The 57,671-nt window shown below is 51.9% G+C and carries 52 protein-coding genes and 2 pseudogenes; 27 read left to right on the top strand and 27 right to left on the bottom strand.

Going from position 1 to position 57,671, the window contains the following annotated elements; genetic code table 11:
* The first annotated feature begins 480 nt into the window (after window positions 1–480).
* From NDI45_RS05820 to NDI45_RS05805, 4 genes are all read left to right on the top strand, one after another.
* Window positions 481–906, top strand: a complete 426-nt coding sequence (locus tag NDI45_RS05820) for a thioesterase family protein (RefSeq protein WP_190794559.1) — start codon at window positions 481–483, stop codon at window positions 904–906.
* 496 nt (window positions 907–1,402) lie between these two features.
* Entirely contained in the window at window positions 1,403–2,833 is a 1,431-nt protein-coding gene (locus NDI45_RS05815; protein WP_190794560.1) for a form I ribulose bisphosphate carboxylase large subunit, read from the top strand.
* A 112-nt stretch (window positions 2,834–2,945) separates the two neighbouring features.
* A complete protein-coding gene (locus NDI45_RS05810; protein ID WP_348246746.1) occupies window positions 2,946–3,368 on the top strand; it encodes a chaperonin family protein RbcX in 423 nt (140 codons plus the stop codon).
* 76 nt (window positions 3,369–3,444) lie between these two features.
* Window positions 3,445–3,786 carry a ribulose bisphosphate carboxylase small subunit gene (locus tag NDI45_RS05805; RefSeq protein ID WP_190794562.1) on the top strand — a complete coding sequence of 114 codons (342 nt, stop codon included), beginning with the start codon at window positions 3,445–3,447 and terminating at the stop codon, window positions 3,784–3,786.
* A 275-nt stretch (window positions 3,787–4,061) separates the two neighbouring features.
* Here NDI45_RS05805 and NDI45_RS05800 read toward each other — a convergent pair whose 3' ends face one another.
* The 4 genes from NDI45_RS05800 to NDI45_RS05785 all read right to left on the bottom strand — a co-directional run bounded on the left by NDI45_RS05800 (window position 4,062) and on the right by NDI45_RS05785 (window position 9,260).
* Window positions 4,062–4,139, bottom strand: a complete 78-nt coding sequence (locus NDI45_RS05800; protein ID WP_348246852.1) for a transposase — start codon at window positions 4,137–4,139, stop codon at window positions 4,062–4,064.
* Window positions 4,140–4,510: 371 nt separating this feature from the next.
* The gene (locus NDI45_RS05795) at window positions 4,511–4,999 is read right to left on the bottom strand and encodes a helix-turn-helix domain-containing protein (RefSeq protein WP_348246745.1); all 489 of its coding nucleotides are present in this window, start codon (window positions 4,997–4,999) and stop codon (window positions 4,511–4,513) included.
* Between the two features lie 308 nt (window positions 5,000–5,307).
* A complete protein-coding gene (locus NDI45_RS05790; protein WP_190794563.1) occupies window positions 5,308–7,578 on the bottom strand; it encodes a tyrosine-protein kinase domain-containing protein in 2,271 nt (756 codons plus the stop codon).
* Between the two features lie 233 nt (window positions 7,579–7,811).
* A complete protein-coding gene (locus NDI45_RS05785) occupies window positions 7,812–9,260 on the bottom strand; it encodes a polysaccharide biosynthesis/export family protein (RefSeq protein WP_190794564.1) in 1,449 nt (482 codons plus the stop codon).
* Between the two features lie 412 nt (window positions 9,261–9,672).
* Here NDI45_RS05785 and NDI45_RS05780 point away from each other — a divergent pair.
* Both NDI45_RS05780 and NDI45_RS05775 read left to right on the top strand, forming a co-directional pair.
* Window positions 9,673–10,560: pseudogene (locus tag NDI45_RS05780) on the top strand (glycosyltransferase family 2 protein); the annotation flags it as partial.
* Between the two features lie 183 nt (window positions 10,561–10,743).
* Window positions 10,744–11,361: a serine acetyltransferase gene (locus NDI45_RS05775; protein WP_190794570.1), complete on the top strand. Its 618-nt coding sequence runs from the start codon at window positions 10,744–10,746 to the stop codon at window positions 11,359–11,361.
* A gap of 59 nt (window positions 11,362–11,420) precedes the next feature.
* Here the strand turns inward: NDI45_RS05775 and NDI45_RS05770 are convergent, their stop codons facing one another.
* Window positions 11,421–12,152: a tetratricopeptide repeat protein gene (locus tag NDI45_RS05770; RefSeq protein ID WP_190794565.1), complete on the bottom strand. Its 732-nt coding sequence runs from the start codon at window positions 12,150–12,152 to the stop codon at window positions 11,421–11,423.
* 328 nt (window positions 12,153–12,480) lie between these two features.
* On the opposite strand from NDI45_RS05770, the gene recJ reads away from it, so the two are divergent.
* Entirely contained in the window at window positions 12,481–14,895 is a 2,415-nt protein-coding gene (recJ, locus tag NDI45_RS05765; RefSeq protein ID WP_190794566.1) for a single-stranded-DNA-specific exonuclease RecJ, read from the top strand.
* Window positions 14,896–14,954: 59 nt separating this feature from the next.
* On the opposite strand, the gene NDI45_RS05760 is transcribed toward recJ, so the two are convergent.
* Complete coding sequence (locus NDI45_RS05760) at window positions 14,955–15,080, bottom strand: hypothetical protein (RefSeq protein WP_348246744.1); 126 nt, start codon at window positions 15,078–15,080, stop codon at window positions 14,955–14,957.
* 364 nt (window positions 15,081–15,444) lie between these two features.
* Between NDI45_RS05760 and NDI45_RS05755 the strand changes: the two genes are divergently transcribed.
* Complete coding sequence (locus NDI45_RS05755; protein WP_190794567.1) at window positions 15,445–15,702, top strand: hypothetical protein; 258 nt, start codon at window positions 15,445–15,447, stop codon at window positions 15,700–15,702.
* Window positions 15,703–15,730: 28 nt separating this feature from the next.
* On the opposite strand, the gene NDI45_RS05750 is transcribed toward NDI45_RS05755, so the two are convergent.
* The 5 genes from NDI45_RS05750 to NDI45_RS05730 form a co-directional block, all read right to left on the bottom strand.
* On the bottom strand, window positions 15,731–16,471 hold the full coding sequence (locus tag NDI45_RS05750; protein WP_190794568.1) for a hypothetical protein: 741 nt from the start codon (window positions 16,469–16,471) through the stop codon (window positions 15,731–15,733).
* Between the two features lie 128 nt (window positions 16,472–16,599).
* Entirely contained in the window at window positions 16,600–17,214 is a 615-nt protein-coding gene (locus NDI45_RS05745) for a YdcF family protein (RefSeq protein ID WP_348246743.1), read from the bottom strand.
* Window positions 17,215–17,326: 112 nt separating this feature from the next.
* The gene (locus NDI45_RS05740; protein ID WP_348246851.1) at window positions 17,327–18,091 is read right to left on the bottom strand and encodes a PP2C family serine/threonine-protein phosphatase; all 765 of its coding nucleotides are present in this window, start codon (window positions 18,089–18,091) and stop codon (window positions 17,327–17,329) included.
* Between the two features lie 45 nt (window positions 18,092–18,136).
* On the bottom strand, window positions 18,137–19,837 hold the full coding sequence (locus tag NDI45_RS05735) for an AarF/ABC1/UbiB kinase family protein (protein WP_348246850.1): 1,701 nt from the start codon (window positions 19,835–19,837) through the stop codon (window positions 18,137–18,139).
* Window positions 19,838–20,070: 233 nt separating this feature from the next.
* Window positions 20,071–20,412 (bottom strand): DUF6825 family protein, encoded by a 342-nt coding sequence (locus NDI45_RS05730; protein ID WP_190791747.1) that lies wholly within the window; start codon window positions 20,410–20,412, stop codon window positions 20,071–20,073.
* A gap of 275 nt (window positions 20,413–20,687) precedes the next feature.
* Between NDI45_RS05730 and NDI45_RS05725 the strand changes: the two genes are divergently transcribed.
* The 6 genes from NDI45_RS05725 to NDI45_RS05700 all read left to right on the top strand — a co-directional run bounded on the left by NDI45_RS05725 (window position 20,688) and on the right by NDI45_RS05700 (window position 26,307).
* On the top strand, window positions 20,688–21,827 hold the full coding sequence (locus NDI45_RS05725) for a DUF58 domain-containing protein (protein WP_348246741.1): 1,140 nt from the start codon (window positions 20,688–20,690) through the stop codon (window positions 21,825–21,827).
* Window positions 21,824–22,237 carry a DUF309 domain-containing protein gene (locus NDI45_RS05720; protein WP_348246740.1) on the top strand — a complete coding sequence of 138 codons (414 nt, stop codon included), beginning with the start codon at window positions 21,824–21,826 and terminating at the stop codon, window positions 22,235–22,237. Before NDI45_RS05725 ends, NDI45_RS05720 begins: the two co-directional genes overlap by 4 nt.
* 333 nt (window positions 22,238–22,570) lie before the next feature.
* Window positions 22,571–23,101, top strand: a complete 531-nt coding sequence (locus NDI45_RS05715) for an LptA/OstA family protein (RefSeq protein ID WP_190793550.1) — start codon at window positions 22,571–22,573, stop codon at window positions 23,099–23,101.
* A gap of 126 nt (window positions 23,102–23,227) precedes the next feature.
* Window positions 23,228–23,956 (top strand): LPS export ABC transporter ATP-binding protein, encoded by a 729-nt coding sequence (gene lptB, locus NDI45_RS05710; protein WP_190793551.1) that lies wholly within the window; start codon window positions 23,228–23,230, stop codon window positions 23,954–23,956.
* Between the two features lie 30 nt (window positions 23,957–23,986).
* Window positions 23,987–25,162: an LptF/LptG family permease gene (locus NDI45_RS05705; RefSeq protein WP_242067501.1), complete on the top strand. Its 1,176-nt coding sequence runs from the start codon at window positions 23,987–23,989 to the stop codon at window positions 25,160–25,162.
* An 83-nt stretch (window positions 25,163–25,245) separates the two neighbouring features.
* A complete protein-coding gene (locus NDI45_RS05700) occupies window positions 25,246–26,307 on the top strand; it encodes a hypothetical protein (protein WP_348246739.1) in 1,062 nt (353 codons plus the stop codon).
* A gap of 97 nt (window positions 26,308–26,404) precedes the next feature.
* Here NDI45_RS05700 and NDI45_RS05695 read toward each other — a convergent pair whose 3' ends face one another.
* A complete protein-coding gene (locus NDI45_RS05695) occupies window positions 26,405–27,832 on the bottom strand; it encodes an NADP-dependent isocitrate dehydrogenase (protein ID WP_190793556.1) in 1,428 nt (475 codons plus the stop codon).
* A 431-nt stretch (window positions 27,833–28,263) separates the two neighbouring features.
* On the opposite strand from NDI45_RS05695, the gene NDI45_RS05690 reads away from it, so the two are divergent.
* Together NDI45_RS05690 and NDI45_RS05685 are read left to right on the top strand one after the other, a co-directional pair.
* Window positions 28,264–28,944 (top strand): response regulator transcription factor, encoded by a 681-nt coding sequence (locus NDI45_RS05690; protein ID WP_348246738.1) that lies wholly within the window; start codon window positions 28,264–28,266, stop codon window positions 28,942–28,944.
* Between the two features lie 229 nt (window positions 28,945–29,173).
* Complete coding sequence (locus NDI45_RS05685) at window positions 29,174–29,962, top strand: GUN4 N-terminal ARM-like repeat domain-containing protein (protein WP_348246737.1); 789 nt, start codon at window positions 29,174–29,176, stop codon at window positions 29,960–29,962.
* Here NDI45_RS05685 and NDI45_RS05680 read toward each other — a convergent pair.
* Window positions 29,959–31,299, bottom strand: coding sequence for an NAD(P)/FAD-dependent oxidoreductase (locus tag NDI45_RS05680; RefSeq protein ID WP_348246736.1), 1,341 nt, complete (start codon window positions 31,297–31,299; stop codon window positions 29,959–29,961). The genes NDI45_RS05685 and NDI45_RS05680 overlap by 4 nt on opposite strands.
* Window positions 31,300–31,460: 161 nt before the next feature.
* On the opposite strand from NDI45_RS05680, the gene ebsA reads away from it, so the two are divergent.
* Complete coding sequence (gene ebsA, locus NDI45_RS05675) at window positions 31,461–31,835, top strand: type IV pilus biogenesis protein EbsA (protein WP_190791731.1); 375 nt, start codon at window positions 31,461–31,463, stop codon at window positions 31,833–31,835.
* A gap of 180 nt (window positions 31,836–32,015) precedes the next feature.
* Window positions 32,016–33,107: a phosphotransacetylase family protein gene (locus tag NDI45_RS05670; protein ID WP_348246735.1), complete on the top strand. Its 1,092-nt coding sequence runs from the start codon at window positions 32,016–32,018 to the stop codon at window positions 33,105–33,107.
* A 194-nt stretch (window positions 33,108–33,301) separates the two neighbouring features.
* Here NDI45_RS05670 and NDI45_RS05665 read toward each other — a convergent pair whose 3' ends face one another.
* Entirely contained in the window at window positions 33,302–33,457 is a 156-nt protein-coding gene (locus NDI45_RS05665; protein ID WP_348246734.1) for a hypothetical protein, read from the bottom strand.
* Between the two features lie 60 nt (window positions 33,458–33,517).
* Complete coding sequence (gene mrdA, locus NDI45_RS05660; protein ID WP_190791734.1) at window positions 33,518–35,335, bottom strand: penicillin-binding protein 2; 1,818 nt, start codon at window positions 35,333–35,335, stop codon at window positions 33,518–33,520.
* Between the two features lie 363 nt (window positions 35,336–35,698).
* Between mrdA and NDI45_RS05655 the strand changes: the two genes are divergently transcribed.
* From NDI45_RS05655 to NDI45_RS05640, 4 genes are all read left to right on the top strand, one after another.
* Window positions 35,699–36,838: an ABC transporter ATP-binding protein gene (locus NDI45_RS05655; RefSeq protein WP_190791735.1), complete on the top strand. Its 1,140-nt coding sequence runs from the start codon at window positions 35,699–35,701 to the stop codon at window positions 36,836–36,838.
* A gap of 125 nt (window positions 36,839–36,963) precedes the next feature.
* Window positions 36,964–38,127, top strand: a complete 1,164-nt coding sequence (locus NDI45_RS05650; protein ID WP_190791736.1) for a spermidine/putrescine ABC transporter substrate-binding protein — start codon at window positions 36,964–36,966, stop codon at window positions 38,125–38,127.
* A 56-nt stretch (window positions 38,128–38,183) separates the two neighbouring features.
* Window positions 38,184–39,125 (top strand): ABC transporter permease, encoded by a 942-nt coding sequence (locus tag NDI45_RS05645; protein WP_190791737.1) that lies wholly within the window; start codon window positions 38,184–38,186, stop codon window positions 39,123–39,125.
* 8 nt (window positions 39,126–39,133) lie between these two features.
* The gene (locus tag NDI45_RS05640; protein WP_348246849.1) at window positions 39,134–39,985 is read left to right on the top strand and encodes an ABC transporter permease; all 852 of its coding nucleotides are present in this window, start codon (window positions 39,134–39,136) and stop codon (window positions 39,983–39,985) included.
* Between the two features lie 99 nt (window positions 39,986–40,084).
* Here NDI45_RS05640 and NDI45_RS05635 read toward each other — a convergent pair whose 3' ends face one another.
* Together NDI45_RS05635 and hflX are read right to left on the bottom strand one after the other, a co-directional pair.
* A complete protein-coding gene (locus tag NDI45_RS05635; protein ID WP_348246733.1) occupies window positions 40,085–41,314 on the bottom strand; it encodes an esterase-like activity of phytase family protein in 1,230 nt (409 codons plus the stop codon).
* Between the two features lie 88 nt (window positions 41,315–41,402).
* The gene (hflX, locus tag NDI45_RS05630) at window positions 41,403–43,094 is read right to left on the bottom strand and encodes a GTPase HflX (RefSeq protein WP_348246732.1); all 1,692 of its coding nucleotides are present in this window, start codon (window positions 43,092–43,094) and stop codon (window positions 41,403–41,405) included.
* 400 nt (window positions 43,095–43,494) lie between these two features.
* Here hflX and NDI45_RS05625 point away from each other — a divergent pair, with 400 nt between their 5' ends.
* Window positions 43,495–44,445, top strand: a complete 951-nt coding sequence (locus NDI45_RS05625) for an NAD(P)-dependent alcohol dehydrogenase (RefSeq protein WP_348246731.1) — start codon at window positions 43,495–43,497, stop codon at window positions 44,443–44,445.
* Here the strand turns inward: NDI45_RS05625 and NDI45_RS05620 are convergent.
* The 3 genes from NDI45_RS05620 to NDI45_RS05610 form a co-directional block, all read right to left on the bottom strand.
* Window positions 44,429–45,928: an adenylate/guanylate cyclase domain-containing protein gene (locus tag NDI45_RS05620; protein ID WP_277878997.1), complete on the bottom strand. Its 1,500-nt coding sequence runs from the start codon at window positions 45,926–45,928 to the stop codon at window positions 44,429–44,431. The genes NDI45_RS05625 and NDI45_RS05620 overlap by 17 nt on opposite strands.
* Window positions 45,929–46,135: 207 nt before the next feature.
* Entirely contained in the window at window positions 46,136–46,837 is a 702-nt protein-coding gene (locus NDI45_RS05615) for a DUF2459 domain-containing protein (protein ID WP_348246730.1), read from the bottom strand.
* A gap of 131 nt (window positions 46,838–46,968) precedes the next feature.
* Window positions 46,969–47,223, bottom strand: coding sequence for a hypothetical protein (locus NDI45_RS05610; RefSeq protein ID WP_348246729.1), 255 nt, complete (start codon window positions 47,221–47,223; stop codon window positions 46,969–46,971).
* 349 nt (window positions 47,224–47,572) lie between these two features.
* Between NDI45_RS05610 and NDI45_RS05605 the strand changes: the two genes are divergently transcribed.
* Window positions 47,573–48,700, top strand: a complete 1,128-nt coding sequence (locus NDI45_RS05605) for a DUF4394 domain-containing protein (protein ID WP_190789694.1) — start codon at window positions 47,573–47,575, stop codon at window positions 48,698–48,700.
* A gap of 144 nt (window positions 48,701–48,844) precedes the next feature.
* Window positions 48,845–49,018 carry a hypothetical protein gene (locus tag NDI45_RS05600; protein ID WP_190789695.1) on the top strand — a complete coding sequence of 58 codons (174 nt, stop codon included), beginning with the start codon at window positions 48,845–48,847 and terminating at the stop codon, window positions 49,016–49,018.
* Window positions 49,019–49,028: 10 nt separating this feature from the next.
* Here the strand turns inward: NDI45_RS05600 and NDI45_RS05595 are convergent, their stop codons facing one another.
* Together NDI45_RS05595 and NDI45_RS05590 are read right to left on the bottom strand one after the other, a co-directional pair.
* Complete coding sequence (locus tag NDI45_RS05595; protein ID WP_190789696.1) at window positions 49,029–49,916, bottom strand: hypothetical protein; 888 nt, start codon at window positions 49,914–49,916, stop codon at window positions 49,029–49,031.
* An 88-nt stretch (window positions 49,917–50,004) separates the two neighbouring features.
* Window positions 50,005–50,514, bottom strand: coding sequence for a hypothetical protein (locus tag NDI45_RS05590; protein ID WP_348246728.1), 510 nt, complete (start codon window positions 50,512–50,514; stop codon window positions 50,005–50,007).
* A 322-nt stretch (window positions 50,515–50,836) separates the two neighbouring features.
* Here NDI45_RS05590 and NDI45_RS05585 point away from each other — a divergent pair, with 322 nt between their 5' ends.
* Complete coding sequence (locus tag NDI45_RS05585; protein ID WP_348246727.1) at window positions 50,837–51,088, top strand: hypothetical protein; 252 nt, start codon at window positions 50,837–50,839, stop codon at window positions 51,086–51,088.
* A 6-nt stretch (window positions 51,089–51,094) separates the two neighbouring features.
* On the opposite strand, the gene glcD is transcribed toward NDI45_RS05585, so the two are convergent.
* A complete protein-coding gene (glcD, locus tag NDI45_RS05580) occupies window positions 51,095–52,579 on the bottom strand; it encodes a glycolate oxidase subunit GlcD (protein ID WP_190789699.1) in 1,485 nt (494 codons plus the stop codon).
* Between the two features lie 290 nt (window positions 52,580–52,869).
* Here glcD and NDI45_RS05575 point away from each other — a divergent pair, with 290 nt between their 5' ends.
* Window positions 52,870–53,589, top strand: a complete 720-nt coding sequence (locus NDI45_RS05575; protein ID WP_242067393.1) for an SH3 domain-containing protein — start codon at window positions 52,870–52,872, stop codon at window positions 53,587–53,589.
* Window positions 53,590–53,624: 35 nt separating this feature from the next.
* Here the strand turns inward: NDI45_RS05575 and NDI45_RS05570 are convergent, their stop codons facing one another.
* The 4 genes and pseudogenes from NDI45_RS05570 to NDI45_RS05555 form a co-directional block, all read right to left on the bottom strand.
* Window positions 53,625–55,103 carry a CoA-acylating methylmalonate-semialdehyde dehydrogenase gene (locus tag NDI45_RS05570; RefSeq protein ID WP_190792461.1) on the bottom strand — a complete coding sequence of 493 codons (1,479 nt, stop codon included), beginning with the start codon at window positions 55,101–55,103 and terminating at the stop codon, window positions 53,625–53,627.
* Window positions 55,104–55,414: 311 nt separating this feature from the next.
* Window positions 55,415–56,017 (bottom strand): DUF2808 domain-containing protein, encoded by a 603-nt coding sequence (locus NDI45_RS05565; RefSeq protein WP_190792462.1) that lies wholly within the window; start codon window positions 56,015–56,017, stop codon window positions 55,415–55,417.
* Between the two features lie 172 nt (window positions 56,018–56,189).
* Entirely contained in the window at window positions 56,190–57,575 is a 1,386-nt protein-coding gene (psbC, locus tag NDI45_RS05560) for a photosystem II reaction center protein CP43 (protein WP_348246726.1), read from the bottom strand.
* Window positions 57,559–57,671, bottom strand: a pseudogene (locus NDI45_RS05555) (photosystem II D2 protein (photosystem q(a) protein)); the annotation flags it as partial. The pseudogene NDI45_RS05555 and the gene psbC, both read right to left, overlap by 17 nt.

The raw sequence follows: 57,671 nt of genomic DNA, 5'->3' as shown, positions 1-57,671 counted from the left end.
TCCAAGAGTGCCTATTTAATGTATGCCATCAGGGGCGATTGGGAACCTCCGTACTACAGCAGATCTTCTAATTCAGGAAGAGGTTTGAAGCATATTAGGGAAGTGGTAAAGTCCCTGAAGTCCTTCTAGCTAAAGCTACAGTGTCGATCGCAGTTGGGTAAGACCAGTTAAGCTAGCAACGTTAGCGACGGTTCGAGGTTTTACAGCCGCTTAAATTCCTCAATGCTGGGCGACTTTGAATGGAAAATCGATCGGCTCCTCCAGCATTACCAGCCTTTAGGGTTGGGGCGAATCGCCAGCCGAGTTGTCAGATATCGTGACTGATATGGACACAGGAGCCAACTTTAGAAGACACCAAATCTTGCAGGCTTTCCTTTCCCATCAGAGCGTTCTACAACTTAAAATCCCCCAGCGTTAGAGAATTTAGGGGACTGCAAAACCTTAACCACCAACCGTACAACTTCTGAAATACTCCTTAAAATGCCCTTCACCTATCAACGCACCATTCGGTTTAGTGACACTGATGCTGCCGGAGTCGTTTATTTCGCAAATATCCTCTCGATCTGCCACGAAAGCTATGAGGCGTTATTAGCATCCGGCGGAATTGATTTAAACGAATTTTTTTCGGCTCGATCGATCGCCGTTCCGATCGTTCATGCCAGCATTGACTTTTTACATCCAATGCGCTGTGGCGATGTATATCAAGTTCACCTTCAGCCGATCGAAATTAAAGCCAGCAAGTTCAGGTTGAACTATTCGATCGCCTCAACGAATCAAACGTCATCAAATCAAATTGCAGCCGCTGCTCATACCATTCATGTCTGCGTTAAAACCGATCGTCGAGAGAAAACAGAATTGCCTGAATCCCTACGGCTATGCCTGCTTCAGGCGATTGAATCAGCTTGACAGAATGACCACGTCCTGCATGGAAATTCAATTAAATGATTTAATATTTCTTAAGATCAGCAGCAGTCAAGACATTCACCGTGACGCAAAACGTGAAACGCTGATCAGGCAAACAGAAGCAACAAATCTAGTCTGTCTTCCGCTTCATCAATCGACAAATATATAAACAATCGTTATCTATAAACTAAGAAGATTCAAATATACACTTATTACATTCCTGATATATTTTTGAATGAACCCGTGAACAGGGCAGACATAAAGATAATATTAAGGTTGCCAGTTGATTTGCCCTGACTCAAGACTGACTGGATCAGCACTACAGAATTTTTGTGGCTGTTGGTAGCCCATGTTGGTAGCCCAATAATTGGTTGGCGCATACTTGCCTGTTTGACGCAATCGCTTTAAGGATCGCGTCTGCAAGCTGCGTGTGAGCAGGGTAGGGTTTCTATGTTCGGATTTCGCGTTCGGATCGAAGTGATTCACAGGAAGGGAAATCATGTCGTACTCTCAAACTAAAACCCAGACTAAAGCTGGGTATCAGGCAGGTGTAAAGGATTATCGCCTGACCTACTACACGCCCGACTACACGCCGAAGGATACAGACATCCTGGCAGCGTTCCGTGTGACTCCTCAGCCTGGAGTTCCTTACGAAGAAGCTGGTGCAGCCGTTGCCGCAGAATCCTCAACCGGAACCTGGACCACCGTTTGGACAGACCTGCTGACGGATCTCGATCGCTATAAGGGTCGCTGCTACGACATCGAACCCGTTCCTGGCGAAGATAACCAGTTCATCGCATACATTGCTTATCCGCTGGATCTGTTCGAGGAAGGCTCTGTCACCAACATGCTCACCTCGATCGTGGGTAACGTGTTTGGTTTCAAAGCCCTGAAAGCCCTGCGTCTGGAAGACCTGCGGATTCCCGTGGCTTACCTGAAGACGTTCCAGGGACCGCCCCATGGTATTCAGGTTGAGCGCGACAAGATCAACAAATACGGTCGTCCGCTGCTGGGCTGTACCATCAAGCCGAAGCTCGGTCTCTCTGCGAAGAACTACGGTCGTGCAGTGTATGAGTGTCTGCGCGGCGGTCTAGACTTTACCAAAGACGACGAAAACATTAACTCGCAGCCGTTCCAGCGGTGGCGCGATCGTTTCACCTTCGTCGCTGAGGCAATTCACAAAGCCCAGGCTGAAACGGGTGAAATCAAAGGTCACTACCTAAACGTGACGGCTGCAACCTGTGAAGACATGCTGAAGCGCGCCGAGTATGCCAAAGAACTCGGAATGCCCATCATCATGCACGACTTCCTGACGGCAGGCTTCACCGCGAACACAACCCTGTCGAAGTGGTGCCGGGACAATGGGGTTCTGCTTCACATCCACCGCGCAATGCACGCCGTGATCGATCGTCAGAAGAACCACGGGATGCACTTCCGCGTTCTGGCGAAGTGTCTGCGGATGTCGGGCGGTGACCACATCCACACTGGAACGGTTGTGGGTAAGCTGGAAGGCGATCAGGCAGTGACTCTAGGCTTCGTGGATCTGCTGCGTGAAAACTATGTGGAGCAAGATCGCTCGAAGGGAATTTACTTCACCCAGGACTGGGCTTCGATGCCGGGCGTGATGGCGGTCGCATCGGGTGGTATTCACGTATGGCACATGCCTGCACTGGTTGAAATCTTCGGCGACGACTCCGTGCTTCAGTTCGGTGGTGGTACGCTGGGTCACCCCTGGGGTAACGCGCCCGGTGCAACGGCTAACCGCGTGGCTCTGGAAGCTTGTGTCCAGGCTCGGAACGAAGGTCGTAACCTGATGCGTGAAGGCGGCGACATTATCCGTGAGGCTTGCCGTTGGTCGCCTGAACTGGCTACCGCTTGCGAACTGTGGAAGGAAATCAAGTTCGAGTTTGAAGCACAAGACACTATCTAAGAGGCAAAGATGAAGGATGCAGGACAGAGAGCGAATTTCAGCCTCCTTCTGAACTGACAGAAATAAGCTGTTATTCTTACCTCATGCCTCATCCTTCATTCATCCGTCTCCTATGGATCTCAGGCAAATTGCCAAAGATACTGCCAAAACGCTCATTAGCTACCTCACCTATCAGGCGATGCGAACGGTGGCTACTCAACTGGATGAGACTGATCCGCCGAGGGCACTCTGGCTCCGTCAGTTCTCGACTAGAGCGGGTGTCCAGGATGGTGAAGCGTTTCTACGATCGTTGTTTCGCGAACGACAAGAACTGGCATTTCGGATTCTAACCGTTCGAGAACATATCGCGGAGGAAATTGCAGAGGTGCTGCCCGAAATGCTGCGATCGACGATTCAGCAAGCGAATATCGAGCAGCGTCGTCAGCAGCTTGAACGCATGACGCAAGTAAGCGTTGATGGAACCAATCCTGATCAGGCAAGCAATCCTGCTGCCCCCCGTTTAGAAAACACCTCTGATAGTGAGTCTAACGAGTAGCGTTTAGCAAATGCCGTTGAGCAAAAGGCAACTCAAGATTTGCTCCTTGTAAACCTAAAACCTGAACTGATCAATCATGAAGACTTTACCTAAAGAGCGGCGTTACGAAACTTTTTCTTATCTGCCTCCGCTCAGCGATGCGCAAATTTCCCGTCAGATCCAGTACACAATCGATCAAGGCTATTTTCCCTGTATCGAGTTCAACGAAGACTCTGCGGCTGAGATGTATTACTGGACAATGTGGAAGCTGCCTCTGTTCAACGCTCGCAGCCCTCAGGAAGTGCTGAGCGAAGTGCAGCAGTGCCGCTCTGAGTTCCCCAACTGCTACATCCGCGTAGTTGCGTTTGACAACATCAAGCAGTGCCAGGTAATGAGCTTTATCGTTCACAAGCCTGGTTCCAACAACTATCGCTACTAAGGGTTAAGTTCGTTCTTCAATTGAGCCAATCGTAAATAAAAAGGGGGTAGGCTTTCCTATCTCCTTTTCTGTTTTTCAGGAATCACAAGTTGATTTAGCTGCAATAAAAGGCGGTCTGATTCGATTCTCGTTATACCAATTCTCTAAATTTGGGCGACAGATAGAGCATGCAGTATGGACTGGCGTCCCGTAATTGCTACAACTATCTCAGGGGTCAGTACTTCCAGTCGTTCTCTCAACTGCTGACGTAACTGGTCAAGGGTTGCTGGTAAGCTCTAACGCAATCGTCGCTTCAGATATTGCCACACTTGCTCAATCGGGTTCAGCTCAGGACAATGAGGGGGTTGAAACAACAGAATAATATTGTTGGGAACCTTCAAGCGCTTGGCTTTGTGAAAACCACCATTGTCCAATCAAATAATTAAAAAATCATCCTTGAACTGGTCAGAGACTAAATTCAAAAACACTGGGAAGCAATCGGTGTTGAGATGAGAAAACTCAAAGAAAAAATGCTCCCCCGTTTTCGGTTCCACAATGCCATAAAGTAAGTTGCTTGAAATTGCCATTGCACCTGTCCCATTGGTTTGACGCCTTTAGCGGTAATCTTGCGCCCTCCTAACGTTTTTAACCCCAATCGGGTTATCGTCCCCACAGAAAAAATGTACCTTGTCACTCCAACCCAACCCGCTGACTGCAAACCATACGAGCACCACCAAGTTCTCGCCTAAGTTTTTTTATATGCTTCAAGTTGCTCCGAGGACTGCTCGACACTCACCGGTCGTGACACTTTAGGTGATGATTGCAAGCGGTAATACACCAGTTTATGCACCGTTTTATACTTTGCCTCAATCCCTAACTGACTCTCCAACCAGTCGCAAATTGCTTGATACCCATCAAAGCCTTGCGGTTCCTCTAAGCGTTTCTGCAATGCTTTCTCTGCCCATGCAGGAATCGCACGTCGTCTCCCTGAAGACGTTTTGCGCTTGAGCAACTCAGCGATGCCGCCTTTTCGGTACAATCGCAGCCACTCCTGTAATGTCGCTCGGTGCCGCCTCAACATAGATGCGGCTTCCTGCCCTGTTGGAGCTTGCTTGCTTTTGAGTAAGTACAGCAAGTGAATTCGTTCTTTGCCGGATGCTGTTTTCTGCTCTCTCAACAACTGCTTGAGGTCCGCTTTACTCTCTTGGATTTCCAGTTTGTAAATCCCTGCCATACTCTACGATTGAACTCTCTACCAGTCTTATATCATCTGTCGTCTACTCTCGCAGAATTGGTATTACTTAGTGATTAGGATCGACCACGCTTGGCAACTCACCTTATCCAGTTCATCCAACATCGAATTCCTACAATGGTTACTATTGTCTAACCAACGAGGAAAAGGGGGGTAAGGGGCGTACCTTCGCAGGGGAGGACGATCGCTATCAAATAAAAAGGGATGAATTTCTCTAATTCACCCCTTAAAGTCTATAGTCTACTGTTTCGGAGCCGCTTACGTAGCCATTGCTATCCTCGCATCAAGGGCTAACCATCGCGTCGAGACGAGAGTGACTTCTGACTGTAGTTCGTGTACGCTCCAGTCGGATCACCGTGTTCACGCAGATGATTAACGACCAGACTGACTCCTGACATCGGCAGCCCGGTTAACTTATTCAGGACGCGCTGCACTGCATTGCGGTTGGTTTTGCCGGTTGCAATCACAAGCAGAACTTCATCGACTTCAGCAGTAAGGAAGTTGGCATCCGTTACGCCAAACAGATGGGGTGTATCGTAAATGACCAGGTCAAAAGCAGAGCGGAATTTTTCCATTAGCTGCTTCATCTGATCCGAGCCGAGCAGCCTTGCTGACCCCGGCATCATCGAGCCAGCCGTCAACACATACAGATTCTCAGCCAGGGGCGATCGTTGAATGACTTCATCTGCGCTGACATTGCTCGTAAGCAAATCACTCAGCCCTTTTGCATTTCGCAGATCCAGACGGCTTTGAACCTGAGGCTGACGCAGGTTAGTGTCTACAAGCAAAACTCGCTGCCCCGCACCCGCTGCCGTTTGTGCCAGATAAAGGGCAATCGTCGTTTTGCCGTCTCCAGCCTCCGCAGAAGACACCATCAAGGCGCGAATTGGCGGTTCCGCTAAGCGAATGTTGGAATACAGATCGCTAAACGATTCACGGAACGCTGCGGTTTCCAGGCGGCTGTCTTCCACATCTCCTGATGCGCCAAACGCTGTCGGAAAATCAAGGGACTGCTTTGCCCCTCTGGAAAAGGGAATGACGCCTGTGGTCGGCAGCTTGATCGTGTCTTGGATGTCCTCGATCGTGTAAAACACATTGCGATACCGCTCCAGCATCAGTGCCAGAAGTGTCCCCAGCAGTAGCCCTGCCCCCACGCCTGCAATGACCAGATTGGCGGCTCTCGAAGGTCCAGGAACTGGATTTCCCTCTGCATCCCGAGGAATCGTTGGCTCAGATACCATCTCCCAGGGAATTTCGGTTTGTGCCGCTTCAACTCGCAGAGTTTCTCGCTGGGTCAACAGACGATCGAGCGTTTGCGTTGCGATTTCCAGGTCCCGTGTCAGGTCGTTGTACTGGCGGGCGATCGCTGGAAATTGCTGAATCCGTCCCCTAAACTGATTCGTGGCTTGATTAATCTCCCGACTGCGGGCTTCTAGCATCTGAATCTGGTTACCCGCTGTTACCATCTGTTCGATTAGTCCGAGCCGAATCGAGTTTTGGAATGCCAGCACTTGAGGGTTGCCACCCGATCCATTCTGTCCTGCTGCCCGTCCAACAATCCGCTGTGCCTGCTGATTCATCAAACTAGCCAGGTTCGCTTCCCGCTGCCTGAGGGAGAGCAACACAGGGCTTTGGTCGCTAAACCGGGCAGACTCAACCGCAATCTGGCTTTGAATTTCCTGTAGAGCCGTTTGAAGTGCCCGGTAGTTCGGGTCTTCACTGAGGGCAGAAGCCGCGATCGCCTCCTGCGGGCTAAGCTGGAGCTGCCGCTGGAGATTGGAATAGAGCGTTCTTTGCTCCTGGAGCTCGCGATCGGTTTCTAAGCGCAGACTGGTAATGTTATTGACCTGCTCAGAGAGCTGGCCTCCCTGTATTTCAGGATTAATTAAGTTGTACTGCTGCTGAAGTCGCTGAAGCTGATCCTGGACACTTCTAACCCGCTGTTGCAGTTCGGGAAGCTGATCCTCAATAAACTTGATCCCTTCTCCAAATCGGCTCTTGCGATCTTCGAGACTGTACTGCAAGAAACGATCGGCAGTGACTTTCAAAACTTCCTGCACCAGCCCTGGATCGTTTCCTTCAAACGTGATTTTGATGATACGGGTGGCATCGGGAGATTCTTCTGAAACTAGCCGCTCAACGACTAATCCTTCTCGCAGGTTGACATAGCTAAAGTCGGGATACTGAGATTTGACCTGCTGCACGATCGAGTTCAGCATTTCTGGGTTTTGCAGAATCTCGATCTGAGTGGCATAGTCTAGTGTAAACACATCCCGCCCCGGAACTCCGCCTTCGGTTCGCGTCACAGTTAGCGGATCGGCAATCCGAGCTTCGTTTGTGACTGGCTCGACTAGAAGCTGAAAGTCTCCCTCATAGGTCAGGGGGATTTTCATGGCTTGAAAGATCGCCAGGGCAGTGGTTGCCGTTGCCACTCCTGCAATTAGCAGAGCCTGCCGCTGAATCGTTCGACCGAGGGCACGCAGATTCAAGCCTCGGTTAGGAGAGACATCGGCTTCGTCTAGGTCGCTAGACGGGAGTGGGGCAATTGGTCTGCCTCTCATACTGGGGGCTAAGGATTGAACTGTTTGCTCTATTTCCATATTGACCTCTTTATAAGCTCAAGTGACCCACCCTAATCAGGAATGATTGGTGTTTCAGGCAACATTAAACACAGTTAAATGCGTGGACTACAGTCGGTAGATTGCCGGATATCAGAAGAACACCGACTTAACTTTTAAGCTTTAAGCATCGAAGAAAAAACACTGGGGAATGGATTCAGCAAGCTTTAAAGGCATTAGTTGTTGTTATCAAAGTCGTCGTCATCGTCGTCGTCATCATCAGAGTCGTTGTTATCATCCCCAATTGTTGTGATCGTATCCACAATGTTAAAGATGCTCCCAACTGCCCCCAGCACTCCAGAGAAGGGAGCTAAGACAGCACTGAGAAAATCCCCAGTCCTTGCCAGCCCAGAACGGCTAACCACGATTGTGTCGTATTCCCGCAAGGAGGGATTGGTTTGCTCATTCACTCCTGCTGCCAGATCGACTTCTACGGTGCGTCGGGTAGCAGTGCCATTGGGGTTAAGGCGAATGAGTTCTACGCGGCTGCGTCTGGCACGTCTAGACTCAAATCCACCTGCTGCCAGGAGTGCCTGATTAAGCGGGGTATTGGGTGGCACTGCAACCACTCCGGGTGCTCCCACTTCACCCACGACGTTGACTTGAATCGTGGCTGGAGAAAGGTTTGCTATCCCCTGAGTCAAGAGTTCCTCGTTGCTGAGCGCAGTTGCAGTGGGAATATAAACAATGTCTCGATCGCGTAGCCGCACGTCCTGATTAAGATTGCCACTTTTTACCAGATCCCAGAGGTTTGCGTCGATAATTTCGATCGCACCATCGGGCTGGGGACGGCGAATCTGCACTTGCCGGAGGTCCGCAGACTGAGTAATTCCGCCTGCCGCTTGAATTGCCTGAGAGAGCGTGGGCCACTCATTTCCAGTAGAGGTGCCCGCTGCTGCATCACCAGCGAGAGTAGCATTTGTGACGCTGCCTGGATTAATGGCGTAGGCACCGGGGCGTTTGACTTCACCTGCAACGCTAATTTGAAGGGTGCGAACCGCTGCCAGATTGACTGAAACAAGGGGGTTGTTGATATAAGCTGCATAGGCTCTTGAGATTGCAGCCGTCGCTTGGTCGAGGCTGAGTCCCTGAACCCGTAAGGTTCCTGCCCAAGGAAGCCGAATCGTTCCGTCGATCGAGACGGTGTGACGACCTGCCTCGCCACTTAACTCTGGCACATCAAAAATATCAATCTGAATTTGGTCTCCAGGCCCAAGCAAGTAGGCATTTTCAAACGGAGCGGCTGTGAGTGGAGGTGGAATAATCGTTCGATTGGGTTGAGGCAGCGCACCAGGAGGAGACTGGGGCAGGGCTGGAGCCGGAGTGGTTTGCGTTAGCCCACCCGTTGCTTCCGCTGCATCTTCGGAAGAGGACTGTTCTGGAGCGGTTTGGGCAGCAGCCGGAGTGGTCGGGGCGGGTTCAGTCGGAGCAGTTTGAGCGAGAACAGGAAACGTTGCTGCGGTCGTCCATGCCGTCAGGCTAAGCAGGAGCGTTGCGATCGAGCGACGGAACCCCTCCTTGCGAGAATGCTGGTAAAGCAGAGATGAATAAGATGAAATTACTAAAAACTGACCCTGATTCGGGTGTCGCTGGGCAGGCGAATTAGTATTCAGCGAGGCTTTCATATTTCTACTAGGAACCTAATTAAGTAGTAAGGAAGCACAACCAGAACTAGAACAAAAACCTGAATGAGCCTGGCGAGATATCGATGCAATCCCTGTTATTTCTGTGTACCGAGCATTTAGGGAATGGCAAGCCTGCGATCGGTAAGTGGTAGCGAAACACTGTCTGAATTATTCCATCCAAGCTACCACAAGTTACTAGAAGCACAGCCAAAAAAAGCCCATATCGCCCCGGTTTTTACCAATTTAAAATCATTCTTTTCCAAAACTTTGTAATTGCGACAATGGTACTGAACAAGCTTTTACAGTTCACTGGGGTAATTGTGACTACTGTGGTAGGAGAATAACGGATAGGAGCAGTTTTTCTGCTCCCACAACTTGATTTCACTGCTGTTTTTACTGCGTCAGGAAGATTATGTCTGCGACAACTCAGGCCTCGTTCCAAGCCTCTGGTTCATCCGACTGCGCTATCCGCCTCGCAGTTATAGTTCTCAACTACCGCACGGCAGATTTAACAATCAGCTGTTTGGAATCACTAGTGTCAGAAGTAGAGACACTGCCTGGTACTCAGGTGTATGTAGTTGATGGCTGTTCAAACGATGGCTCAGTAGAGAAAATCTCAGCCGCGATTGCCGACGCGCAGTGGAACTGGGTGACATTCCTGCCGCTTGAGCAGAATCGGGGCTATGCAGCGGGCAACAATGCCGCAGTCCGCCAAATTCTTGCAGGGGAAACGCCGCCTGACTACATTTTGCTGTTGAATCCCGACACGATCGTGCGACCGCAAGCGCTAGCAACGCTGGTCGAATTTATGGATCGCCATCCTGAAGCGGGAATTGCAGGCAGTCGACTAGAAGAGCTAGACGGAACCCCTCAGCGATCAGCGTTTCGCTTTCCCACGGTTTTGAGTGAGCTGGATGATGGGCTGCGGCTGGGCATTATTTCAAAGCTGCTTGCGCCCTGGACGGTTGCCCCACCCGTCCCGGAAGGTGAATGCCAGGTCGGCTGGGTTGCTGGAGCCAGCATGATTGTGCGGCGATCGGTCTGGGAAAGTGTCGGGCTAATGGACGAGGACTATTTTCTCTATTACGAGGAGGTTGATTTCTGTTTGGCAGTTCAGCGGGCGGGATGGTCTTGCTGGTATGTGCCCCAGAGCCGAGTTGTTCATTTTGTAGGGCAAAGCTCTGGTGTCACCGATACGAAAATTGCCCCTAAACGTCGCCCGACCTACTGGTTTGACTCGCGGCGACGATTTTTCACTAAAAACTACGGCTGGTGGTATGCCGTTCTTGCTGAATTGGTGTGGGCAGTGAGCTTTGTACTGTGGCGAGTGCGACGGGTAATTCAGCGCAAGACAGATACAGACCCGCCCCATCTACTCGTAGACTTTATTCGAAATAGCGTTCTGGTCAAAACGATGACGGAATTCTTGAAAGCAGGCTTACCTGATATAAATAATTCTCAGTCCAGTCCAGCCGATAGTCCGATGGTCAGTTCCACGGATAGCCCGGTTGCTTCGCAGTTTCCTAGGCAGGGAATCCCCGAACTCGCTGAGCCCGAATTAAGTCTCTGGCAGCAGATTCGGGAGGACTGGGAAGCCCACGGGCGCGACTGGACGAAACCGGGATTTCGAGCGGTGGCAGTGCAGCGGTTTGGCGTTTGGCGCATGAAGATTCAGCCGAAGCTTTTGCGTGCCCCGTTCAGTATTTTGTATCGATCGCTTTATCGCAAAGTTCGCAACACCTACGGCATTGATTTGCCCTTCACCGTCAAGCTGGGTCGTCGGGTTGTTGTGGAACATCAGAGCGGCATTATCGTCCACGGTTACAGCACAATTGGGGATGACAGCATTATCCGTCAGGGGGTGACGCTGGGAAATCGCTACCTCGATCGCCCGTTTGATGCCCCAAAGCTTGGCAAACGCGTCAATGTGGGAGCCGGAGCAAAACTCCTGGGCAATGTGGAAATTGGGGATGATGCCAACATTGGCGCCAATGCCGTTGTTTTATCCGACATTCCTGCTGGACGAACTGCGGTGGGAATTCCCGCCAAACTGCTGCCCATCAAACCTGCTAGCGAAGCTCCTGCACCCGAACCGTCTTAATTAACGTCCCCCTTTCCTTCTTCACTCATCCACTCCCCAGTCACTCGCCTCCCTACCCGCTATAGAGCAGACTGAGTTTGCAAAACAGCGAGCTGTTGACGAATTTGATTCGCCGCGTCGCTGTTTCCTGCTTTCTCGTAGAGATCGGCAGCTTGCTGATAGTTAGAAATGGCTAACGACAAATTACCTTGAGCATAGGCAACTTCAGCGCAATCGAGATAGGGGGCAGGCTGATTTGGCTCAATTTGAATGGCTTCGGAAAGTGCGGTTGCGGCTTCCTCAAGTTTGCCTTCTGAGAACAAGCGAACCCCTCTGGAATACGCCTGATCAAAGGGGGTCGCAGGTTTGACGCTGATTGTGTAGCTGCCGCCCTGCCCACTAAAAGAACGCGCAAGCACCTTGTACTGCCCATTTTCGGGAAGTGTGACCACGAGTGAGGAATTGAGGCTGCGAGCATAATCATCATTTGCTGCAATTTCTCGACCGCTAGGGTCAAGTAACGTAAGGTAGGTGTCAAATTCGCCGCTATTAAGCGAAATCGTTACGATTTGACCTGCCTCTCCGGAAAAAAGATGCTCTTGCTGCATCGGTTGAAGCGAACCCTGCTCTTGAAGCACAGACTGTACCTGAGCCATTTCCTTCGGAGTCGCGCTCTGCGCTAATCGCGGCAGGAAGCCGATCGATCCACCCGTAAGAACGATCGCGCTTATCAGCAAACTCAAGGAATTCATTTCGAATCGGTTGAGCTTTAGAAATTGGATCTGGCAGGACGAATTAAAACGACAAATCATGAACTCACTCCTCGAAATTAGGTTGTTTAGTCCAGCTTCTGTACAAGGCTGGATATATCTGTGAATATCAGCAAGAGCTGCGATTCAGCCCGTGCAATACGCTACCATCCCATTCAGGCACGGCAATCGATAATCCTGACAGTTTGCTGGACAGTTTTTTGTTGGGCACTTTATTATTGGGCACTTTTATTGAGAATAGTTTGGGTCACAGTCATGCCTTTCTCGACATTCCATCCGATCAAAGTGTTGATTTACTGATTCAGTACCGTCGTACTACGATAAGCAGCAGAGCTAGAGCAGCAGGCGATGCCTTAACGAGGATGCGGATATGCGTAAGGTAGAGTGGCAAGTTCAGGCAACGGCTGATTTACCCAGTGAATTTCTGGAAGCAGTGCAGCAGGCAGCAAGAAAAGCTTTAGCCGATGAAATGCTTCAAGCACATCGAGCAGCCCAGCTTCTCTGGCAGCGCGGCGTTCGATCGCTTCAGCAGATTGATGGTTACCTGAATCCAAATCAGTATCAGCCCATCAGTCCGTTTGCATTTGGGCAAGAGATGAGCTGGGCAGTCGAGCGCTTAGTTCAGGCAAGGCAAAACGCAGAGAAGGTTACCATTTGGGGAGATTTTGACGCAGACGGAATTACAGCAACGGCAGTGCTGTGGGAAGGACTAGGACAGTTTTTCTTGCCTGAGCAATTGACTTATGTGATTCCAAATCGGCTGACCGAATCCCACGGTTTATCGATCGGCGGTATAAATGGGCTAATTGCAGCAGGCTATCGGTTAATCGTCACCTGCGACACAGGCAGCACCAATTTATCTGAGCTGGAATACGCCCAGCAGCAGGGCATCGAAGTCATCATTACCGATCACCACACGCTGCCTGCACTGCGTCCTCCTGTCGTCGCGATGATTAACCCGCGCACCTTGCCTGCAACCCATCCGCTTGCCCATTTATCCGGCGTTGCGGTGGCATACAAACTCATTGAAGCTCTGTATGAAACTTTGCCGGATGTACCGACTCGTCCGCTCACAGATTTGCTCGATCTGGTGGCAATCGGTTTAATTGCCGATCTGGTGAATCTTACGGGCGACTGTCGCTATTTGGCACAGCGGGGCATCGAGCAGCTTCAAAAGCAGCGCAATCCCAAAACTGCTTCTCGTCCGGGGGTTGCCTGTTTGTTGGAACTGTGTCAGCGCAATGGCGATCGTCCTACGGATATTTCCTTTGGTTTGGGTCCGCGCATTAATGCGATCAGTCGGATTCGGGGGGATGCCCGGTTTGGGGTGGAGTTGTTGACTTGTCGGGAGATCGATCGCTGTCGGGAACTGGCGCAAGAAACCGAGCTTGCCAATACGCGGCGTAAATCTTTGCAAAAAGACGTGGTGCAGCAGATCCAGGCAAGGTTAACGGAGATTGATTTGTCTACCACAAGCGTCATTGTGCTGGCAGACTCTCAGTGGTCGGTGGGTGTTTTGGGACTGGTGGCAGGACAAATCGCTCAGGAAACGAATCGCCCCACAATTTTGCTGACTTATGACGAAACAGAAGCAAGCCTAATCGCGAGAGGTTCAGCCCGATCGACCCACAACCTTGACCTGTACGCGCTGTTTCAAACTCAGGCTCATTTGATTCAGCACTTTGGCGGACATCCCCTTGCCGCTGGGTTAACGCTGCCTTTGGAAAATCTGCCGCTCTTTACCGAAGCCATTAATCGTCAGGTTCGTCAGCAGCAAGCCAGTTTATCTGCTCCAACGCCTAGCGCAGATCTGACGGTGACGATCGCCGAATTGGGCAAAGACCTGTTTCGTGAGCTGAAGCTGCTCGAACCCTACGGCATGGGAAATCCAGTTCCCCGGCTACTGATTCAAAACTGCTGGTTTCGCAATGTTCGCAATGCCAATATCAAAGATCTGCGCGGGCGGAAAGTTCGCTATATCAAAACCGAGTTTGAAATTTGGGATAAGACTATCTCTCAAGGATTTCCTGGAGTCTGGTGGGGACACTATCGCGACGAGATTCCAAGCGTTCCTTGTGACGCGATCGTTGAACTGGACTTTAACGCCTACCGCAAACAGTACGAAGTGCGTCTGGTCAATTTGCAAACCACTCGTAGCGTGACTCCTCAAGCAGAAAATTTCAGCATCGATTGGATTATTGATTGCCGAGATTCTGCCGGTTTACCCCTTCATTTCACTCGAAATGCAATGCAGAGCAGTTCTCCCCGGAGCGTAATCGAAGATGCAATTCAGCTCACGACCTGTCCGGCAAGCTGGGATGAACTTAGACAGTGGCTGCGGCAGGCACAGCAAACCCAACGATCGCTGATCCTGGCATATCCCCCTCCAAACGAAAATGCGCCGATCGATCACTGGCAACAGCTGGTGGGTGTAGCAAAATACCTCAGCCGCACGAGAATCTCATCTTCGCAGGAGCAAATTGCTCAGCAGCTTAATATCAGCATTCGATCGCTAGAAATCGGGCTGCTTCTACTGAAGCGATATGGATTTGAAGTGGATCGAGTAGGTGAGCAACTGTCTTTTTCCTATCCGTTCGAGTCATGTAAAACTGAACCGTCTGAATTAAGGCTAAGCGTGACTGAAGAAGGTTCCCTTTCAGGGATTCAGCCGTTTTTAGATGCCGTTCAGGAGGAGCAGTTTCAGCGGCAGTATTTCCATCAAGTTCCGCTTTCGTTGATTCAAGCGATCGTTATGAATCGCAATTTCGGCACGGATTTGGTGTGACGATGGGATGACGATAGGATTTTGATTGGCTCAGAGTAAATCTGGAGTGAATGGAGAGCCTATCTTCCAAACCTGCCTTTAATCCCCCTTGTCACCGCACTCATTGTCACCACACTTGCTGCCACCACACTAAACACCCCGGCTCGTTCCATCGCCTCATTGCCCTCGATCCGGCGAACTTCCAAGGCTAAGCATTGAGATAATTCTATGTTTGTGCAATGCGTATTTTGATAGATTCCTGAGCATTCGCCGAAATCTGGATCGATCGGCAGAAATTTTGACGCTACCCATAGATAGACCTCTATGCGGTAAGTCCCCTTCGGAGTGACGGTTTGCCGCCTTTAGTTTTGTACCTGCGAACGATTCTCAAGTCCTATGCTGGTTTGTTAGTTTCATTACTAACTTTTCTGACGCAGAGTGCAGTCGCTGATTGCAGACTGAAGCTCGTCAGATTACCAGGGTTCTTTAGCAAGAAGCCCGGCAGTTTGTTTGCGTCTTGTTCTAAACCATCTCTGAAATTAACTAAAAGTCTACTGAGTGAGGTCAGTCATGTTCAACCCAACCCATCTGCTTATCTCCCGCACCCGCCAAACTCCTATCCAGTTGATCGCTTGTGAAAACGGCTGCAAACTGCTGACCGAGCCTGAATACCAGAAAGGTAGCGAACCCGCATTTGAGCTTCGTCCGCGTCAGGGATTCTTCTGTCAGGGAATTTCGGTAGTGGGTTTTCGTCTGGAGCCAATTGCCGTGGCGCCGATCGCTGAGCCTGTAGAAGCCCCTTCCGAGGAAGTTGCAGAGGCAAACTAAGCAGAAGCAAATTCATTAACAAGCTCCTTTAAAATGCTTCCTCGCTGTCCAAATCGTCGGCTAAATCTTCTGCTTGTTCTGGCTGCGCTCTGGCATAAACAACCATCCAGGTTAATGGGTAGCTGCGGGTTCCCAAGGTTGAATGGCTCACATAACCGTCGCTGCCCTGAATCCGCTCTAATTGCCAAATGGCTTTTAGCTCCGAGGCAGTTAGTTTGGAATGAGCTTTCAGAATAATTCGATCGCCCACGCGAGGAATTGAGCGACCGGCGTAAAGCGGTTCAGACGGTTGATTCGCAATGTCCAAGTTTGGCTGACCTGTTCCAGTTCCGGTCAATTGAATTTGAACAGAGGAATAGGAATCTTGGGTTAGATCTAAATCTTGGCCGAGATCCTCGATTTCGTCGTCTAGTTCTGTCTCTAAGTCTGTTTCAGATTCTTCCGTTTCAGATTCCTGCTCGGACTTCTGGAAATTAGCGGCTCCGATCGATGCAGCCTTTTTAGAAAGAGCGGGCGGATTGCGAAGCTGCCAGAGTTTTTGCTTCAGAGTCTCTGGAGTGGCTTCCCAGACCTGCCGCTTTTGTGTTTCGGTCAATGCCTGAAGCTGGGAAAGCTCTTCAGTTGTTTCCATCACTGCCAGCATGTCCAGCACGGTCTGAAGCTCAGATGGGTTTAACCGCTCATCCGCTACCCGATCAAGACGATCTTCATTGAGGCTATCTTCAGGCGTGAAATCGGACTCCGGCATCGTCCGTGGAGTAGTGATCATGGTAAGAATCGATCGCCGCAGAAGAACAAGGGTACTCTTCCATCTTGGTCGATCGATTTCGCTTTGTGGAGCGGGAATTTACAAACTTGAACCATCGCCCTTCAGTTCAAGCATTCCCAATCAAAGCATTAGTGAATCGGGTGTTTCCAGCGTTGTAGCCAATCTGCGCCTGTGTTTCCCGTTGTCACCCACAATACAGCTCTGGCTGCGTCGCGTACCACTTTTTCAATCGGCTCATTCGCTTCGTGGCTGGGAACAGCGATCGGCTTAAAATCAATGCCGCGACTGCCCAGAATAATTTCACCAATTACCTGAGCGCGACGCATGTGGTAATCCGACGTGATCAGGTAAACGCTGGTAATGCCCTGTGCCTTGAGCATATCGACGAGCGTGGTGAAGTTTGTTACCGTATCGACTGCCTGATAGTCCAAATGGACGCGATCGGCGGGAATGCCTGCTTCTGAAAAGACCCATTCGGCGTATTCAGGATTGCTGCCGGAAGATACCCAGATTGGCAAATGAGGATGGGTTTGGGCAAATTCAGCGGCAAACTCTTCTCGCTCGGTTGCGCCACCCAATACCAGCACGGCTTGAGGCTTCTGCCATAAGCTTTCCACTTGCTGATAGCCAAACCCCACTGCGCCCAACAGCGTCACACCCAATATCATTTGCCTGAACGCTCGTCCCCACCCTGATCGTTGGGAAGACCGCTTTTTGCCCAAAACTGCCTGTCGCAATGTCATAAAACCAAACGGAAGAATCGGCAACCTGAACGTCAGCCCAAAGACCCTGAGCTTTGTACATGCAATAGCTTATCCCACCTGTGCAAAATGGAAACACGAAAAAAGGACAGAATTAATGTCCGCCTGTAGGGTGAACCTCATCCGGCGCGGGAATCTCCTCAAATGCCACAATTACGACCGTAATGTTGTCCCGTCCGCCTCGCTCTTTAGCCGCACTCACTAGCGTTGCCGCCGCTCGATCGCAGGCTCGAATCGTTTTCAGGTGAAAAGCAATCAGGTGGTCAGGCAGTTCTTCAGTAAGTCCATCGCTGCATAGTAGGAGGCGATCGTTCGATTGCAGTTCAAACGACTGCACATCAATTTGCCCTACGTCTTCTCGTCCCAGACAGCGCGACAGAATATGCCGCCAGGGATGCAGCCTTGCTTGATCAGGAGTCAGGTCGCCCAGTTTGGTTGCCCGTGCCACCCAGGTATGGTCTTCCGTGATTTGATGCAGCTTTGCCCCGCGCAGGCGATAAAGCCGAGAATCGCCAATATGAGCGCACCAAGACTCCTGATCGCGAAACAGAACAACTACTACGGTTGTGCCCATATCCGCTCGCTCAGGGTGCTTGACCTGATCTTGAAGAATGGCGCGATTTGCCTGTAAAAAAGCCTGTTCGAGCAGAGCGGGCGAGGAGTCGTCGGAATCCCAGTATTCGTTCAGATAAGCTTGAATCGATTCGGTGGCAATATGGCTAGCTTCCTGCCCGCCCGCGTGTCCGCCCATCCCGTCTGCCACGATAAAAAAGCGACCCTGTGGGTCAAGATAATAGTCATCCTGGTTAACAGAACGAAGCAACCCCGGATCAGTCAGACCCGTAAACAAGGGTTTCATGGTGGAAGCCAATGGCATGGGCAGCAGAATGAGATTGAATTCAGCTTAGAACATTCGATCGTATCGATCAATCCGCATTAGCAACCGAATCAGCGCAAATCCTGCCAGAATTGCCGGAACTGCCGCCGCCGCCGCTAGCCAAATAAACTGATTCACCAGCAAAATTGTGGCTGAAAGCGTGAATGTTCCAATCAACACCGTGTAATTGGTTCCCATATTAACGCTGCTGGCCCGCCGCAACACACGATCGGTTTCGGTCGACCGCACCCGGACGCGAATATCGCCACGCTCTAGCTTATCGAGCGTATCTTCAATCCGACGGGGGAGTCCCAGGGCTGAGGTGCTAACCTGCGCGGCTTGGCGACCCAGTTCGCTCAGGATGCTGTCGGAAAAGCCATTGGCAGGTGAACCATTTCCATTTGACATAAGCTGCATTGCAAACGGTTTTGCAACCTCCATAAAGTTAAAGTCGGGGTCAAGTCCTTTGCCCACGCCCTCCAGCGTTGAGAATGCCCGCATCACAAAGGTAAAGGTTGCCGGGAAGCGAAACGGCTGACCGTAGGCAATTTCGTACAGGTCATCGCTGATCGATGCCACCGACTGATTCTCAAACGGCTGATCCATAAAGTGGTCCAGCATATACTGAATCGATCGTCGCACCGGACCCATATCTTCTGATGGAGACAGTGCCCCCAACGCAATCAGAGAGTTCATCACCCGATCGCCATCTTTCTGGGCAATGCCGAAGAAAGTATCCATCAGTTTTTCCCGCGTCACGGGCTGCACCCGACCCATCATGCCGAAGTCGTAGAAGATCAGCGACCCGTCGGGGCTGGCAGCAATATTGCCAGGGTGAGGGTCGGCGTGGAAAAAGCCGTTGTTGAGCAACTGATGCAGATACGCCTCCGCTCCCATTCGCGCCAAACTTTTGCGATCGAGTCCGGCAGCTTCCAGTGCCTCGTAGTGGCTGATCTTGATGCCCGGCATATATTCCAGCGTCAGCACTCGGGGAGAGCTGTATCGCCAGTAGACCCGCGGCACTTTGACCCAGTCTTCGTCGCGGAAGTGGCGCCGGAAGGTATCCGCATTGCGTCCTTCGTTGAGGTAGTCAATTTCTTCCCACAAAATGCGACAGCACTCTTCGTAAATGCCTAGCCAGTCCCGCCCGCGCCCCCATTTGGGATGGCTCTGGAAGTAGCGGGCAATGCCTTTGAGGATTTGCAGGTCGATCGTAAACAGCTTTTTCAAGCCCGGTCGCTGCACCTTCACAACGACTTCTTCGCCAGAGTAAAGCTGGGCACGATGCACCTGTCCTAAACTGGCAGCCGCCAGGGGAATCGGGTCAAAGCTGCTGAACAGTTCTGGAATTGGTCTGCCAAAGTCTTGAGCAATAATCGCTTCGATCTGGTCGTAGCTAAACGCAGGCACTTTGTCCTGGAGCTTCGACAGTTCTTCGACGTACTCGACCGGAAACAAATCGGCTCTGGTGGAAAATAACTGCCCAATTTTGATAAAAGTAGGTCCCAGATCGAGCAGTGTTTCCCGAATCCAGATTGCTTGGGCGCGGCGACGCTTTGCCTGCTTTTCTTCGGTTTTGCCGCCCCGGTAAGCCCAGGATTTGCCATAAGCCCACTGTGCTGTCATTAGCTTCAGCACAAAAGACCAGATATCGATAAAGCGACGCTGACGCGAGTAGTTTTCCTGACTCCAGCGATATGCCTTGCCGCTGTAGGACTTCACGGGCACTGTGTCATCGTAATGCCGGTCTGCCTCAAGGTTGAGCCCGGACAGGTGATGCTGTACTTCAGCCAGAGATCGATCGCGTCTGGGAAGCGGCTTTTCTGACTGAGAATCAAAGATCGGATCGTCGGGAAGGACAGCCACGCAGATTGAGAAATTCCGTAAAAGGGTTTACTAAAAAATTCTTGGAAACTATTGAGTCAAAGCAGATATGGAGCAGCCCAAGGACTGCTGAAAACCTACTGCCCGGACTGATTTCGATATCGCTGAAGCTCCGTCCGCAGTTGGGCAGTTTCTGCCCGCAGGTTATCCACCATTTCCTGCACGTCGTCTGCTTTACGAGAAGCCGAATAGGCCGTCGTGGCGCCCGTTGTGCCTGTGGCTCCCTGGGTTGCCATTGCTTCGGCTTGACGTGCCCGCTCCATCACATCTTCAGTGAATTGCCGGAGCCGTTCGCGCTGCTCAGCATCAAACTTACCGAGTTCACTCAAGGTATTCGTTACCGTATTTTCAAGCTGTTCGCCCAGCGCCTCGGCAAAAGCGCGACCAATAAAGAAAGCATGACTCAGTGGATTGTTCATAATTTAAGAGGCTGGATCGGTAAGCTCCGCAAAAATTATAACTTGCTCAGGCTGAGTGCTGCCCTGTAGCCTGCACTCCCTTGCTCTTTTTAGGAAAGATATGAACTGAATGGAGTGATTGTATTGTGCCTGACGAGCGCTCCACTACATCCTGAAGACAGGGATCGAAACGCATAGAGTGAAATTCAATCGACTCAGGGGTCTAAAGTGGGAATAATCCAGTCGATCGGCATTCTTTTTCAGCCTGTTCTTTTCAGCCCATTAGCCCATTAGGTATGTCAATTGTCCGGCGCATCACAAACTGGCTCGAAACTCACTGGGTCACACCTGCCTATAGCGGCTGGCTGCTGCTGGGGCTGTCGCTTTTCTTCTTTGGAGCAGCCACGAATACCATGGCAGGCTGGCTTTATGTGATTAGCGGGGTAATGTTTGCGCTGCTGCTGATCGGTGCGGTTCTGCCAGCGCGAATGCTGGGCGGGATTCGAGTGCGTCGTCGCTCGATCGCCCCTGTGAGTATGGGAGAGGCTTTGGCGATCGAGCTAGAAATTGAGAATCAAACCCATCAGGCAAAAACGCTGATTCAGCTTCAGGATAATCTGCCTGCTGAACTAGGGACGTTTGGAAAAACGGCGATCGAGCTGATTTCACCCCAGGACAGTTTTACCTGGCGATACGAGTGCCCAACTTACCAGCGGGGGATTTATCGCTGGCAAACGATCGATCGTAGGACGGCGGCTCCGGTAGGGTTGTTTTGGTGTCGGCGTAGCCAGAAGGCAAAAGCGGTTGCGGTAGTCTATCCAACTGTGTTGCCATTGAGCCAGTGTCCGATCCTAGATGCGATGGGGCGAGACAGCCATTCTCAGGTGATGAGTGCTTATCAAACCCAGAATGCCAGCCAAGACCTAACCCGAACCCTGCGTCCTTATCGATGGGGTGATTCGATGCGGCTGATTCACTGGCGCACAAGTGCCCGATATGGTGATTTGCGCGTTCGCGAACTGGAAACCTATACGGGCGGACAGGAAGTGATTGTGGCGTTGGATAATGTGATCGAATGGAATGCGGCAGATTTTGAACAGGCAGTGATCGCGGCAGCTTCTCTTTATTTCTATGCGCTGCGTCGGCAGATGCGGGTGAGTTTGTGGACGGCGTTGGGACAAATCGGCGGAGAAGAAACGGTGCTAGAAACGCTGGCAGCGGTGCAGTTTAACCAGTCAGGAGAAATCGATCGTCCCAATCAGGCAGTCCTCTGGTTGACCCAAAATCCTGATTCCCTAGAGCATTTGCCGGAAGGAAGTCGCTGGCTGCTCTGGCAACGATCGAACCTTGCCCCAGAACAATTCCTATCGAAACCAGGGTTAATCATTCAGACTGATCGATCGCTCCAGCTCCAGCTTCAGGAGGCAATTTCATGACCGAACCAATTCCGCCTGCATTCTGGGAGGGCGTAGAGCAGTTTAATCAGGGACAGTTTTACGACTGCCACGACACCCTGGAGGCAATCTGGATGGAGTCAGGCGAACCAGAAAAGAGCTTTTATCAGGGCGTGCTGCAAATTGCGGTTGCCCTCTATCACCTCAGCAATCGAAATGCGCGGGGCGCAATGATTTTGCTGGGCGAGGGCATGAATCGGCTGCGGAGATATGAACCAGCCTATTCCGGGATTGATGTGTCTGCTCTGGTAGAAGTGAGTGAAGATTTGCTGGCAACCCTGTACGATGCTTCGATCGATCGCATTGCTGAAATGGCAGCTCAAGTTCAGGGCTTGACCGAGGGAAAGACAACCTGTGATTTTCCCCTGCCGCGAATTGCTGCTCTCGATTAGAACAATCGCACTGGACGATCATAGTGAGGGGTAGACAATTTGAGTCAGACAATTTGAGCCAAACAATTCGAGTAGACAGAAGGACGATCGCTGTGACAGGATAAGGGCGAACTCCAGGAGTTGTCCAGTTAAAACTGCATACTGATAAGCCTCAATTAAGCCCAAACAGATTAAGCCCGAATAGAAACATTTCAAGCTTGCCTGCGTCTGAACCCAGTAGACGAGTTCCTGCTTTTGCAGTACGGTTAGCAAATATTTATTGCGTAATTCATTGCGTACTGGTTATTTTGAAGCCGCTTGGTCTTGTCGTTCTCTCAACTGCGATTTAAAGCTATGGTGTCTCCTCAAACGCCTCGATTAACACTTTTCCATCGGCTGAGCCTGACCGCCCTTTCGGTTACGGCTTTGTTGGGTACGATTACAGCTCCGACGGCTCAAAGTGCAGCACAGGCGCAGGCAAGCGGAAATCAAGCCTTAACGCTGCGATCGGACGTGCAGGAAGCCAACTCGGTGACGGGCGTGATTACAGCACGGGGCAATGTGCAGATTAACTACCCGGCGCGCCAGATTCAGGCAACCTCAGTGCAGGCGCAGTATTACAGTCGCGAACGGCGAATTGTGCTGAGGGGCGATGTCTATGTGCTGCAAGACGGCAACAGTCTGCGCGGTGAGACAATCACTTATCTGATTGACGAAGGGCGATTTGTGGCGTTGCCCCCAGATGGACGGCAGGTTGAGTCGATTTACCTGGTGCAAGACCCCAATCCCACCAATACGCCCGGTGCAGCGGCGACCCCTGCTGCCAGCGAAACAGAAGCTTTTGACCCGAAATCAGAATTTAAAACTCCTATCAGCCCTCCCTAGCCCCAAGCCAGCAAAAAAATCAGCAAACGCCGGTCAAGGAAGGTAATTAACAAAACCTGCAAGGACTGTTGATAGAATCAAGACCATCCCCTACCTCACTGGTATTTCTTCCTTAAGAGAAAGTCCTTGAAGATTGTACTGGATAATATTCATAAGTCTTATGGCAAGCGCGAGGTCGTCAGTCGCGTCTATCTTTCGATCGCTAGAGGCGAAGTGGTCGGTCTGCTGGGACCGAACGGAGCCGGAAAAACCACAACGTTCTACATTGCAACCGGGCTAGAAAAGCCGGATCAGGGCAAAGTTTGGCTGGACGATCGCGATATTACCACCCTGCCCATTTACGAGCGTGCCCATTTGGGCTTGGGCTATCTGGCGCAGGAACCGAGCGTTTTTCGCAATCTCAGCGTCCGCGATAACCTGCTGCTGGTGATGGAGCAAACCCAGATTCCCCGGCAGGAACGAGGGGCAAGGCTGCATGAATTGCTGAAAGAGTTTCGCTTAGAACGGGTGGCTCATACGCCGGGCGGACGAGTATCGGGGGGAGAACGCCGCCGCACGGAGATTGCCAGGGCACTTGCAGCTGGAGTCGAAGGACCAAAGTTTCTGTTTCTCGATGAACCCTTTGCCGGAATCGACCCGATCGCGGTTACCGAAATCCAGGAGATTATTGCCAAACTGCGCGGGCGACACATGGGCATCCTGATTACCGATCACAACGTCCGAGAAACACTAGCAATTATCGATCGAGGCTACATCATGCGAGACGGACAAATTCTCGCTTCGGGCAGTGCTGAAGAGCTGTATGCCAATCCGCTGGTGCGTCAGTATTATCTGGGCGATAGCTTCCAGATGTAGTTTTTAGATGTCGTTTTGTCGATCGCGCCTATGACTGCCCGTTCCCTCAAATCGCCCGGTTCTGCCCTACGGCTGCCGCAACTCTTTTCTGTGATGGATCGCTACATCACAGGTGAGCTAATTCTGCCTTTTCTGTTTGGCGTGGGGGCATTCTCTTCGCTGGGGGTGTCCGTGGGGGCACTATTTGATTTGATTCGGCGAGTGACCGAGGCAGGGCTGCCTTTATCGATCGCGCTTCAGGTGCTAGCGCTCCGGTTTCCTGAATTCGTTGCCTACGCCTTTCCGATGTCTACCTTGCTGGCGACGCTCATGACCTATAGCCGCCTCGCAAATGACAGTGAATTAATCGCGCTAAAAGCGTGCGGGGTGAGCATTCTAAGGATGCTGGTTCCGGCACTGGCGATGTGTTTGGTCGTGACAGGAATCACTTTTGCCTTTAATGAACTGATTGTGCCTGCTGCCAGCTTTCAAGCTACACAACGACTTGCCAGCGTCCTGAACGAGGATAATCCGTCGTTTCAGGAGCACAACATCCTGTTTCAGGAATTTCAGCAAGTCACAAAAGAAGACGGCGAGCAAAAAGATGAACTGGCGCGGCTGTTCTATGCCCGTGAGTTTGATGGCGATCGAATGAAGGCTTTGACAATTCTCGACTTTTCTCAGGAAGGACTAAGCCAGATCGTCAGCGCAAAATCCGCTCAGTGGAACTCGTCCCAGAAAACTTGGGATTTCTCTAACGGCACAATCTATGTAGTTTCGCCAGACGGCTCGTTTCGCAATATTGTCAAATTCGATAGCCAGCAGCTACGGTTGCCGCGCACGCCGCTCGATCTAGCCGAGAATCGCCGAGACTATAACGAGATGAATATTGCTCAGTCACTCGATTATCTGGATCTTCTGAAACAGTCGGGCGATACGGAGAAAATTCGCAAGCTGAGGGTGCGGATTCAGCAGAAATATGCCCTGCCGTTTGTTTGTGTAGCGTTTGGTTTAGTAGGTGCAGCCTTGGGAGCCAGTCTTGATCGGGCAGGACGGGCAACCAGTTTCGCGATCAGCATTGTGATTATCTTTACCTACTATCTCCTGGCAGTGATCTGTGGTTCGATCGCCCAGGTAGGCACAATTCCCCCAATTCTGGGCGCATGGCTACCGAATTTGTTTGGTTTAGGGGCAGCAGCCTGGCTGATTTTGCGATCGTCCCGTTGAAGATCTCTAGGTCGGTAAGGCTAGAATTGGGCATAGATTATACATAAAATCGCCAGTTAAAGTTTGCCAGTGAGGACTGTCTAATGCTGCCTAGACCGCGACCCCCTCAACCCTCAATCCTGCACCAACTTGGACGGCAACTGTTAGCCTTTCGGCACCCGATGTTTTGGGGTACAGCGTCGGTACTGCTGTTATCGGGCTTGTTTTTGCTGGAATACTGGCAGCCACGATCGCTGTTCAGGGGATTTGCGGAAAAGCCAGCATTGAACGGCAAAGAAGCAAACTCAACGCCTTACCAAAATCCCTCCCCTTACCGGAGTCCCTCTGGCAATTCCGCCAGATTCAACGGTGGAGAACTACCGCCGTTACCGCCTGTGCTACCCACAGAGCCCAACGCCCAGATTCCCGCTGCTCTTAATCTGCCAGGTGTGCCTGGTCTAGCGCCGGAAGCAACCACTCAGCAGACCCGTTCTCGCGGCACAGCCGATCGGGCGCTGCCGTTTAGCCCTGGAATCGGTGGCAATTCAGCCTCAGATCGATCGACTGATCTTTACAACCCAACAGGCATTCCCATGCCCGAACGCTGGCAGCGACGATCGAGCCGGACTCAGGCTATCACTGAACCTTTAGCCGTTGAGTCACCTGCAACAGGAGCGACTAATCCAGCAGCCAATCCAGAAGGTAATCCAGAGGGTAATGCGGTTAGTCCCCTTCAGTCTGCTCTCGATCGCGTCAGGACTTCTGGAAATGTCGATGCTTCTGGGAATCCGCCTGGGTTAACTCGATCGCCCGCAGTTTCCCAAACCTCTGACCTTCCCCAATTGCCTGATCAGACCGGGGCAGTGCAGTCTCTTCCAACGCAGCCCATTTCGCCCTCTCCTCAACTCACACCCCGCGTAACGGGATATACCGTGCCGCCTGCGTTTCGCACTCCTGACAACACATCACCCTTTTATCGTTCTTCTGACGGTTCTCCTGACAGCTCTCCTGGCAGATTTCCAATCAGCAATCCGGCTCAGCCCGAAATGCTTGAACCGCTGCCCATGTCTCCAACCCCTTCTGGGATTTCTCCGTCTAGGGTGCCGCAGTCGAGTTCTGGACGATCGCTTGGCGGCAGAGAGATTAATACGTTCTCTAATCCATAACTAGGGCGATTCGAGGTCGGGCAGGGGAGCGAGGTAAGGGCAGTTTGGAAACCGCCCCTACAGAGTTAATCACGCTTCTGTGGACAACTGAAATTCGCTAATCGTCAAAATGCCGGACGATCGCCTCAGCAAACTCTGAGCATTTGAGCGGTGGCTCGACAGGGGGTTCCATCAAACGCGCCAGATCGTAAGTCACCTCACGATTGGAGATCGCAGCTCCGATGCCCTGCTTGATCAGATCAGCCGCTTCCTGCCAGCCCAGATATTCCAGCATCATCACGCCCGACAAAATGACCGAGCCGGGATTAATGCGATCGAGTCCGGCGTGTTTGGGGGCTGTGCCGTGGGTGGCTTCAAACACCGCACAGGCATCACCAATATTTGCGCCCGGTCCCATGCCCAGTCCACCGACGATTGCCGCTGCCGCATCCGAGAGGTAATCACCGTTCAGGTTCATCGTTGCCAGAATCGAATACTCGTCGGGTCGGGTCTGAATCTGCTGAAAGATGCTGTCGGCAATGCGATCGTTCACCATCACTTTGGATTTCCATTGCCCATTCCCGTGGGTTGTCCCGATCTCATTGAGAACAGATTGGACTTCCTGACAAATCTGCGCCTGCTTTTCAGGCGTTAGCGCGTCGTAGCCCGGTTCGATTTGCCGTGCATTGTCCTCCAGGCTCAAATCAGGATTGCGGTCTTTATTGCTGAGAATCCAGGATTCCCGCTCAGTGACACATTCCTGCCGAAATTCGCTCTTTGCCAGCTCATAGCCCCAATCCCGAAACGCGCCTTCGGTGTACTTCATAATGTTGCCTTTGTGAACCAGCGTCACCATTTGCTTTGCCGGAGGCAGCCGCAGCGCATGACGAATCGCCCGTCGCACCAGCCGCTGCGAACCCGTTTTGCTGATGGGCTTAATCCCGATGCCTGAGTCAAGCGGAATTTGCTTTTTGCCGTGTTCAGGCGTGGATGGGATCAGGTCTTCATTGAGCAGCTTGATCAGCCGTGTCCCCACTTCGCTGCCCTGCTTCCACTCGATGCCTAAGTAGATATCTTCGGTATTTTCCCGATAGACGATCACATCCAGCTTTTCGGGCGTTTTGTGGGGGGAGGGGGTGCCTGCGTAATATTTGCAGGGACGAATACAGGCATACAGGTCAAAAATTTGCCGCAGGGCGACGTTGAGGGATCGAATGCCGCCGCCGACCGGGGTGGTGAGCGGTCCCTTAATTGCCACGCCGTATTCGCGAATCGCGGTGAGGGTATCTTCAGGCAGATACTGGTAAGTGCCGTACCGTTCGCAGGCTTCATCTCCGGCATAGACTTTGAACCAGACAATCTTGCGCTTGCCGCCATAAGCTTTTTCAACTGCGGCATCAAACACGCGCTGAGCAGCGGGCCAAATGTCTACCCCCGTACCATCTCCGCCAATAAAAGGAATAATTGGGTTATCAGGGACGGTTGGCTCTCCATTTTTAAAGGTAATTTTTGATCCGGTCGTGGGTGGTTGAATTTTCTCGTACATAGCCTGTGGCATCTCCTCGGTGTCGTGGCAAACGTCGTATCAAACTTCGTGTCGGGCAATCTGCTTCGGGCAATCTTCTTCGAGCAATCTTCCTGAGAGGCAATCTTCTTATCCAACCTGACCCAGGCTTGCTTTGCTGTATTAGATTCAACAGGGAATTCTGGAGCAGCACAGACGGATCTAAACTGTAAGTTAGCGAAAAATTAGCGAAGGAGCAGAACAGCAGCATTTATCAACTGTGAACAAGAGGTGGGGCTTTGCCTCCGTGCAAGCTCTCCTTTGTGCAAGCTCTTTACAAGGATGAAGCCTCCGCATTCCATTCAGAAGCCAGGAAGGATTGCGATCGCCCTGCTGACAATAATTTTTTGACAGTCACTTGATTGCATCTTCCGTCCCTATCCGATCGCAGTTGTGGACTACCCATCCCCTGAATGAAACGCATTCTGATCGTCGATGATGATATTACCTTAAGAACTGCCCTGATTCGCTATCTCCGTAATCGGGGCTACGCCGTGGAGGACGCAGGGTCAGGTGCAGAAGCCCTATTACGGTTTGAGCAGGCTCCTCCCGATTTAGTTGTGTCTGATGTGGTGATGCCAGAAATGGATGGGCTAGAGTTTTGCCGCCGCTTGCGAGCAAGCCAGTCAGGGCAGCTTGTGCCGTTTATCTTTCTATCGAGCCGAAAAGAGGTAAACGATCGCATTCAGGGACACCAGATGGGAGCCGATGATTATGTCGTGAAGCCCTTTGACCCCAAGGAACTGATTGCCAAAATTGAGGCACAGCTCGAACGATCACGCCGGATTCACTCGGAAATTTTGCGGCTCACGCAGCAGTCTCAGCAAGCTGCCTCGGAAGCAACTCCTGCTGCCAACCCGAATCCGCTGCCGCTCACGCCTGCCGAAGCAAAAGTGTTTTGGGAAGTGATCCAGGGCTATACCAACAAGCAAATCGGCGATCGGTTATTTGTCAGTCCGCGCACGGTGCAGACCCATCTCAGCAATATTCTCAGCAAACTTCAGCTTGAAAGCCGCTCTCAGCTCATTCGCTATGCCTTTGAGCGGGGCTATCGTCCTCCGGCAGATGCAGGTGGAATTTCCCCAGAGCAATGATCGAGCTTCTCAGCTCCTCGTTCTAAACAGTCTCGCAATAGTGATATAAAGAGTGGGTTTTGCGATACAGCACCTTTGGCAAATTTCGCTTTTCTCCCCTGCCGTCCGCGTTGCGCTTCACTCGCGTATTAAAGTGGAATAAAGCAAGTGGAATTAAACCCTGGGGCGAAAAATGGGCAGGATTACTCCGCCCGCCTGAGGTGTTTCACTGCTGTGTTGTGTCGAGTTCATGCCTGCCGTGCAGCCGTTTCTCACTCGTTCTACCCACCCTAGTTCCCCTGATTCCTCGGTTACAGCCGATATGACTGATTTTATCGATCGCCTCAGAGCCGAATCTCCCAAAAACAAGCTCCAGCTAGTTCAGGAGGCTGCGGGTGCAGGAGAAACCGGATTCGATGCGCTCATGAGCTACCTGCTGGAGCAACAGCCTCGCTTGAGCCAGTTTTGGGCAGAACCTGATTCACTCAAAAATTTAGCCGGAGTTGTAGAAGGCAAAATCTATCAAGTCTTGGTGCAATCCGAGTCTCCAAAAGTCAAAGAATTCCTGCAAACTCACTTTGCTCAGGGCTTGTTGCCGCTCACCTCAGAACGGGGGATCGACTATAGCTCGCTGCAAACGCTTCTTGCAGAACAGCAGTTTGAAGCTGCCGATCGCCTGACGCTCGAAAAACTGTGTGAGCTGGCAGGCAACTTAGCGTTGCAGCGTAAATGGCTTTATTTCACCGAAGTTGAGAAGTTTCCGACCGCTGATTTGAAGACGATCGATGCCCTCTGGCGGGTGTACTCCGAAGGCAAATTTGGCTACTCCGTGCAGCGTGAGGTCTGGTTAGGCGTGAGCAAAAACTGGGAAAAGCTGTGGTTCCAGATTGGCTGGAAGAGCGGAAATAGCTGGACTCGTTACCCCCAGGAGTTCACCTGGGATTTAACCGCTCCAAGAGGGCATTTGCCGCTGTCAAATCAGCTTCGCGGCGTTCGCGTGATTGCTGCGCTGCTTGCCCATCCTGCCTGGAACGCTTAATTTTTCACCCTTTCCCCTTTCGCCTTTGCTCCTGCCCCAATTTCTGCATCCGGGAAACTGGCTCCCATTGCCTGACCTGCAAGCCAGCCCGTCGTCCAGGCACTCTGAAAGTTAAAGCCCCCTGTGATGCCATCAATATCAAGAATTTCTCCGGCGAAGTACAACCCCGGACAGCAGCGGCTCTCCATCGTCTGAAAATTGACGTCTTTTAGCCGAATGCCGCCACAAGTGACAAACTCCTCTTTGAAAACACCTTTGCCCTTCACCGGCAGTTCGGTCTGCATGAGCTGCTGAATCAATCGATTCATCGCTTGCTTGGAGAAGTCTGCCCAGCGATGCGAAGCACTTCCGCCCTCAGAATCATCGGTTTCGCCAACACCCGCTTTCATCGTCAGAAATTGCCAGAGGCGGCGCGGCAGGGTAAAAGGATTGTGGGCGGCGATCGATTTTCGAGGAAATTCGGTTTTGGCTGCCAGCAGAGTTTGTCTCACCGTTTCGGCAGTCTCGGTCGGCAACCAATTGATCCGCACCGTTGCCTGATAGCGATGCTGATGCAGTATCCGTGCGCCCCAGGCTGATAGCTTTAGAACCGCCGGACCACTCAACCCCCAGTGGGTAATCAGCACCGGACCGATCTGCTCAATGGGTTTTCCTTCGGGCACAAAAAGCTGAACTTTGGCAGACTCCACGGATACTCCAGCAAGTTCATGAAGCTGCGAATCGGGAACATTGAACGTAAACAGCGACGGCACAGGTGGTTCTACCGAATGTCCCAAGCTTTTAGCAAGCTGAAACCCCTGCGGACTGCTGCCGCTTGCCAGCAAAAGCCGATCGCCCCGAACCTCCTGCCCCGACTTCAGCGTTAACACAAAGTAATCATTCTCTTTGGTAACGCGGCTGACCGGAGCAGCGGTGTAAATTTTCACGCCCGCTCGCAGCGCAGCCTGGGTCAGACAATCCACGACCGTCTCAGAATTATCTGTAACAGGAAACATTCGCCCATCGGCTTCGGTTTTGAGCGTCACGCCCCGCTTGGCAAACCAGGCGATCGTATCTTTTGGCTGAAAGCGGGTAAATGCGCCCCTCAACGCTTTGCCGCCTCTGGGGTAGAACTGAATTAGAGCTGCCGGATCAAAGCAGGCATGGGTGACATTGCAGCGACCGCCGCCAGAGATTCGCACTTTGCTGAGTGGCTGCGAACCTGCCTCAAACAGTGTGACCTGAGCCTGCGGGTGAGCCTCCGCACAAACGATCGCCGCAAAAAATCCGCCTGCTCCGCCGCCAACGACTAAAATTTGCAGGGGTCGAGAGGTCGCAAGCGTGGGTGAACTTCTCATAAAAATAAAAGTAAAAGTGACATTCCAATCGGTGGTCGTGGGAATACTAAGTTCCAGAGTGCAGCAAAAGCTGTCGATGCAGCGCGTGTATCTCTACCCTAGCGTTCTTGCAACCTCAACGTTAGCGTCCACCCCAGCGGAGATTGAAGGAAAGTTTAAGTATGTCACTTGAAAAGCTCCAGCCTGCCAACCCTCGTGATGTCAGCGTCTACGCGCCTTATTATCAGGGACGCAAGCGGAGTGCCCTACCTCTTGCAATCAGTCTTTATCAGGCTGGCAGCCTAGAGGGTTCTCGCCAGATTGAAGGGGGCGAAAGTATTCCTTTTGTAGCGAGTTGGAGTATCTCTTCGATTCCGGCAGATCTCACCCGGTGTCGGCTTCAGTTTGATAACAATGCTGACCTGAGCTATGAAGTCATGCTGGCGAACTTTGAGTTTGTCGATTTCTTGATCGAGCTGCTGTTTATCTACAAAAGTTCACGCAGTGCTGATTTCTCCCAGTCCTTTTACCGCCGGCTGCTGCGGTTGGATGATTAGCATCTTTCCTAAAATTTATGCAGCTCTATCAGAAAAGTGAATCAAAGATAAATACAATGGATGAAATGTCCACGGGTTCTGATGGAGAGCGTCAGTGTGCTAGCAAAAATAAGCTAGCAAAGCACTTATAAAGCATCTTCGGGGAATAGGGCATCGAGATTGCTTTGAGGAGTTACGGGCGTGCCAAAGTCTGCGAATTTTTTGTTGATTGGGTCTTCTGAAGCTTATAGCGGTAAGTCAGCCATGATTTTAGGGATGGCGCATCAGCTTCAGCAAAAAGGACTCAAGATTGCCTACGGTAAGCCGATCGGGACTTGCCTCAGCGAGGATTCTCTTGATCAGCTGGTCGAGGAAGATGTGAAGTTCATGGCACAAACCCTCAAGCTGCCGGACGATTGCGTATTGCCAATGCTGCTGCCGCTTGATGAAGCAACCATTTTTCGTCGGATTAACGGAACTGATTCAACGCACTATCAGCAGCTTTTACAGCGTTACGCCGCTCCTGCCGGGGTCGATCTTGTTTTGCTGGAGGGAGCCGGAACCCTGGAAGAGGGGAAGCTCTTTGATCTGGCAGTGCCGCAGATTGCTCAGGCGTTAGATTCGCCAGTGATGCTGGTCAACCGCTTTCGATCGGCTCTGGTGGTCGATAGCTTGCTGGCAGCAAAAGCACGGTTAGGCGATCGGCTCATGGGTGTGCTAATTAACGACATCCCGCATGATCAGGTGGCGATCGTCGAATCTCAGATTCAGCCATTTTTGCAGCGTCACGGCATTGAGGTTTTGGGACTGCTACCGCGAAATGATTTGCTGCGAAGTGTCAGCGTTGCCGAACTGGTGCATCAGCTTGGCGCAGAAGTCCTTTGTCGTTCCGATCGCTTGGATCTGATGGTGGAAAGCCTCAAAATTGGGGCAATGAACGTGAACTCTGCCTTGGAATATTTCCGCAAGGGGCGTAACATGGCAGTGGTGACTGGGGGCGATCGAACCGATATTCAACTTGCCGCCCTAGAAACCTCAACCCAATGCCTGATCCTAACCGGACATCTGCCGCCGTCACGGGCGATTCTGAGCCGCGCCGAAGATCTAGAAATCCCAATATTGTCAGTCGATCTGGATACCCTCACAACTGTTGAAATTGTCGATCGCACCTTTGGGCAGGTACGGTTGCATGAGCCAATCAAGGTGCAGGCAATTCAGCAAATGATGACAAAGCATTTCAAGGTCGATCGCCTGCTGACCAAACTGGGCTTAGACCCGGTCGCGACGGTATAGCAGCTAAGAATAACTCACTGCCGATAAGAAAGGGCATTCGGCTCTCACTTTCCCTGAAAGCAGACTGCCAAGTACAAATGCGATCGGTTAAACCCCAAGCAACAGTTATTATCAGTCTGCGGCTTGCAGCAGTTGAACTTGCGTCTCCGATAAGCTGAGCAGGAACACCACCTGCTTGATCGGCATCCCCGTTTCTAAAAGATTGCGGGCGGCTTGCAGCAATTGAGCTTGGGCTTATTTTCTGCTCGCCGTGCTTGTTCAGTATCGGTCAGTAGCCATTCACCTGAGCGATCGCACCAGCGCAGCCAGTTTCCCGACACGCCCTCAAATTCACCTTGCCAGATGCCCAAACCGATCTCCAGTTCGGTCAGCTAAATTAAAGGGTTCTGGAGATTGAGCCGTAGCTGGCTTCAGTCAGTCGTGACGGATTCGGGCTGAGCTGCTTCAGATGCTTGAGTGCCGTTAAAGTACGCTTCGAGAACCTGACGCACCATCGGGGCAGCCACCGAGCCGCCACCACCGCCAGAGTTTTCGGCAAAGGCAACGACGACGATTTCCGGTTTGCTGGTGGGTCCATATGCACCGAACCAGGCGTGGGACTGGCGGGGTGGGTCTTCAGCAGTTCCGCTTTTACCGGAGATTGGCGGCAGATTGGGAACGTTGAGCGCAGTTCCTGTCCCGCTTGTAATGACTTGTCGTAGCCCCTGATCCAGCGTTCGCATAATCTCTGGGCTGAGGTTGAGAGATTCTCGCCAGCGATCGATCTGATTGTCCATCATCAGGTGAGGTTTGACCCGATAGCCTCCGTTCGCTGCTACCGCAAACATGACGGCAACCTGAAGCGGTGACGACTGCATATAGCCTTGTCCGATCGACATATTCACCGTATCGCCTACATACCAGGGTTCTTTTAGTGCTTCTTCCTTCCAACCCGGATCGGGGACAAGTCCCGGAGCTTCTTCGGCAGCAATCTCAATTCCCGTCTTTTCGCCAAATCCAAAGCGGCGTGTCCACTGAATCAGCGGCTCTTCACCCATGCCGAGCGCGGTTTGATAAAAGAAGGTGTCGCTGCTCCATGCCATCGCCCCCGGAAAATCAAGCGGACCAAAGCCTGCCCGGTTCCAGTCCCAGAACTGAATGCCACCCACTTCCACAAACGGATAGGTCGGCAACACCGTTCCTATCGGAAACTCGCCCGACTTAATGGCAGCAACAGTTGTGACGATCTTGAAGGTGCTGGCAGGCGGATAGCCTTGCAGAGCGCGGTTCACAAACGGAAAGTCAAGACCCTGAAGCTGCTTCCACTGAGCATCGGTAATGCGGGTTGAAAACAAATTAGGGTCAAAGGCAGGACGGCTCACCATCCCCAGCACGGCTCCGTCACGGGGATCGATCGCCACAATTGCCCCTTTGCGATCGCCTAACGCCCGTTCTGCGGCGCGCTGCACATCCAGATCCAGCGTGAGCTGCACATCGTTTCCAGCTTTGGCAGTCTTTTCGCCCAGCACCCCCAGCACCCGCCCCGCTCCGTCTACTTCAACCTGCTGTCCGCCCCATTCGCCGCGCAACTGCCGCTCAAAGGCTGCCTCCACGCCCATCTGCCCGATCACGTCTCCTAGACGATAGCCCTGATCCTGCTTTGCCTTCAGGTCTTCGTCGCTCATTTCGCCCGTGTAGCCCAGCACATGAGCTGCCAGATCGCCATAGGGATAGTTGCGAACGGCTTCCGCTTCAACCTGGACGCCTTTTAATTCGTGGCTAAACTCTGCCAGGGCTGTCACTTGAGCTGGACTCAAGCCTCGTGCAATTCGCAGCAAAGCCGGGGAATCATAGCCTGCCTGCTCCAGGCGGTTTTCGATCGTCTTTTGAGGAACATTGAGCACCTTTGCCAGACGCGGCACAATCACCGACCACTGCTGCTTAGAATTTGAGATCGGCCACAGAAACACCGCATAGGAAAGACGGCTGCCTGCCAGAATTCGGCCTCGGCGATCCAAAATTTTGCCACGTTCGGGCTGGCGAGGAATCAGGCGAATCCGGTTATTGTCGGCAAGCTGGCGGTTGCGTTCGCCTTGAAAAAGCTGGAGATAAACCAGACGAGTCCCAATTCCACCGACCAGAATCAAACTGACGAACAGCATCACAATCACCGACTGATAGTGTCGCCCCACTGAGCGGGCATTCTGTCGAGAATTGGGGCTGGATGCAATCAAAGGCGATCGATTCATAATCGGAATAGACGTGGCGGAATAGAGGTGGACGGCACTTAAGCTATGCTAGGGGACAAGCGAACCGGGGTCTAGTTTTGTTCTGCTATTGAATTTGCAACGGCTAAATTTGCAACGGGGTAATTGCGCAAGAAACGCTAGGTGCTAGAGCGATCGCTTAGGGATAGGTTTCCCAGGAAAAATCCTTCAAAACGGATTGACCAGAGAATTGCGATCGGTTAATCAAGATTGATTCAGAGAAGTTTGCTTGAAACGGACGGGTTAAAAGTTTGTTAACCAGAATTTAGTTTAACTGTGCTGCTCAAAACACAAGTTAAGTGACAAACGGGTGAAATACTAGCTGGAAAAGGAAATTTGCCAATTATGTCCCAGACCGTTGCTCAAGACCGGAATGCTTCCCAGACCGAAACCAAGCTGGACGTTGAACTGCGAAAGGTGTTCAAAGTTTATAACGGGGAAACTGCCGTTCGCGGCATTGATCTGAGCATTCGGCAGGGTGAATTTTTCAGCATTTTGGGTCCATCGGGCTGCGGCAAAACTACTACACTTCGGATCATCGCCGGGTTTGAAGAACCCACCGGGGGAGAAGTGTACATCCGGGGCGAACTGATGACCAATGTACCTCCCTATAAGCGACCCGTGAACACTGTCTTTCAGAGCTATGCCCTATTCAACCACATGACGGTGGCTGACAACATTGCCTTTGGCTTACGCATTAAGAATTGCAGCCGATCGGAGGTGCAGCAGCGCGTCGGAGAAGCCTTGCAGCTTGTAAAAATGGAATCCTTTGCCCGTCGCTATCCGGCTCAACTTTCGGGTGGGCAACAGCAGCGCGTCGCCCTTGCTCGTGCCCTAGTGAATCGCCCGACCGTAGTCTTGCTCGATGAGCCATTGGGCGCGCTCGATTTGAAGCTGCGGAAAGAAATGCAGGTGGAACTGTCGAATCTGCACCAGGAACTCGGCGTGACGTTTGTGATGGTGACACACGATCAGGAAGAAGCACTAAGCTTATCCGATCGCATTGCTGTGATGAATGCAGGCAGATTAGAGCAGGTGGGCAGCCCCAGCGAGATTTATGAAATGCCGCAAACGCCCTTTGTGGCAGATTTTATTGGCGATACCAACCTGTTTCAGGCGCGGGTCGAAACCATTTATCCGGAAATGCTGCAAGTGGTGACTGATAAAGGGCTACGCGTGATGGTGAAGCCACAAGATGCCTGGCAGCAAAACCCGCCCACCGACGTGATGGTCAGCGTTCGTCCCGAAAAAATCCATGTTGGCTCGCCCAACAGCGGCGATCTGATCAACGCCTCAACCAATGCCTATGAAGGCAAACTGCGCCACATCATGTACTTGGGAACCCACGTTCACTATCTCGTGGAGCTCGCGACAGGCGATCGTATTACCGTACTGTTGCCCAACCGCAGCGATCGACCTCTGGATCTGCACAGTTCGGTTAAGGTGTACTGGTCTGCTGCTGATTGTCTGGCGTTGCCTGCCTAGGGAGCACCTGATTGAATGATTTAGGTCTGCTCGATCGTCCCCCGGGAAAGCCGACTGCAAACGATTCGCGTATGCTGTTTTATGTACGTTTTCCCGTTGCACCCTTACCGCAGTAGGAAGAAACCATGCCGCCAACCCATTCTCACTCAAACCACCCTGACGGTCGATTGTTTTCTGGAACCTCCCGAAGACGATTTTTACAAACTCTAACGGCTGCTGCTTCGGGGGTGGTGCTATCAAACTGCGCCCGTAACCTGTCGAATCCTTCTGCCGGAAACAGTCCCGCCGCCAGTCCCAGCTCTGGGGAAAACGCTAAAACGCTTCATGTGTTTACCTGGGCAAACTATACCGACGATGAACTGCTGAAGAACTTCGAGGCAAAAACTGGAATTCGCACCGTTGTCGATATTTTTGACTCGAACGAAGCGATGCTGGCAAAAGTCGAGGCAGGCGGAGCCAATGCCTACAGCATCATTTTTCCCTCGGACTACATGGTGGTCGAGATGAAGGACAAAGGGCTGCTGACCGAACTCGATCGATCGCGCCTTCCCGGACTGAGCAACCTCAACCCGAAGTGGAGCAATCCGACATACGACCCCAACAATGCTCACAGCGTTCCGGCAACCTGGGGAACCACCGGACTGATTTACGATCCGGCAAGACTCAACGGCAAAACTATCACCGACTGGAACTTCCTTTGGCAAAACAAGGGATCGCTGACGCGACGAGTGACGCTCATTAATGACGTGCGGGAAGTGATGGGCGCGACGCTGCGATCGCTCGGCTTTTCCTACAACTCTAAAGACCCGAAGCAAATCGAGCAGGCATACCGCAAACTGGTTGAACTCAAACCTGCGATCGCGTCTTTCTTAACGAACGGCTGGGAAGATCAGTTGGCAAGCGGCGATCTTTCGGTATCGATGGCATATTCGTCGGACGCAATTTCACTGATTGAAGAACAGCCTAGCCTGAAGTATGTAATTCCGCGATCGGGCACTTCGATCTGGACGGATACGATGGTGATTCCCAAATCGGCTCCCAACCCGGACGCTGCCTATGAATGGATGAACTTTATGCTCGATCCAGCAAATGCCGCGAACCTGGTCGAACGACTCAACTTTGCCACGCCCAACAAAGCCGCCTTTGAGAAGCTGCCGACCAACTCCAAAAACAACAGCAATCTGTATCCCTCGGAGAGCGTGCTTACCAAGTGCGAAGGCATCACGCCCGTTCCTACCCAGGCAACCGACCTGTACGACAAATACTGGACTCAGCTCACCAGCGCGTAGTATTTGTTGCAGGCTGTTCTTTTGAGGTTCTTTCAGGTTCTTTCAGGTTTGCCGCGATGTCGACCACTACTCCTCCGGTTCCTTCTGCCCTGCCTGAAAAGCCTTCTCAGGCGTCCTGGCGACGCAGATTCAGTAAATTAGTGCAGCCCCTGGTATTACTGGCTCCTCCGGGACTGTGGCTACTGGTGCTGCTGGTATTACCAACGCTGCTGATTCTGGAGCTGAGCCTGATTCCGGGATTTCGCCTGGGGCAACCTGCGGGGGGCTATGGCATTGGCAACTATCTGGAAATCCTGCTGCCACGCAGCTCTGCAACCGAGGCGATCGGCAATCCTTATCTGCGGGTCATCGGACGATCGCTTTACTTTGCGACGGGTTCTACACTGCTGACGCTGGTGCTCGGCTTTCCGGTGGCGTATTGGATTGCGGTCATGGCTCCGGCGCGATGGCGAAATCTGCTGCTGGTCGGGTTTGTGCTGCCGCTATGGACTTCTTCACTGCTGCGGGCTTACGCCTGGATTACCATTTTGCGACCGACTGGACTGCTCAACTCTATTTTGGGGGCGATCGGCATTCCGGGACAGGACTGGCTAAACCAGAGTCCGGCGGTGTTTATCGGCATGGCGTATAGCTTTTTGCCCTACATGGTGCTGATTCTGTATGCCTCGCTGGAAAAGTTAGACAAACGATTGCTGGAAGCAGCTTCCGACCTGGGCGCAACGCCAAGCCAGGCATTTCTCAGGATCACAGTGCCCCAAACGCTTCCCGGTATCGCGGCAGGTGGGCTGCTGGTGTTTATTGCCAGCCTGGGAGATTTTGTCGTGCCGGAACTGCTGGGCGGTGCGTCGAATATGACGATCTCCCGGTTTATTTTCAACCAGTTTCTTGGCGCAACTCGCAACTGGGGACTCGGTTCTAGCCTCAGCATGATTTTAATTTTTGCCGTGAGCGTGTCGATCGCACTTTTGATTAAATATGGCGATCGAGATGCCGTCTGACCATGCCAATGGAAACCGCCCAAGCTGTGCCGCCCGTGGAGGATGATTCTGTGCCGCAATCGCCCAAAGCCAAGCTCCGTTTTTCCTGGCAAATGGTATTTTCCGTGCTGATGTACGGATTTATGTATTTTCCGATTCTGGTGCTAGCGTTTTACAGCTTTAATGCGTCACGGTTTAGCTCAAACTGGGGCGGCTTTAGCCTGCGGTGGTACAGCAGCCTGATCAACGATAGACGGATTCTCTCCGCGCTGGGCGATAGTCTCACCGTTGCCCTGGCTGCGGTGGCAATTTCGGCGGTACTGGGGACGCTGATGGCAGTCGGCTTAGCCAAGTTTCGCTTTCCCGGCAAAGGACTCTATCGAGGCGCGTCTTACCTGCCGCTGATTATTCCTGATATTGCGATTGCCGTTGCCACGCTGGTCTTCCTCGTTTATGTCGGCATTCCCCTCAGCATTTGGACTATCACAGCGGCTCACGTTGTCTTCTGTCTGGCGTATATTGCAGTCGTCGTCTCCACTCGTCTATCCGGTCTCAATCCGTTTTTGGAAGAAGCCGCTCTCGATCTGGGCGCAACGCCGACTCAGGCATTTCTCAAAGTGCTGCTGCCCGAACTGATGCCCGCCGTGCTGTCGGGCTGTCTGCTGGCATTTGTGCTAAGCATGGACGACCTGTTAATTTCAAGCTTTACCGCAGGAGGCGGCGCAAACACCCTGCCAATGGAAATCTTTAGCCGCGTCAGGACTGGGGTTAAACCCGATATCAATGCCCTGAGCGTGATTCTGATTCTGGCGTCTGGTCTGCTGGCATTCGCTTCGGAATACATCCGGTTTAAGAGTACGCAGCGCAAACTGCAAGGTTAGCACCCGTGTCTGGAATCGCAGCCAGGCAAAGAGCAGCACATCAAGATCAAGTCCATAAAGATCAGCCTATCGGGAGCGTGCTTGATGCGATCGAGGGATTCATCGACTATTCTTTAACCGAAACAGTAAAAGCTGAGTCACCTGGAGCGGGTTAAAGTTATCGTCGCTGATAAGGATCAAGCTTTGGGAGCCATCTGGGAGCTGGGGTCCAATCGTCATTCCTTCCACATTGTCCAGGGGAATATTAAGCTCACTCAAGTCGAGCAGCAGCCGTTTTGCAATCGGCACGATTCCGGTGATATTGCCCTGAAGGTAAGGAATGCTGGAAGTATCAGTTGCGCCGCCGATCGCCAGCTCATAGAGCTTTGCCCCCACTCCCACTGATGCGCCAAACGATCGCTCCAGACTGAGAAAGTGCCCGCCCTGATCAAGGCTGATCAGTTCGACCAGCCCATTTTCAGTGGCTCCAGAGGGGGGTGGATCGATCAGGTAAAGGTGTTCTGCGAGCAAGAGGGGCAGCTCATCGCCAACCAAATAGTGCAGAAAGCGGAGCGGCTGTTGGGCGGGAGGATTTGTGCTGCTGTTATCTGCATCTGCAAGAGGAAGATCCTGGGCGATCGGGGCTTCGGTTGCGGTAAAGAGGCGATAGGGTTCGGTTGAGTTGGGAGCTGCACCGCCCGCATTAACCGTGAGGGCCTCGAAGCCGCGATTATTCTGCACGCCCAGAAGCTGTCCCTCTTCCTCTTGGGGCAGAAACCGCTTGGGGACGGCAAGCCGACTGCGCCAGTTGCCGCTCTCGAGCTCAAATTCATGAATAAAGGGCGGGATCTTTGCCGGGGTAACGCCTTCACTGGTGATAAAAAGCGTGCGGCGAGGCGAGAGAGCAATGCCTTCTGAGTCGATCGTGCCTTCTGCATAGGGCTGATTGTCTTCGCCTTTGAGGGTTGTGACCTGCTCAATTTCTACCGATCGAATGCCAATTGCCCCGCTGGTTTCTGCATCTTCTGCCGCTCCAGATATGCCAATGTCAAGCTTTAGCGTGTAAAACCGGGCAGGGGCACGCTCACTCCGATCGTCCGACACAGCATAAAACCGATCGCGCTGACGATCGTAGGCAAGACCCGACAAACCGCCGATCGGCGCATTCTCAAAATCTGCTTTTGGCAGGCGATATTCTCCCAGAAAGTCCAGGCTCAGCGGTAAAAATAGCCGATCTTCTGCTTTGATTTGCGGCAAACTACAGCCTGTGAGCAAGACGATCGCACTGAGCAACAAAAAAGGCAGACAGAACGACAGCAGGAAAGCAGGAAAGCGGGGAAGACGAAACATAAGCGATGACCGCAAAACAGCACCGATCGCAACTTGCCACAAAATGCGGGAATGGGCAAGCAGGGCATTTGACCGGGCACCATTGCCCTTAGCCCACTTCTACTTCTCCGGGCTGCACCGAAATGCCCAGGAGCTTCAGGATCTCCTGCTTCAAGCGATCGAGTCCCAGCCGCTCGGTGGCAGAAATAAACACGGCGTCGGGATAGTCCTGCCTGACCTGCGTCAGCACTTCGGGGGGAACGTGATCGATTTTGTTGAATGCCAGCAGTGCGGTAGGGGGCGTTGCAGGCAAGTCATCCAGCACCGTTTCCACCGATTCGATATGGCTTGCCCAGGCAGGATGGGACAGATCCACCAGATGCACCAGCGCGTCGGCTTCAGTAACTTCTTCCAGCGTGGCGCGAAAAGCATCCATCAGGGAAGGCGGCAGGTGATGGATAAAGCCGACCGTATCGGTAAGCAGAATTTCTTTTCTCGCTGCGGTCATATCATCGGCGATCGTCAGGCGGCGCGTGGTGGGGTCAAGCGTGGCAAAAAGCTGATCGGCAGTGTAGACCTCTGCCTGGGTCAGCACATTCAGCAGGGTAGATTTGCCTGCGTTGGTATAGCCCACCAGTCCCACAACCGGGATTTGCTGCTGCTGTCGCTGCTGCCGGAGGCGCGATCGGTGTGCCTGAAGCTGATTGACTTCCTGCTGCAAAAGCTGAATCCGTCGCTGGATTGTGCGTCGTTCGCTTTCGAGCTTGGTTTCTCCCGGTCCTCGTGTGCCGATACCTGCGCCCAGTCGCGATAAACCCCGTCCCTGTCCCCGCAGCCGCGGCAGCCGATATTCGAGCTGAGCCAGTTCCACCTGAAGTTTCCCTGCCTGGGATTGGGCACGCTGGGCAAAGATATCCAGAATAATTTCGGTGCGATCGACCACCCGCACCCCGATTTGCTCCTCCAGATTTCGCGCCTGGGAAGGAGAAATATCGCGATCGAACACCACCAGATTTGCGCCCTGCGTTTGCACCTGAAGCGCAATTTCCTCGACCTTGCCCTGACCAACGACCGTTTGCGGATGGGGAGTGCCGCGTCGCTGTTCAATCACGCCAATCACTTCACCACCTGCTGTATCCACCAATCGCCGCAGCTCGGTCATGCCCTCTTCAAACTGCTGTGCCGTCATGCCGTCAGTCATCAAACCCACCAGAAGCACGCGATCGTGATCCGAGGGAGCCTGAAACTGATCCAGCTCGAAACCGGATTCGCCCAGATCTTTTTCCCAGTCGTAAATCAGATCATCCAGTTCCAGATTGGTCAATTCATCGAGCGGCATTGGCTCTGAAACTGTCCAGGGCTGGTCAAAATCGGGAATCAAATGTGCCAGATAAGTCTCTTGAATTTCAGCCGCTTTCTGCCGTTTTCCTTCGGGAATCACCAACACTGCCAGCGCATCCCATCGCTGCTTCAGCATCGCTACCAGACTGCCACGGTCGGGCGCATGAGACATCACCGAAACACAGCGAATGCCGCTCAGCCGATCGCCGCCTTGCCGGGGCAGTTCACTTTGGGGAAGTTGAGTTTGAAGCGGTGTGCCAATCCCAATCCGAATCACCTGCCCCCGCCGATTCAAATAGACACAAATCGGATGATGAATCGTGCTGCTGAGCTGCGCCAACTGCCGAGCAAACTCAATCGTGCAAACCCGATCGCCCGACTGACGCTGATCGTACAATGCCTCAATTTGCTTGACCTGAGCCGATCGAATGCCCTGAAGATTTCCATAGACTGTTGGCATAGCAGCAGACCCAAGTAAACGCCAATATAACGATAGAAGCCAATTGATCTTATGGTGTAAATTATGGCTTGTTCTGCAATCGTTCTTGAGAACGAGTTAAGAAGAATGAAAGCATGATTCTAATCGTCGGCGTCGGATCGCGAGCGTGGATTAGAGGCTGAACCCGAACTAGAACGCTTCCTGAGTATTCTCTTCATCTATCCATAAACTTATTCAATTTCCGTTCACTCCAAAACGAATTCTGTCATCCAAAATCTATCTCTAGAGATTGCGATTACCCTTCAGAAAGACTGCAATTGACTGTAGGTGTAGATAGAGCGAGTCTATTGGCGATCGCATCCGATCATTTTGGGTAGAACTTGTCCTGCTCAAGCGTTGTTATGTATCTGGAGTATGAGTGATGAAAGCGGCTGTGATCGATCGCTACGGTTCTCCTGATGTATTGCGCTATGCCGATGTTGATAAACCTGTGATTAAAGCTGATCAAATGCTGGTTAGGGTTTATGCCAGCAGCGTGAATCCGATCGACTGGAAAATCAGAAAAGGATTGCTGCAGTTCCTGACGGGCTATCAGTTTCCGTTAATTTTGGGTTTTGATGTGGCGGGGGAAGTCGTGGAAGTGGGCAGTCAAGTGACTCGATTTCGCGTTGGAGACAGGATTTATGCGCGGCTCGATCAGTTGGCAGGTGGAGCTTATGCGGAATACGCAGCAGTAGCAGAGAGAGTGGCGGCGCACAAACCCGCGAATATGAGCGACGAAGAAGCGGCGGCTGTACCTTTAGCCGGACTGACTGCACTGCAAGCGTTACGAGATGAAGGTCATTTTGCGGCAGGACAGCGAGTGTTGATCAACGGTGCATCGGGCGGTGTGGGAACCTATGCGGTGCAGATTGCCAAAGTGTTAGGAGCCTCTTCGATTGTGGGGGTTTGCAGTGCCCGAAATGCTGATTTAGTGAAGAGTTTGGGATGCGATCGAGTCATTAACTATCAGCAGCAGGATTTTACTCAGGACGCGACGAAATACGATGTCGTGTTTGATGCGGTGGGAAATCGATCGTTTGATGACTGTAAGCGAGTTTTGCAGCCCAATGGCTATTACGTGACGACGCAGCCCTATCCGGCAAACTATGTGCAAAGCTTTTTCACGGCATTTTTGCCTGGACCCAAGTACAAAGTAATTTTGCTGAAATCGAATGCCGTTGATCTGGAATTTCTGAAGCAGCAGATTGAAGCGGGACACATTCGCTCGGTTATCGATCGCACCTATCCTCTGGCTGAAACGGTAGCGGCGCATCAGCAAGGCGAAACGGAACGCACGGTGGGAAAAGTGGTGATTACGATTGGGGAATGATCGACCAGGCATCGTTCCAGTCTTCGGGAACGCCTTCGGAGAGTAACCGTTCGATTCGATCGCAGTACAGTTTGGCAGTTTGATCGTCAGGATGAACGGCGAGTACCTGTTCAAAGCAAGCTCTGGCATCGATAAAGGCACGATCGCGGTAGTGTTGAATCCCCTGCTCGAACTGAGGCAGCGTTTGCAGTTTTAGCTCGCGAATTGCTTCCGTTTCGGCATCGAGCACTTCGTAGACGGCGATCGGTTCGGTGCGTCCTTTAACCAGCGTATTTGCCAGAAAGCGAAACTGGTAGGCTTCAGGCGTGCTGAGGTGCTCGATCGTTTGCCCGCTGATTAGTAGGGCACTGCCGTAAACCTTGGTTAGTCCTTCCAGTCGGGCGGTCAGATTCACGTTGTCCGAAAAAGCGTCGCCCTGAATTCGATTGCTTTCCCCGACCATGCCCAGCATCATCGGTCCCACATGAACGCCAATGCCAACCTGAATCGGCAGCTTGCCCCTTGCCTGCCGCTGCTCGTTGTATTCCTGCACACGCCGATGTTTAGCAATCCCAGCAGCGATCGCATCATCTGCGCCGTCAGGAAAAACTGCCATCATGCCATCTCCCAAAAATTTCACAATAATGCCGTAGTGATTGCGAATTTCAGGACTGACTCGCTTTAAATAAGCGTTGATAAAGTCAAAGTTTTCGCGTGGACTCATACTTTCAGAAATGGTGGTGAACGCGCGAATATCGCTAAACATCACCGCCATAATCTTGCTGACAAAATCCCCAAGCTGCACATCGATCACGCTGTCTTTACGCAGAAATCGCAGATACTCCCCCGGGAAAAATCGCGCCAGGGAATCTTTTAGCCGCTCTAGCTCTGCTTCCCGCACTTTGACGGTTTTCACCATCTGAGTAAACACCCGCGCCAATTGCCCCAGCTCATCCTGGCGATCGGCGACTTCTGCCAAATGTCCTTCCTCAAAGATGTCTTGCTCAACGGCAAAGGCAGCATCGGTGATTTTGTTGACTTGCTGAATGTAGAGTGCCTGCTGCTCGTTCTCTTCCCGAAGCTGCGCCTCGGCTTCCTGTCGCTTTAGCAGGTTATTGTATGCCCTGGAGTGATAGCGAATTCGGGCAAGCAGCTCAACACGATCGGGCAATTTCACCAGATAATCATTTGCGCCATACTCAAACGCCTGCGCCTTGATCACCGGATCTTCCTTGCTTGATAACACAATCAGTGGAATTTGATACGTTGGTGTATCGGACGATCGCAGCAATCGCACCAGCAGCAAACCATCCATTTGCGGCATTACCAGATCTTGCAGAATCACGGTCGGCTGAAAGGACTGTGCCACCTTAATCGCCTGAAGCGGATCAGCACAGTAGTGAAAGGTAATATCGGTTTCAGCCGCCAACATTTTCTGCACCGCTTCCGCGATAATTGCCTGGTCATCAATCAGCAGTACAGCGATCGGGTCATTCATCGGCATCACAGAAAAACTCAACTGCCTCAGGCGGGCAACAATCGAAGGCGAGGCAGCTCACAGTATGGGTTAGCGTCGTTGCACTGCCCGTGATGTTTTCTGCACTAAGAATAGGTTCTTACAGGGGATTTGAGAAGTACCAGAGGGTTTACATTAGAAACCTCAACGACTGAACGATGCTGGCATCTCGCGATTCTGCCGCGCCAAACCCAGCTAACAGGTCGGCTTAATCTGGCGCATAACTGCCTGCGAGAAGCCTGCCCACAGGGGTGTATTAATCTTTGCAGTGCGGAGTCCTTCTGCCGTCCAGTGATTGCTGTTATGCAGAAAAGAATACTGTCCTGTTGCCTCATAAAAAGCAGTACCCGCTTGCGGATCTATGCGGATTTGAATTCGCCTTCCGGCGGAACGCTGAAACGATCGCTGAATATACTCAATTAACGCAAGATAATGCGATCGATCAACGCCACCACAGCGAATTTCGAAATGGCTCGGAAACCGATCGTGTCTTTGAACTCGGAGTGCGGCGGCGTTTGGCAATAAAAGCGATCGAGAACCCTTGAGGTAATAGTCGAGCGAATTATCAGGAGGTGGATGCAAATACCAGTCGCGCTCACCCCAGCCAAACCCTAAATACTGCTCTTGCGTTAACGGCAGCATCAAATCATTCTGCCAGTTATAAGCATCGTTGGAGACAGGGATAATGATATTGGTGTGAATGCCAAACCGCGCTGCACAAACTTTATATTGACAGCTTGACTGGGAATTGATCTGAGAATTCACCGGAGAATTTTCCTGGGAATGATAATTCCACTGTTTGGTCCACTGCCTGGGAATCGTTGAGCCAGCCAGAAATAGCAAATAAACAAATAGAAAACCACCTGCGACGAGAGCCAAAAATTTTCTCAGGGTCATGGGGCGATGCAAAGCACTTTCCTATCTAGGGTAATCGGTTCAGTGCTTGAGGACTGCTCTAAATTTCCCTCGCTATTTTCCCAGGCACAGGAGGGGAGACCACACGGCTTATCACCCCATCACTTCACAGATCAGGCTGACTTTTTCCTTTGCTTAGCATCTTTCTGGGCGGGATAAACCTCAATCGAACGAGGCGAATGGGCAGAAGGCTGATAAAGGGTGAAATCAAGGCACTGCTCGGACTCTACACCCGACGGATGAACCGCACAGCGCAAATGAACATTGCAGGTATAAAACTGACAAACGCGACACTCCGGCAAAAAACGATCGACTTCAGACATGGGTTCTTTCACAGCACAGTAGCCGTATTGTACCCAAACAACCACTCACTTTTTGCGATTTATTTAGCAGAAAAACGGCGATCGTTCACCTATCTAAAGACTGATCCGAAGTGATTTACGCCTGCAAAGAAGTTGTTTGAGAAGGATTGAAAGTGCTGTGTTGCCCCCTAATTTCCCCAAAATTGAGGGACTTTGAACCTGAACGATGGTTCGGTTTCCTCAGCATTAGGGGCAAGGAGGCAGTTTGGGTCATGATGATGAATTTTCAAACCTTTTCCCAGAGCAGATTACGGTTCTTTTCCAACCCAGGTGCATCCACTTGATTGTTCTGCGCGTACTGAGTTTGTCCAATCTAATTTGTCCAGTCTAATTAAATTGATCGGAGTATTGAATCATGGCTTCAAATAACAGCTTCAACCGGGCGCAAAATCTCGGCGTGTTGCAGGGACAGCAGGTAATTCGTGATTCAGCTAATCAGGGTGACAGAGTTGATTTTTTTAGCTTTCGGGTGACCACTCGCAGCAGCTTGCAGGGCGTTTTGCGTGGACTCAAAAGCGATGTAAACCTGGCACTGTTCAATCGCGATCGTCAGCGCATCGGCTTTTCGCAAAACACAGCTCAGCAGTCTCAACCCATCAACACGATTCTGGAGCGAGGTCGCTACTTCCTTAAAACCACGCTTCGCGACGGTGAAACGCGCTACCGTCTCAGATTGTCTACCAGTCCGCTTGCTGCGCCTGATCCGGCAACCGCGAAGTTCGTGGGCTTAACCACTGACAATAATCTGGCATTTTTTAATAACGACAACCTGTCAAACGTTAGAAGAGTCAGCGTTACCGGATTGCAAACAGGGGAAAACCTGCTGGGCATCGATTTTCGTCCGCTGAATGGTCAACTGTTTGGCTTGGGTAGTACCAGCCGCCTCTACCGCATTGATCCTGCCACTGGAGCCGCCACTGCCGTGAACGCCCAGCCTTTTGCAATTCCGCTGAGCGGCACGAATTTTGGTTTCGACTTTAATCCGTCGGTCGATCGCATTCGGGTAGTGAGCGATGCCGGACAAAATCTGCGCTTAGTGCCAGATACCGGAGCCGTTGTGGATAGCAATCTAAACCCCCTGGACGGCATTCAGCCCGATGGCAACTTGAACGGCGCGACGAACTCGATCGCAGCAACCGCCTACATCAACAGTTTCACAGGCGTAGCCCCGATCACGCCACCCGCCGCCACCACGCAATTCACCATCAACACCACCACCGATGAACTGTTCATTCAAAATCCGCCTAATGCCGGAACGCAAACTCGCGTCGGAGCACTAGGCGTTGACTTCAGCGGGAACGCGGGTTTTGATATTGTCAGCCAGCCTGCCAGCGCAACTGCCCCCGCAACCAACACTGCCTATGCACTTTCTAACGCATCGCTGTACGGCGTTAACCTGACGACGGGCACAGCAAATTTATTTGGTGATGTCCGCGATAATCAAACCGCGCTCAGCTTTAAAGGGCTTGCAGCTCGACCCTAAAAGACGTTGAGCAGGCTCAAGACTGCTACGAAGTCAGGGAGCAACCTAAAGCCAATCCCTGACTTCCTCAGGAAGACAAAGACTGTAAAAATTGGAACGGTTGAAATGCGACAACCCGAATGAGTATTCTTCAAGCTAGCCTAGATGCCTGCCATTGCAATTTCAGCAACGCTTGCAAATGATAAAAAAAAGGCAGGATTGCCCTACCTCAAACCAGATTTCAAAAATCAATTTTTGACAAATTTTAGGCTTCAATCAACATCAAGACCGGCTTTCCTCACAGGCAATGCCAAACCATTTCTCCTGCAAAGAGATTGACCTTACGATGCTAAATTTCAGCAACCGCCCGTTCAACCAGTCGCCGCGTCAGCGTTTGCACTCCGGTGTGTTCGTAGTATTTAACGGACATATCAAGAAATGCGCCAAGGTAGTCTAATTTGTCTTTAGATACATCCACAAATTGCGTCAAGTTGTCGATCACCTTATCAGGAGTCAAATTGCGGGATGCCACAAAGTTATCCATCCAGCCTTTTGTGGAAGAAAAGCTTTCGCGAATAAAGCCTAGTTTGCCGTCTGTATTGCCGCCCGGAATCTGTTCTGCAACGCCTTTGAACGTGTTATTTTTCTCTAGTTCCGAAGGGGTCATTCCTTGAATTGCGTTTAATGCCTTCAGCGAGAAATCGGCTCCCAAAGGCACGAGTCCATCAAAACAAACAAGCGCTGCCATTCGCATCAGCGATTCGCCGCCGTAGTCTTTTAAGGACGCTAAAAAATCGCCCAGACTATCACCCGGAATGCCGTTGATTTGACAGAAGGCTACCACTTCAACGACGAGTTTGACGCATAGATCGATCGTTTGCGCTCTTTCAGGTTTGGGCGTGAGATGCTTCAACACTCCCAGAAACGAGATATCCTGCCCAATTCGGTTTGCCAGAGCTGCCGCGCCCAGTGCGCCCGATGCCGAATCGACGGTTTGATAAAGCCAGAGTGCCCGCTGATAGCCCTGCGATTTGTCGTTAAACAGCGTCACCGCCCGATCGCCAATTTGCTGAATCAAGCTTTCGTCGGTTTCACCCGTTACTTTCCGAATCGTATTTTCAAACCCGACTAGATTATCCCACTGTCCTGGCACGAAGGTATCGAGCGATCGCAGTGCCATTACGGTAATGCCGCCTGTCGGGAGACGGTCAACCAGTTCATAAATTGATTTACTCACAGAGTCCTCCTGAGCAAAGGGTCAATTGGTTTGCAGCGAATGATGCAGCGACTCTTGAAGTCCTGAGTCTGAACTTACCTGCCCGAACTTAACTCAGCTTGGTTAAGCCGTTCAAATCAAACTTAGTCAGCCATTCTGCCCGATTCTCCTTTGTAAATGAAGGATCGCGAGACAGCACTTTCACCTGATAGCGATCGTTCACCAGAATTGCAGTTCCATTTTGTCCCTGTTCGACGGCGGGATAGCCTGCAATCTTCATCGTGCTGTTCTTAAATTTCTCTGCGGCAGGTGTCCCGGTGGTATCGCTGATTGCCAGCATTGCCACATTTTTTCCACCCTGGTTTACTTTGTATTCAGCAAACCCTTTTTTCTCCTGAGCAGGCACAATCTCATAGCCAGAAACCGACTTCGGAAAGAACTGGTTAAACGCTCCTCCCTGAGTGGCATCGGTAGCAACGGCAGACGGCGCGCCTTTTTGAGTTGTTTCAACTTGCGTCTGTTCAAAGCGGGATGGCGGTTGTGGGCTGCAAGCAGTAACCAGCAACAAAACGCTAAGCAAGACTGGTGCAAGAATTTGTCGCCAACGAGCAAGAACCATATTGCACTCCTAAGGCAGCATTCAACGGTTACATTTTCTCCTGTCGGCTTTAAATTTGGCTCTCCCTAAGGATGACTTAACGTTTTTATTTCCTTTTCAGTTTAATCAGATCACCGTTCCACCTCTGACCGTTTACTGACCATCTATAGATTTATGCGGATTGGTCAATCCCGTAAAGATTCTACAAAAAACTACCCGATCGCCTTCAAATGTCCGAATTCAAACCGGATTCTTTTGTAGGAGAAAACAAGCCACAGTTTTCGAGCTGCCCCGTTCGCAGATTGGGTTCTTATTGTTCTTTTCTTTCCTAATGCTTCCCCCTATGCAAGTCGCCCCCCACGAAACCACAGTTTCGATCGCTCCTCAAGATATCGAAACTTACCTGAAAACGTATATTTGCTCGGCACTAGAGCAAAGCTACTCAAAAGAATGCTCGCCCACCCAGGCAATGGAACTGCTCGATCGTGCCTGGGAATCTCAAAAGCTGCTCTGGCAACTGCGCCGCGAGGAAGCTTCTGGGCAATCAAACTCCAGCTCAGCGTTTCAGATCGATCCTCAGATCGTCTTGCATTGAAGTGGGTTAGAAGCGATCGACGTTCGGAAAATCTTCAGCGGTAAGCGATCGGGCTGCTTCTCCGCAGGTTCTCGGCGTCGGGAACAGCTTTTCCGGGTTTGCCAGTCCCTTCGGGTTAAAGGCCTGCCGCACCCACTGCATCGTTTCCAGGTCGGTTTCATTAAACATCGCAGACATATAGCACTTTTTGTCTGCGCCGATGCCATGCTCACCCGAAATGCTGCCGCCCACTTCAACACAAAGCTTCAGAATATCGCCCCCCAGTGCCTCCACTTCCTCAAGCTGTCCCGGAATGGCATTGTTGTACAAAATTAGCGGGTGCAGGTTGCCATCCCCAGCATGAAACACATTAGCGACGCGATAGCCGTGTTTCTGGCTGAGTACCTCGATTTCGTGCAGCACGTATTGCAGTTTGGTTCGCGGAATCACCCCATCCTGCACATAATAATCAGGACTAATCTTGCCCATTGCGGCAAAGGCAGCTTTGCGTCCTTTCCACAGGGTGAGACGTTCAGTGGGATCAGTGGCAGTGCGAATGCTTCTTGCCCCATTTTGCCGACAAATCGCTTCGACCCGCTGGCGGTTTGCTTCAACTTCCACTTCCAGCCCATCGACTTCGATCAGCAAAATTGCCGTCGCGTCTCGCGGGTAGCAGTTGGTCGCCACCACATCTTCCACAGCATTAATGCTGAAGTTGTCCATCATTTCCATGCCGCCCGGAATAATCCCGGCACTGATGATGTCTGAAACCGCCTGTCCTGCCGCCTCGACGCTGGTAAAATCTGCCAGCAGCACATGAATTGCCTCAGAGGTTTTGAGAATCCGCAGCGTAATTTCGGTGGCAATGCCCAGCGTGCCTTCTGAACCGACAAAAATTCCTGCCAAGTCGTATCCCGGCATTTCGGGAATCTTGCTGCCTACCTCAGCGATCGATCCATCTGGCAAAACAATCTTCAGCCCCAAAACGTGATTCGTCGTCACGCCATATTTGAGGCAATGCACTCCGCCCGAATTTTCCGCTACATTGCCACCGATGGAACAAACAATCTGGCTGGAAGGGTCAGGCGCATAGTAAAATCCCGCTCCGCTAACCGCCTGCGTCACCCAATTATTAATCACGCCCGGCTGCACGACTACCCGCTGATTTTCGAGATCGATTTCGAGGATCTGATTCATCAGGGCTGTGCCAATCAGCACACAGTTTTCGATCGGCAGCGCACCTCCCGATAGCCCGGTTCCGGCTCCCCGCGCGATAAATGGCACGTTGAATCGATCGCAGATTTTCACCACTTCTGCAACCTGTTCTGTTGTACGAGGCAACACCACCACTGCCGGACGCTGACGATAGCTTGTCAGCCCATCACACTCATACACCAAGAGTTCTTCTTTGCGCTGCACTACTGCATTTTTACCGACAACAGCTTCAAAGGCTTTGACGATCGGTTTCCAGTCGCGCTGGTCTACAGAAGATTGAGCTGTGAGGGTCACCATAGCGGCATCCGAGGAGGAACGGTTCTACCTGTGAGCATAACAGATTGCCCTCCCGGATTTTTTGCGATCGAGTCCTGACTTGACTCCTGATTATTTTGTAGAGCAATGCGAAGCAGTTTTCTCCTGCGACGATTAACAGCTTGTCCCGAAAAATGGCTACCACCCTTGTGTAGTTAGTAATACCTAAAGTACGGGCATAATCTTTTGCAACCATAACCTTTTGCAAAACAGGTTGCTGTACTCAGGCAATCGAAATCGCAATTCAATTTGGGCTTAGGAGTTCCTACCTTATGTCACGCGTTCGCCAACTGCTCTGGACAACCCTGCTCATGCTGAGCCTACCGCTTCCCGCTTGGGCAGATACCGTCGTGCCGGTTGACCGCTTGAGAACCCAACTTCAGGGACGTACTCAAGTACCGATCGTCCTGCCCAGTAAATTACCCGAAGCCGATTCGCTGTATTCCAACATCACGAGCAACCGCCCCGACGGATACGAAGTCAGCTTCACCTATACGCCCGATTGTCAGGGAACCCCCTGCACCTGGGGCTATTTCTCCGCACAACTTGGCGGCTCTGTAGACACCGATCCTGGAAGTCCCCAAGACACGATCGAAGCGATTACGTTGGCAAACGGCATCCAGGGATATTTCACCAATTCCTGCGGCGCGTACTGCACTGCTCAGGCATCCTGGCTTTCCCAGGGAGTGCTCTATTCTGCCTCAGTGAAAAATGGACGTAGAGAAACGGTCATCGCTCTGGCAAATTCCGCTCTCCAAACGGCCCGCCCCAGCGCCAGCACTGCCACCCTCACCAGTCGCGATCCGGGTTCTCGAATTAATATTCGCGATCGAGCCAATCTTCAATCTCCGGTGCGTCACTATGGCTTGTCAGGAGACTCGGTGCGAATTTTAGCGCAAGCGATCGGCTCAGACCAGCAAACCTGGTATCAAGTACAGTTCACCAGCTCTGGGGCGACCGGCTGGGTACGGGGCGATTTTGTGCGGTTTTAGGAAATGGTTTGAAGGGAAGTTTCAAGGCGCAGCCCCTAAAACTGCCGCGACCAGTCTTTAAACCAACGCTCCACCACGACCTTCGTTTGGGTAAAAAACTCAACCGCGTGCTGTCCTTGTCCGTGCAGGTCGCCGAAAAAGCTCTCTTTCCAGCCGCTAAACGGAAAGAACGCCATCGGAGCCGCTACGCCAATGTTGATCCCAATATTGCCTGCCTCTACCTCATAGCGAAACTTCCGCGCCGCCGCCCCGCTACTGGTAAATAGACAGGCCATGTTGCCGTATTGCCCCCGATTCACAAGCTGAATAGCATCCTCGATCGTCTCAACATAAACCAGGCTCAGGACAGGACCAAAGATCTCTGTTTTGGCGATCCTGCTGTCGGGGTCAACGTCCTGCAAAATTGTGGGACGCACAAAATTACCCTGCTCATATCCGGTGATTTGAGGCGATCGACCGTCGATCATCACTTTTGCGCCTTCTGACTCGCCCTGCTGGATTAATTGCTCGATCCGCTGACGGCTTTCTGCGCTGATCACCGGACCCATCTGTACGCCTTTTTCCAGTCCGTTTCCCACCACCCGTGAGGCAGCTGCTGCCGCGATCGACTCGGTATAGGTTTTACGGGCTTCTCCAATGGTGATGGCGATCGACGCAGCCAAACATCGCTGTCCGGCACAGCCAAACGCACTGTCCGCTGTGATTCGAGTGGTCATCTCCATGTCAGCATCTGGCAGCACAATCACCGGATTTTTCGCGCCACCCTGACACTGCACCCGTTTTCCATTCGCGGTTGCCCGACTGTAGACATACCGCGCTACCCCACTCGACCCCACAAAGCTAATTGCCCGAATCAACGGATAATCGAGAATGGCATCGACCGCTTCTTTTGCGCCATTCACCAGGTTCACCACTCCAGGCGGCAGCCCAACTCGATCGATCAAAGAAAAAACTTTCTGCATAGTCAGCGGTACTTTTTCAGACGGCTTCACAATATAGGTATTGCCGCAGGCGATCGCATAAGGTAAAAACCAGAAGGGAATCATGCCCGGAAAATTAAACGGCGCAATCACTGCCGCTACACCAATGGGCTGCCGAAACATAAATTCGTCAATACCCGATGCGATGTCCTCAAAATTCGTTCCCTGCATCATCATTGGAATGCCGCAAGCCGTTTCCACATTTTCGATCGCCCGTCGCAGTTCGCCCTTCGATTCGTCCAGCGTTTTGCCGCATTCGATCGTGATGGTCCGCGACAGGTCCTCAAATTGCTCCTCCATCAGAGCTTTCAGCTTAAACAAATATTGAATTCGCTGCGGAGCTGGCGTCCGTCGCCAGGACTGAAACGCTTCATGGGCAACCTGCGCCGCCCGCTCAACTTCGCTTGCTGGAGAAAGAGGGACACTGGCAAGCCGATCACCTGTCGCAGGATTAATCGCGTGAACAAACTCAGTGGCAGCAGAGTCACACCACTGCCCGTTGATATAGTTTGGCAGAATTGGCAGTTCAGACATGAGGCGTTCGCAGTCTAAATGAAAGTAAGCTCTGACAGATACAGCAGTATGAAGCTAAAAGGATGTTTGAGCAGTCGCGAATCCTACATCGCCCCCTAAATTCCCCAAACTTGGAAGACTTTGAGAACCTTGAGGAAAACTAGGTTCCCCCGGATTGGGGGTTAGGAGAGTAGCGGAGTTCATCACCTTAACTGGCAATCCCCGCACAAAGCAGGGCTGTATTTGAGATAAGGTCTATTGTCCTGCATCTTGGGCTTTATATCCGTTGTCTTAATCTGGAAGCCTTCAATGGGCATCTGCTTCCGGCCAATTCAATCGGAAAGGAGTTGAATGCCGTCATTGCCATAAAAGGTGAGCCGGGTATAGCCAAGAAATTGTCCACTCGTAGTACTGCCTTCTGGATAAGCCGTGACGCCAAACAGATAAACGCCCTGCATCCGAGGATTTCGCTGTGCTTCCAGAGCAAGCGTGACCGTCGTCCCAGATGGAACCGGACTGGCAAAGGCAAGCGTGACGGTTTGAGAATCCTCATCGTAGGTTTTTTGAGCGATCGGGATCTCTGTACCGCGATCGTTTGCTGTTCCTACAAAAGCACGAGTTGCCTCCAGGTCATAGCGAATTCGTCTTATCCGGGAAGACCCGTCTCGCTGAACCACGCTTACCTGCTGAAGCCCGCTACCCGAATCAGGCGGAACCTCCAATGTGAAATAGTAAACAGACGATCGCACTGCAACTTGCTTCTCAGGATTCTCGGCACTCACCAGGCGCGGTGGACGAGTAAAGGCAGCACGGGGACTTTGAGTATCCTGTGCCTGAGCTGAGGTTAAAGAATTGAAGGGACTCAATAGGCTACTTGCGGCTCCTAGAAATACGGCTAACGTGAGCGACAGTGCCAAAAAAGGATAATGTTTCATTTTTAAAGCAATGAATGAATAAGGAAACTGGATAGGTCGATCGTAACTTTTCTGTTTCTAAGCAATTTTGAATCTTGAGTTTGAACAGGGAATGCAAATTTTCGACATAAAATTCGACATAAAAAAGTCCCCGCATTTGCAGGGACCTATTGATTTACAAGGAGACTAAGGATTAGTCAATCTCAGGCATTGCCAGTACTGGCTCATTGTCACGATCGATGCCTCTCTCAAAGCCAGCCGCAGCAGCACGAGCGCGACCCGCGTGCCATAGGTGACCCACCAGGAAGAAGAAGCCAAGCACGAAGTGAGAGGTTGCCAGCCAAGCGCGAGGCGAGACAAAGTTCACGGAGTTGATTTCCGTTGCCACACCGCCTACCGAGTTCAGCGAACCCAGCGGAGCGTGAGTCATGTACTCAGCCGCGCGACGAGCCTGCCAAGGCTGAATGTCGTTCTTGATCTTTTCCAGATCTAGACCATTCGGTCCACGCAGCGGCTCCAGCCATGGACCCTGGAAGTCCCAGAAGCGCATGGTTTCACCACCAAAGATGATCTCACCTGTCGGAGAGCGCATCAGGTACTTACCTAGACCCGTCGGACCCTGAGCAGAACCTACGTTTGCACCCAGTCGCTGGTCACGAATCAGGAAGGTCAGAGCTTGAGCCTGAGACGCTTCGGGACCTGTCGGACCAAAGAATTCACTGGGGTAAGCAGTGTTGTTGTACCACACCATACAGGAGGCAATGAAGCCCATCAGAGACAGCGCACCGAGGCTGTAGGACAGATATGCTTCACCCGACCAGATGAAGGCGCGACGCACCCAGCCAAATGGCTTGGTCAGAATGTGCCAGATACCGCCTGCAATACAGATAAAGCCAACCCAGATGTGACCACCAATGATGTCTTCCATGTTGTTGACGCTGACGATCCAGCCATCGCCACCAAATGGAGACTTGAGCAGATAGCCAAAGATGACCGCAGGGTTTAGCGTCGGATTTGTGATGACTCGGACATCGCCACCACCGGGCGCCCAGGTGTCATACACACCGCCAAAGAACATTGCCTTCAGCACCAGCAGAAATGCACCAAGACCCAGCAGGATCAGGTGAATCCCGATGATGGTGGTCATCTTGTTCTTATCTTTCCAGTCGTAGCCAAAGAAAGAAGAATACTCTTCCAGGGTTTCAGGACCACGAACGGCGTGATAGATACCGCCCAGACCCAAAACCGCAGAGGAAATCAGGTGAAGCACACCCACCACAAAGTAGGGAAAAGTGTTGATGACTTCACCACCCGGACCAACACCCCAACCTAGCGTTGCCAGGTGAGGCAGCAGGATCAAGCCCTGCTCGTACATCGGCTTCTCAGGAACAAAGTGAGCGACCTCAAACAGGGTCATTGCACCTGCCCAGAATACAATCAAACCAGAGTGAGCAACATGTGCGCCCAGCAGCTTACCGGAAAGGTTGATCAAGCGAGCGTTACCAGACCACCAAGCAAATCCAGTCGATTGCTGGTCGCGTCCGCTCAGCAGGATAGAACTATTAGAGAGCGTTACCACGGGGCAGTACCTCTTCGGGGAATACAAATTGTTCGTGCGGCTGATCCTGAGGTGCCATCCAAGCCCGGATGCCCTCGTTCAGCAGAATGTTCTTCG

Origin of the sequence: Leptolyngbya sp. GB1-A1 (genome assembly GCF_039962475.1) — a bacterium.
In the GTDB taxonomy this organism is placed as follows: domain Bacteria; phylum Cyanobacteriota; class Cyanobacteriia; order Elainellales; family Elainellaceae; genus Leptolyngbya_A.
The sequence above is the reverse complement of the archived record's forward strand: the minus strand, read 5'-3'. Positions and strand labels throughout refer to the sequence as shown.

Excerpts from the sequence above, each read along its gene's own strand:
- NDI45_RS05820 (WP_190794559.1), top strand. The coding sequence starts at position 481 with ATGCCCTTCACCTATCAACGCACCATTCGGTTTAGTGACACTGATGCT.
- NDI45_RS05815 (WP_190794560.1), top strand. The coding sequence starts at position 1,403 with ATGTCGTACTCTCAAACTAAAACCCAGACTAAAGCTGGGTATCAGGCA.
- NDI45_RS05810 (WP_348246746.1), top strand. The coding sequence starts at position 2,946 with ATGGATCTCAGGCAAATTGCCAAAGATACTGCCAAAACGCTCATTAGC.
- NDI45_RS05805 (WP_190794562.1), top strand. The coding sequence starts at position 3,445 with ATGAAGACTTTACCTAAAGAGCGGCGTTACGAAACTTTTTCTTATCTG.
- NDI45_RS05795 (WP_348246745.1), bottom strand. The coding sequence starts at position 4,999 with ATGGCAGGGATTTACAAACTGGAAATCCAAGAGAGTAAAGCGGACCTC.
- NDI45_RS05790 (WP_190794563.1), bottom strand. The coding sequence starts at position 7,578 with ATGAGAGGCAGACCAATTGCCCCACTCCCGTCTAGCGACCTAGACGAA.
- NDI45_RS05785 (WP_190794564.1), bottom strand. The coding sequence starts at position 9,260 with ATGAAAGCCTCGCTGAATACTAATTCGCCTGCCCAGCGACACCCGAAT.
- NDI45_RS05775 (WP_190794570.1), top strand. The coding sequence starts at position 10,744 with ATGGTCAGTTCCACGGATAGCCCGGTTGCTTCGCAGTTTCCTAGGCAG.
- NDI45_RS05770 (WP_190794565.1), bottom strand. The coding sequence starts at position 12,152 with ATGATTTGTCGTTTTAATTCGTCCTGCCAGATCCAATTTCTAAAGCTC.
- recJ (WP_190794566.1), top strand. The coding sequence starts at position 12,481 with ATGCGTAAGGTAGAGTGGCAAGTTCAGGCAACGGCTGATTTACCCAGT.
- NDI45_RS05755 (WP_190794567.1), top strand. The coding sequence starts at position 15,445 with ATGTTCAACCCAACCCATCTGCTTATCTCCCGCACCCGCCAAACTCCT.
- NDI45_RS05750 (WP_190794568.1), bottom strand. The coding sequence starts at position 16,471 with ATGATCACTACTCCACGGACGATGCCGGAGTCCGATTTCACGCCTGAA.
- NDI45_RS05745 (WP_348246743.1), bottom strand. The coding sequence starts at position 17,214 with ATGACATTGCGACAGGCAGTTTTGGGCAAAAAGCGGTCTTCCCAACGA.
- NDI45_RS05740 (WP_348246851.1), bottom strand. The coding sequence starts at position 18,091 with ATGAAACCCTTGTTTACGGGTCTGACTGATCCGGGGTTGCTTCGTTCT.
- NDI45_RS05730 (WP_190791747.1), bottom strand. The coding sequence starts at position 20,412 with ATGAACAATCCACTGAGTCATGCTTTCTTTATTGGTCGCGCTTTTGCC.
- NDI45_RS05725 (WP_348246741.1), top strand. The coding sequence starts at position 20,688 with ATGTCAATTGTCCGGCGCATCACAAACTGGCTCGAAACTCACTGGGTC.
- NDI45_RS05720 (WP_348246740.1), top strand. The coding sequence starts at position 21,824 with ATGACCGAACCAATTCCGCCTGCATTCTGGGAGGGCGTAGAGCAGTTT.
- NDI45_RS05715 (WP_190793550.1), top strand. The coding sequence starts at position 22,571 with ATGGTGTCTCCTCAAACGCCTCGATTAACACTTTTCCATCGGCTGAGC.
- NDI45_RS05705 (WP_242067501.1), top strand. The coding sequence starts at position 23,987 with ATGACTGCCCGTTCCCTCAAATCGCCCGGTTCTGCCCTACGGCTGCCG.
- NDI45_RS05700 (WP_348246739.1), top strand. The coding sequence starts at position 25,246 with ATGCTGCCTAGACCGCGACCCCCTCAACCCTCAATCCTGCACCAACTT.
- NDI45_RS05695 (WP_190793556.1), bottom strand. The coding sequence starts at position 27,832 with ATGTACGAGAAAATTCAACCACCCACGACCGGATCAAAAATTACCTTT.
- NDI45_RS05690 (WP_348246738.1), top strand. The coding sequence starts at position 28,264 with ATGAAACGCATTCTGATCGTCGATGATGATATTACCTTAAGAACTGCC.
- NDI45_RS05685 (WP_348246737.1), top strand. The coding sequence starts at position 29,174 with ATGCCTGCCGTGCAGCCGTTTCTCACTCGTTCTACCCACCCTAGTTCC.
- NDI45_RS05680 (WP_348246736.1), bottom strand. The coding sequence starts at position 31,299 with ATGAGAAGTTCACCCACGCTTGCGACCTCTCGACCCCTGCAAATTTTA.
- ebsA (WP_190791731.1), top strand. The coding sequence starts at position 31,461 with ATGTCACTTGAAAAGCTCCAGCCTGCCAACCCTCGTGATGTCAGCGTC.
- mrdA (WP_190791734.1), bottom strand. The coding sequence starts at position 35,335 with ATGAATCGATCGCCTTTGATTGCATCCAGCCCCAATTCTCGACAGAAT.
- NDI45_RS05655 (WP_190791735.1), top strand. The coding sequence starts at position 35,699 with ATGTCCCAGACCGTTGCTCAAGACCGGAATGCTTCCCAGACCGAAACC.
- NDI45_RS05650 (WP_190791736.1), top strand. The coding sequence starts at position 36,964 with ATGCCGCCAACCCATTCTCACTCAAACCACCCTGACGGTCGATTGTTT.
- NDI45_RS05645 (WP_190791737.1), top strand. The coding sequence starts at position 38,184 with ATGTCGACCACTACTCCTCCGGTTCCTTCTGCCCTGCCTGAAAAGCCT.
- NDI45_RS05640 (WP_348246849.1), top strand. The coding sequence starts at position 39,134 with ATGGAAACCGCCCAAGCTGTGCCGCCCGTGGAGGATGATTCTGTGCCG.
- NDI45_RS05635 (WP_348246733.1), bottom strand. The coding sequence starts at position 41,314 with ATGTTTCGTCTTCCCCGCTTTCCTGCTTTCCTGCTGTCGTTCTGTCTG.
- hflX (WP_348246732.1), bottom strand. The coding sequence starts at position 43,094 with ATGCCAACAGTCTATGGAAATCTTCAGGGCATTCGATCGGCTCAGGTC.
- NDI45_RS05625 (WP_348246731.1), top strand. The coding sequence starts at position 43,495 with ATGAAAGCGGCTGTGATCGATCGCTACGGTTCTCCTGATGTATTGCGC.
- NDI45_RS05620 (WP_277878997.1), bottom strand. The coding sequence starts at position 45,928 with ATGCCGATGAATGACCCGATCGCTGTACTGCTGATTGATGACCAGGCA.
- NDI45_RS05615 (WP_348246730.1), bottom strand. The coding sequence starts at position 46,837 with ATGACCCTGAGAAAATTTTTGGCTCTCGTCGCAGGTGGTTTTCTATTT.
- NDI45_RS05605 (WP_190789694.1), top strand. The coding sequence starts at position 47,573 with ATGGCTTCAAATAACAGCTTCAACCGGGCGCAAAATCTCGGCGTGTTG.
- NDI45_RS05600 (WP_190789695.1), top strand. The coding sequence starts at position 48,845 with ATGCCTGCCATTGCAATTTCAGCAACGCTTGCAAATGATAAAAAAAAG.
- NDI45_RS05590 (WP_348246728.1), bottom strand. The coding sequence starts at position 50,514 with ATGGTTCTTGCTCGTTGGCGACAAATTCTTGCACCAGTCTTGCTTAGC.
- NDI45_RS05585 (WP_348246727.1), top strand. The coding sequence starts at position 50,837 with ATGCAAGTCGCCCCCCACGAAACCACAGTTTCGATCGCTCCTCAAGAT.
- glcD (WP_190789699.1), bottom strand. The coding sequence starts at position 52,579 with ATGGTGACCCTCACAGCTCAATCTTCTGTAGACCAGCGCGACTGGAAA.
- NDI45_RS05575 (WP_242067393.1), top strand. The coding sequence starts at position 52,870 with ATGTCACGCGTTCGCCAACTGCTCTGGACAACCCTGCTCATGCTGAGC.
- NDI45_RS05570 (WP_190792461.1), bottom strand. The coding sequence starts at position 55,103 with ATGTCTGAACTGCCAATTCTGCCAAACTATATCAACGGGCAGTGGTGT.
- NDI45_RS05565 (WP_190792462.1), bottom strand. The coding sequence starts at position 56,017 with ATGAAACATTATCCTTTTTTGGCACTGTCGCTCACGTTAGCCGTATTT.